General features: G+C 69.7%; 50 protein-coding genes and 1 riboswitch. Of the genes, 22 read left to right on the top strand and 28 right to left on the bottom strand.

Annotated elements, in window-relative coordinates:
• On the top strand, window positions 1-596 hold a 596-nt coding region (locus H7I41_RS23780), incomplete at its 5' end, for a carboxyl transferase domain-containing protein (protein WP_276009540.1).
• Between the two features lie 7 nt (window positions 597-603).
• Here H7I41_RS23780 and H7I41_RS23775 read toward each other — a convergent pair.
• Genes H7I41_RS23775 through H7I41_RS23760 form a run of 4 tightly spaced genes read right to left on the bottom strand, consistent with a single transcriptional unit; the run spans window position 604 to window position 2,120 of the window.
• Window positions 604-849 (bottom strand): hypothetical protein, encoded by a 246-nt coding sequence (locus tag H7I41_RS23775; RefSeq protein WP_264015078.1) that lies wholly within the window; start codon window positions 847-849, stop codon window positions 604-606.
• Window positions 849-1,061, bottom strand: a complete 213-nt coding sequence (locus H7I41_RS23770) for a DUF3072 domain-containing protein (protein ID WP_264015077.1) — start codon at window positions 1,059-1,061, stop codon at window positions 849-851. Before H7I41_RS23770 ends, H7I41_RS23775 begins: the two co-directional genes overlap by 1 nt.
• Before the next feature lie 29 nt (window positions 1,062-1,090).
• Entirely contained in the window at window positions 1,091-1,546 is a 456-nt protein-coding gene (locus H7I41_RS23765) for a hypothetical protein (RefSeq protein ID WP_264015076.1), read from the bottom strand.
• A 19-nt stretch (window positions 1,547-1,565) separates the two neighbouring features.
• On the bottom strand, window positions 1,566-2,120 hold the full coding sequence (locus tag H7I41_RS23760) for a TetR/AcrR family transcriptional regulator (protein ID WP_264015075.1): 555 nt from the start codon (window positions 2,118-2,120) through the stop codon (window positions 1,566-1,568).
• 93 nt (window positions 2,121-2,213) lie between these two features.
• Here H7I41_RS23760 and H7I41_RS23755 point away from each other — a divergent pair, with 93 nt between their 5' ends.
• On the top strand, window positions 2,214-3,347 hold the full coding sequence (locus tag H7I41_RS23755; RefSeq protein ID WP_264015074.1) for an FAD-dependent oxidoreductase: 1,134 nt from the start codon (window positions 2,214-2,216) through the stop codon (window positions 3,345-3,347).
• Here H7I41_RS23755 and H7I41_RS23750 read toward each other — a convergent pair.
• Window positions 3,344-4,960: an AMP-binding protein gene (locus H7I41_RS23750; RefSeq protein WP_264015073.1), complete on the bottom strand. Its 1,617-nt coding sequence runs from the start codon at window positions 4,958-4,960 to the stop codon at window positions 3,344-3,346. The genes H7I41_RS23755 and H7I41_RS23750 overlap by 4 nt on opposite strands.
• A gap of 63 nt (window positions 4,961-5,023) precedes the next feature.
• On the opposite strand from H7I41_RS23750, the gene H7I41_RS23745 reads away from it, so the two are divergent.
• On the top strand, window positions 5,024-6,127 hold the full coding sequence (locus H7I41_RS23745; RefSeq protein ID WP_264015072.1) for an epoxide hydrolase family protein: 1,104 nt from the start codon (window positions 5,024-5,026) through the stop codon (window positions 6,125-6,127).
• A 63-nt stretch (window positions 6,128-6,190) separates the two neighbouring features.
• Here H7I41_RS23745 and H7I41_RS23740 read toward each other — a convergent pair whose 3' ends face one another.
• The 7 genes from H7I41_RS23740 to H7I41_RS23710 form a co-directional block, all read right to left on the bottom strand.
• A complete protein-coding gene (locus tag H7I41_RS23740; RefSeq protein WP_264015071.1) occupies window positions 6,191-7,135 on the bottom strand; it encodes a putative endonuclease domain-containing protein in 945 nt (314 codons plus the stop codon).
• A 110-nt stretch (window positions 7,136-7,245) separates the two neighbouring features.
• On the bottom strand, window positions 7,246-9,066 hold the full coding sequence (locus tag H7I41_RS23735) for an ABC transporter ATP-binding protein (RefSeq protein WP_264015070.1): 1,821 nt from the start codon (window positions 9,064-9,066) through the stop codon (window positions 7,246-7,248).
• Complete coding sequence (locus tag H7I41_RS23730) at window positions 9,063-11,000, bottom strand: ABC transporter ATP-binding protein (RefSeq protein ID WP_264015069.1); 1,938 nt, start codon at window positions 10,998-11,000, stop codon at window positions 9,063-9,065. Before H7I41_RS23730 ends, H7I41_RS23735 begins: the two co-directional genes overlap by 4 nt.
• 52 nt (window positions 11,001-11,052) lie before the next feature.
• Entirely contained in the window at window positions 11,053-12,939 is a 1,887-nt protein-coding gene (locus H7I41_RS23725; RefSeq protein WP_264015068.1) for an ABC transporter ATP-binding protein, read from the bottom strand.
• A gap of 108 nt (window positions 12,940-13,047) precedes the next feature.
• Window positions 13,048-13,593 carry a chromate transporter gene (locus H7I41_RS23720; protein WP_264015067.1) on the bottom strand — a complete coding sequence of 182 codons (546 nt, stop codon included), beginning with the start codon at window positions 13,591-13,593 and terminating at the stop codon, window positions 13,048-13,050.
• Window positions 13,590-14,159, bottom strand: a complete 570-nt coding sequence (locus tag H7I41_RS23715) for a chromate transporter (RefSeq protein ID WP_264015066.1) — start codon at window positions 14,157-14,159, stop codon at window positions 13,590-13,592. The genes H7I41_RS23720 and H7I41_RS23715 overlap by 4 nt, the downstream gene beginning before the upstream one ends.
• Complete coding sequence (locus H7I41_RS23710) at window positions 14,152-15,126, bottom strand: phospholipase D-like domain-containing protein (protein WP_372503792.1); 975 nt, start codon at window positions 15,124-15,126, stop codon at window positions 14,152-14,154. The genes H7I41_RS23715 and H7I41_RS23710 overlap by 8 nt, the downstream gene beginning before the upstream one ends.
• Before the next feature lie 83 nt (window positions 15,127-15,209).
• Here H7I41_RS23710 and H7I41_RS23705 point away from each other — a divergent pair, with 83 nt between their 5' ends.
• From H7I41_RS23705 to H7I41_RS23695, 3 genes are read left to right on the top strand one after another with little or no spacing between them, the layout of a single operon-like run.
• Complete coding sequence (locus H7I41_RS23705; protein WP_264015065.1) at window positions 15,210-15,983, top strand: potassium channel family protein; 774 nt, start codon at window positions 15,210-15,212, stop codon at window positions 15,981-15,983.
• Window positions 15,984-16,009: 26 nt separating this feature from the next.
• Complete coding sequence (prrA, locus tag H7I41_RS23700) at window positions 16,010-16,714, top strand: two-component system response regulator PrrA (RefSeq protein WP_276009539.1); 705 nt, start codon at window positions 16,010-16,012, stop codon at window positions 16,712-16,714.
• A gap of 3 nt (window positions 16,715-16,717) precedes the next feature.
• Window positions 16,718-18,085 (top strand): sensor histidine kinase, encoded by a 1,368-nt coding sequence (locus H7I41_RS23695; protein WP_264015064.1) that lies wholly within the window; start codon window positions 16,718-16,720, stop codon window positions 18,083-18,085.
• Here the strand turns inward: H7I41_RS23695 and H7I41_RS23690 are convergent.
• A complete protein-coding gene (locus tag H7I41_RS23690) occupies window positions 18,082-18,507 on the bottom strand; it encodes an FKBP-type peptidyl-prolyl cis-trans isomerase (RefSeq protein WP_276009537.1) in 426 nt (141 codons plus the stop codon). The two genes, H7I41_RS23695 and H7I41_RS23690, sit on opposite strands and share 4 nt — an antisense overlap.
• Between H7I41_RS23690 and H7I41_RS23685 the strand changes: the two genes are divergently transcribed.
• The 3 genes from H7I41_RS23685 to H7I41_RS23675 are packed head-to-tail and all read left to right on the top strand — an operon-like array spanning window position 18,488 to window position 20,721.
• Window positions 18,488-18,736 carry a DUF2630 family protein gene (locus tag H7I41_RS23685; protein ID WP_264015062.1) on the top strand — a complete coding sequence of 83 codons (249 nt, stop codon included), beginning with the start codon at window positions 18,488-18,490 and terminating at the stop codon, window positions 18,734-18,736. The two genes, H7I41_RS23690 and H7I41_RS23685, sit on opposite strands and share 20 nt — an antisense overlap.
• Before the next feature lie 47 nt (window positions 18,737-18,783).
• On the top strand, window positions 18,784-20,319 hold the full coding sequence (locus H7I41_RS23680) for a phytoene desaturase family protein (RefSeq protein WP_308214655.1): 1,536 nt from the start codon (window positions 18,784-18,786) through the stop codon (window positions 20,317-20,319).
• Window positions 20,320-20,349: 30 nt separating this feature from the next.
• Window positions 20,350-20,721 (top strand): hypothetical protein, encoded by a 372-nt coding sequence (locus H7I41_RS23675; RefSeq protein WP_264015061.1) that lies wholly within the window; start codon window positions 20,350-20,352, stop codon window positions 20,719-20,721.
• A gap of 3 nt (window positions 20,722-20,724) precedes the next feature.
• On the opposite strand, the gene H7I41_RS23670 is transcribed toward H7I41_RS23675, so the two are convergent.
• The 6 genes from H7I41_RS23670 to pdxH form a co-directional block, all read right to left on the bottom strand.
• On the bottom strand, window positions 20,725-21,138 hold the full coding sequence (locus tag H7I41_RS23670; protein WP_264015060.1) for a MarR family transcriptional regulator: 414 nt from the start codon (window positions 21,136-21,138) through the stop codon (window positions 20,725-20,727).
• Window positions 21,128-22,564 carry an MFS transporter gene (locus H7I41_RS23665; protein ID WP_264015082.1) on the bottom strand — a complete coding sequence of 479 codons (1,437 nt, stop codon included), beginning with the start codon at window positions 22,562-22,564 and terminating at the stop codon, window positions 21,128-21,130. The genes H7I41_RS23670 and H7I41_RS23665 overlap by 11 nt, the downstream gene beginning before the upstream one ends.
• A gap of 104 nt (window positions 22,565-22,668) precedes the next feature.
• Complete coding sequence (locus H7I41_RS23660; RefSeq protein WP_264015059.1) at window positions 22,669-23,976, bottom strand: citrate synthase; 1,308 nt, start codon at window positions 23,974-23,976, stop codon at window positions 22,669-22,671.
• Window positions 23,977-24,067: 91 nt separating this feature from the next.
• Window positions 24,068-24,712 carry a TetR family transcriptional regulator gene (locus H7I41_RS23655; protein WP_264015058.1) on the bottom strand — a complete coding sequence of 215 codons (645 nt, stop codon included), beginning with the start codon at window positions 24,710-24,712 and terminating at the stop codon, window positions 24,068-24,070.
• Between the two features lie 68 nt (window positions 24,713-24,780).
• Complete coding sequence (locus tag H7I41_RS23650; protein ID WP_264015057.1) at window positions 24,781-26,067, bottom strand: MFS transporter; 1,287 nt, start codon at window positions 26,065-26,067, stop codon at window positions 24,781-24,783.
• Window position 26,068: 1 nt separating this feature from the next.
• Entirely contained in the window at window positions 26,069-26,782 is a 714-nt protein-coding gene (gene pdxH, locus H7I41_RS23645) for a pyridoxamine 5'-phosphate oxidase (RefSeq protein ID WP_264015056.1), read from the bottom strand.
• 92 nt (window positions 26,783-26,874) lie between these two features.
• Between pdxH and H7I41_RS23640 the strand changes: the two genes are divergently transcribed.
• The 3 genes from H7I41_RS23640 (at window position 26,875) to H7I41_RS23630 (ending at window position 29,191) form a co-directional block, all read left to right on the top strand.
• On the top strand, window positions 26,875-28,002 hold the full coding sequence (locus tag H7I41_RS23640) for a citrate synthase 2 (protein WP_264015055.1): 1,128 nt from the start codon (window positions 26,875-26,877) through the stop codon (window positions 28,000-28,002).
• Window positions 27,999-28,610, top strand: coding sequence for a maleylpyruvate isomerase family mycothiol-dependent enzyme (locus H7I41_RS23635; RefSeq protein WP_264015054.1), 612 nt, complete (start codon window positions 27,999-28,001; stop codon window positions 28,608-28,610). Before H7I41_RS23640 ends, H7I41_RS23635 begins: the two co-directional genes overlap by 4 nt.
• 128 nt (window positions 28,611-28,738) lie before the next feature.
• A complete protein-coding gene (locus tag H7I41_RS23630) occupies window positions 28,739-29,191 on the top strand; it encodes a VOC family protein (RefSeq protein WP_264015053.1) in 453 nt (150 codons plus the stop codon).
• A 31-nt stretch (window positions 29,192-29,222) separates the two neighbouring features.
• Here the strand turns inward: H7I41_RS23630 and H7I41_RS23625 are convergent, their stop codons facing one another.
• From H7I41_RS23625 to H7I41_RS23615, 3 genes are all read right to left on the bottom strand, one after another.
• Window positions 29,223-30,902: an FAD-dependent oxidoreductase gene (locus H7I41_RS23625; RefSeq protein WP_264015052.1), complete on the bottom strand. Its 1,680-nt coding sequence runs from the start codon at window positions 30,900-30,902 to the stop codon at window positions 29,223-29,225.
• A gap of 18 nt (window positions 30,903-30,920) precedes the next feature.
• Window positions 30,921-31,937, bottom strand: coding sequence for an AurF N-oxygenase family protein (locus H7I41_RS23620; RefSeq protein ID WP_264015051.1), 1,017 nt, complete (start codon window positions 31,935-31,937; stop codon window positions 30,921-30,923).
• Between the two features lie 195 nt (window positions 31,938-32,132).
• On the bottom strand, window positions 32,133-32,594 hold the full coding sequence (locus H7I41_RS23615; protein WP_264015050.1) for a CAP domain-containing protein: 462 nt from the start codon (window positions 32,592-32,594) through the stop codon (window positions 32,133-32,135).
• 186 nt (window positions 32,595-32,780) lie between these two features.
• On the opposite strand from H7I41_RS23615, the gene serC reads away from it, so the two are divergent.
• The gene (gene serC / locus H7I41_RS23610; RefSeq protein WP_264015049.1) at window positions 32,781-33,893 is read left to right on the top strand and encodes a phosphoserine transaminase; all 1,113 of its coding nucleotides are present in this window, start codon (window positions 32,781-32,783) and stop codon (window positions 33,891-33,893) included.
• 84 nt (window positions 33,894-33,977) lie between these two features.
• Window positions 33,978-34,772 carry a septation protein SepH gene (sepH, locus tag H7I41_RS23605; protein ID WP_264015048.1) on the top strand — a complete coding sequence of 265 codons (795 nt, stop codon included), beginning with the start codon at window positions 33,978-33,980 and terminating at the stop codon, window positions 34,770-34,772.
• Between the two features lie 2 nt (window positions 34,773-34,774).
• Here sepH and H7I41_RS23600 read toward each other — a convergent pair whose 3' ends face one another.
• The 3 genes from H7I41_RS23600 to H7I41_RS23590 form a co-directional block, all read right to left on the bottom strand.
• Window positions 34,775-35,047 carry a DUF2537 domain-containing protein gene (locus H7I41_RS23600; protein ID WP_264015047.1) on the bottom strand — a complete coding sequence of 91 codons (273 nt, stop codon included), beginning with the start codon at window positions 35,045-35,047 and terminating at the stop codon, window positions 34,775-34,777.
• Window positions 35,048-35,179: 132 nt separating this feature from the next.
• Window positions 35,180-35,995, bottom strand: coding sequence for a TrmH family RNA methyltransferase (locus H7I41_RS23595; protein WP_264015046.1), 816 nt, complete (start codon window positions 35,993-35,995; stop codon window positions 35,180-35,182).
• Window positions 35,996-36,022: 27 nt separating this feature from the next.
• Complete coding sequence (locus H7I41_RS23590; protein WP_264015045.1) at window positions 36,023-36,454, bottom strand: Rv0880 family HTH-type transcriptional regulator; 432 nt, start codon at window positions 36,452-36,454, stop codon at window positions 36,023-36,025.
• 90 nt (window positions 36,455-36,544) lie between these two features.
• Here H7I41_RS23590 and H7I41_RS23585 point away from each other — a divergent pair, with 90 nt between their 5' ends.
• On the top strand, window positions 36,545-36,811 hold the full coding sequence (locus tag H7I41_RS23585; protein WP_264015044.1) for a DUF2530 domain-containing protein: 267 nt from the start codon (window positions 36,545-36,547) through the stop codon (window positions 36,809-36,811).
• A 25-nt stretch (window positions 36,812-36,836) separates the two neighbouring features.
• Window positions 36,837-37,289 (top strand): SRPBCC family protein, encoded by a 453-nt coding sequence (locus H7I41_RS23580; protein ID WP_264015043.1) that lies wholly within the window; start codon window positions 36,837-36,839, stop codon window positions 37,287-37,289.
• Here H7I41_RS23580 and H7I41_RS23575 read toward each other — a convergent pair.
• A complete protein-coding gene (locus tag H7I41_RS23575) occupies window positions 37,286-38,074 on the bottom strand; it encodes a DUF3027 domain-containing protein (protein ID WP_372503791.1) in 789 nt (262 codons plus the stop codon). The genes H7I41_RS23580 and H7I41_RS23575 overlap by 4 nt on opposite strands.
• A 69-nt stretch (window positions 38,075-38,143) precedes the next feature.
• On the opposite strand from H7I41_RS23575, the gene H7I41_RS23570 reads away from it, so the two are divergent.
• Window positions 38,144-39,823 carry an MFS transporter gene (locus H7I41_RS23570; protein WP_302471828.1) on the top strand — a complete coding sequence of 560 codons (1,680 nt, stop codon included), beginning with the start codon at window positions 38,144-38,146 and terminating at the stop codon, window positions 39,821-39,823.
• The gene (locus tag H7I41_RS23565) at window positions 39,820-40,308 is read left to right on the top strand and encodes a DUF2771 domain-containing protein (RefSeq protein WP_264015042.1); all 489 of its coding nucleotides are present in this window, start codon (window positions 39,820-39,822) and stop codon (window positions 40,306-40,308) included. The genes H7I41_RS23570 and H7I41_RS23565 overlap by 4 nt, the downstream gene beginning before the upstream one ends.
• Here the strand turns inward: H7I41_RS23565 and H7I41_RS23560 are convergent.
• Window positions 40,305-41,309 (bottom strand): glutathione S-transferase family protein, encoded by a 1,005-nt coding sequence (locus tag H7I41_RS23560; RefSeq protein WP_264015041.1) that lies wholly within the window; start codon window positions 41,307-41,309, stop codon window positions 40,305-40,307. The genes H7I41_RS23565 and H7I41_RS23560 overlap by 4 nt on opposite strands.
• A gap of 95 nt (window positions 41,310-41,404) precedes the next feature.
• Window positions 41,405-41,824, bottom strand: coding sequence for a cold-shock protein (locus tag H7I41_RS23555; protein WP_264015040.1), 420 nt, complete (start codon window positions 41,822-41,824; stop codon window positions 41,405-41,407).
• Between the two features lie 162 nt (window positions 41,825-41,986).
• On the opposite strand from H7I41_RS23555, the gene H7I41_RS23550 reads away from it, so the two are divergent.
• The 4 genes from H7I41_RS23550 to H7I41_RS23535 form a co-directional block, all read left to right on the top strand.
• Entirely contained in the window at window positions 41,987-42,403 is a 417-nt protein-coding gene (locus tag H7I41_RS23550) for a YccF domain-containing protein (RefSeq protein ID WP_264015039.1), read from the top strand.
• The gene (gene moaA, locus H7I41_RS23545) at window positions 42,400-43,455 is read left to right on the top strand and encodes a GTP 3',8-cyclase MoaA (protein WP_264015079.1); all 1,056 of its coding nucleotides are present in this window, start codon (window positions 42,400-42,402) and stop codon (window positions 43,453-43,455) included. Before H7I41_RS23550 ends, moaA begins: the two co-directional genes overlap by 4 nt.
• A gap of 3 nt (window positions 43,456-43,458) precedes the next feature.
• The gene (locus tag H7I41_RS23540) at window positions 43,459-43,725 is read left to right on the top strand and encodes a MoaD/ThiS family protein (RefSeq protein WP_264015038.1); all 267 of its coding nucleotides are present in this window, start codon (window positions 43,459-43,461) and stop codon (window positions 43,723-43,725) included.
• Between the two features lie 217 nt (window positions 43,726-43,942).
• Window positions 43,943-44,137, top strand: a riboswitch (cyclic di-AMP (ydaO/yuaA leader).
• Between the two features lie 9 nt (window positions 44,138-44,146).
• Window positions 44,147-44,738: transglycosylase family protein (locus tag H7I41_RS23535; RefSeq protein WP_264015037.1), on the top strand; the 592-nt coding region annotated here is incomplete at its 3' end.

The raw sequence follows: 44,738 nt of genomic DNA, 5'->3' as shown, positions 1-44,738 counted from the left end.
CCGCCGTGGTGGTCGGCCAGCAACGCGTCGTCGGCGGGCTGGTCGGGCCGGCCGCCCTGCGCGAGGCGCGCCGCGGGATGGCGCTGGCCGCCGGGTTGCGGCTGCCGCTGGTGCTGGTGATCGACACCGCGGGTCCGGCGCTGTCGACCGAGGCCGAGCAGGGTGGGCTCGCCGGCGAGATCGCTCGCTGCCTGGCCGAACTCGTCACCCTGGACACCCCGACGGTGTCGGTGCTGCTCGGACAGGGCAGCGGTGGGCCCGCGCTGGCGATGGTGCCCGCCGACCGGGTGCTGGCCGCCCAGCACGGCTGGCTGGCGCCGCTGCCGCCCGAGGGCGCCAGTGCCATCGTCTTCCGCGACACCGACCATGCGCCCGAACTCGCTGCGCAGCAGGGCATCCGGTCGGCCGACCTGCTGCGCGACGGCATCGTCGACGCCATCGTCGCCGAGCACCCCGACGCGGCCGACGAACCGCAGGAGTTCACTGCCCGGCTGTCGGCGTCGATCGCGGTGGAGCTGCACCGATTGCGCGAAGTCCCGGACGGCGACCGGCTGACGCACCGGCTGGCGCGCTACCGCCGAATCGGCCTGCCCTGAGCCGACGCTAGCCGCCCAGTTCGGACACCTCGGCGTCGAGGATGGCGGCCTGCTCGGTCAGTTCGTGATCCGACGGGTCGTCGCCGACTCGGGCGGTGAGGTCGCGGCGGGTGATCACCTCGAGGGCGCCCCTGTACTCGTCGGACTCCAGCTGGTCGGCGGTGACCACTTCGGCGCGGCCCTCGATCAGGACGAGCACGGCGTCGCCCTCCGCGCCGTGCAATCGGCGCACGTCGTCGGCGGAGACGGTCATCACTGCCCCCGCCCGGTCTGCTGCTGCAGGCGGTCGATCATCTCCGACGCCTGCGCCTTGGTCAGGTCGTCGGGCACCTCTTCGCCGGCTTCCTGCGCCAAGGTGCCCAGGTAGCTGCGTTGCGGTCCGGTCATCGGCTCGTCGCCGGTGGCCCAGTCCGACGGGTCCTTCTCGGCGTTCTCCTGGGGGGCTCGCCCCACGTCTTCAGTCATGGCTGTCCTATGCCCGCTGCGGGTGGCATCTATGCGTGCGATCCGAACATAAGTGCGAAGAAAATGGCGCCGCTGGTGACGAGGTTCAGCGGCAGCCGCAGCAGGCTGCGCCGGGTCCACCGCACGGCGGCCGCTTCGTCGACGGCGGCGGGGTCGGTCCGCTCGAACTCGGCCGCCTTGGGGATCACGTCGAGCAGTGACCAGATCCGCGCCGCGGCGTGCGTGGCCAGCGCGACGAGCAGCGGGTACCGCATCTCGGGTAGCCCCCACGCCGCGATCACCGACATCACGAGCAGCACCGCGAACGCGATGTGCGCCGGAAGCCAGAACCGCCGCCGGGAGATGCCGCCGTTGCGCTGCTGGACGATGCCGGGCCGCTTGGGCCAGAACGGGTCGATCGCGAGGTGCTCATAGAGTCCGCCGCCGAGCAGGATGCCGGAGAACAACGCGGTGGTGGCGATCAGGACGAGCGTCGGGGTCCACACGCGGTCCCATTATCCCGGCTCATCGCGGTTCGTCCTGTGCGCTGAGATACCGCTGGACCGTCGGCGCCAGCCAGGCCACCACCTCGTCGCGGGTCATGTCGACGACCGGGGGCAGCCGCAGGACGTAGCGGCACAGCGCCAGCCCGAGCATCTGGGTGGCGATCAGAGCGGCCCGCCGGGCGGGCGCCGTCGACCCGGTCTTTGTCAGCGCGGGCAGCAGCTGCGCGCTGAAGATCTCCCGCATGCGTTGCGCGGCATCGTTGTTCGTCGTGCTGGAGCGCAGCAGCACGACGAGCGCCTCGTCGCGCTCCCACCGGTCGACGAAGTGGCCGACCAGCAGCTTGCCGAGTTCGTCCGGCGCGACGTCGGCGACATCGGGCAGGTCGAGGTCGAAGTCCGCCGCCGCGGCGAACAGCTGGTCCTTGCTTCCGAAGTACCGCATCACCATCGACGGGTCGATGTTCGCGTCCGCGGCGATCGCCCGGATGGTGGCCCGCTCGAACCCCGACGCAGCGAATCGCTCGCGGGCGGCGGCGAGGATCACCGCCTTCGTCTCGACCGATGATCTACGCATGCCAACAAGTGTAGGCCAACAACTGTTGACTTTAACGGCCGACAGGCGCACAGTTGTGCCAACAAGCGTTGGCATAGAGCGAAGGAGCGGGCCATGAACAACACCGACGTCCTCATCGTGGGAGCCGGTCCGAGCGGACTGACACTGGCTGCATCGCTGCTGCGACGCGGTGTGCGGACCACAATCGTCGATCAGCAGGCCGCGGGGGCCAACACCTCACGGGCCGCCGCCGTCAACGCCCGCACCTTGGAAGTGCTCGAGGATCTCGACGTGTCGCGCCGCCTGGTCAAGCAGGGGGTGCAGGCGCCGCGCTTCTCCATCCGCGACCGCGCCCGCACGCTGATCCCGATCGACTTCAGCGTCCTGCCGTCGGCCTACCCGTACACCCTGCTCGTTCCGCAGAGCACCACCGAGCAGGTGCTGCTCGACCGGCTCGTCGAGCTGGGCGGCACGGTCATCCGGCCTAAGACCCTCGAGTCGGTCACCGAGGACGCCGACGGGGTGACGGCGGTGTTCGACGACGGCGAGGTGCTGCGCGCCCGCTACGTCGTCGGCGCCGACGGGATCCACAGCACCGTGCGCGAACACGCAGGCATCGGCTTCATCGGCGGCGCCTACGACGAGTCCTTCGTGCTCGCCGACGTCCGGCTGACCGGTGACGCGCCGGAAGAGGAGGTCGTGTTGTTCTGGGCGACGGCCGGACTCACGGTGGTGGCACCGCTGCCCGACGGCTCCTTCCGGATCGTCGCCCCGGTCGCCGACGCACCGGCGGAACCGTCGGTCGCGTTCGTCCAGCAGCTCCTCGACGAGCGGGGCGCAGGCAATGTGCGGGTCACCGAGGTGGTCTGGGGTTCCCGGTTCCGCATCCAGCACCGGGTGGCCGACACCTACCGGGCCGGCCGGCTGCTGCTGGTGGGCGACGCCGCACACGTACACAGTCCCGCGGGCGGGCAGGGCATGAACCTGGGTATCCAGGACGCGGTTGCTCTGGCCGCCGCACTCGCCGCGGTGCTCGAAGGCGGATCGCCCGCGCTGCTCGACGAGTACAGCGACACCCGCAGGCCCATCGCCCGCGATGTGGTCACGCTGACCGACCGGCTGACCCGGCTGGCCACCCTGCCCCGCGCCCTGCGCCCGGTACGCAACACGGCGATGAGCCTGGCCGGCCGGATCCCCGCGGTGCGGCGCGCACTGGCGTGGCGTCTGTCCGGCCTGGTGTACCGCTAGCCGTCCAGACCGAGGACGCGCACGCTCTCCTCACGCATCTCGACCTTGCGCACCTTGCCGGTGACGGTCATCGGGAACTCGTCGACGACGTGCACGTACCGCGGGATCTTGTAGTGCGCCAGCTTGTCCCGGGCGAAGGACCGCACCGCGTCGGCGTCGAGCGCGGCGCGGCCCGCCTTCATCCGGATCCACGCGCAGATCTCCTCGCCGTACTTCGCGTCGGGCACACCCACCACCTGGGCGTCCTCGATGTCGGGATGGGTGTAGAGGAACTCCTCGATCTCGCGCGGATAGACGTTCTCGCCGCCCCGGATCACCATGTCCTTGATCCGCCCGACCACGTTGCAGTACCCGTCCTCTCGCATGACGGCGAGGTCGCCGGTGTGCATCCAGCCCTCGGCGTCGATCGCCTCGGCCGTCTTCGCGTCGTCGTCCCAGTAGCCGAGCATCACCGAATAGCCCCGCGTGCAGAACTCCCCCGTCTCGCCCCGGTCCAGGGTCTCGCCGCTGCCGGGGTCGACGATCTTCACCTCGACGTGTGGATGCGCCCGGCCGATCGACGCGGTGCGCCGTTCGAGGTCGTCGTCGATCAGCGTCTGGCACGACACCGGCGACGTCTCCGTCATGCCGTAGGCGATCGCCACCTCCGCCATGTTCATGTCGGCCACACACCGCTTCATCACCTCCACCGGGCACACCGAACCGGCCATGATCCCGGTGCGCAGCGACGACAGGTCGGTGTTCGCGAAGTCGGGATGGCCGAGCATCGCGATGAACATCGTCGGCACGCCGTACACGCCGGTGCACCGCTCCTGTTCGATCGCGGCGAGGGTGAGGCCGGGATCGAAGCCGGGCGCCGGGATCACCATCGTGGTGCCGTGCGCGGTGCACCCGAGGTTCCCCATCACCATGCCGAAGCAGTGGTAGAAGGGCACCGGAATGCACAACCGGTCCTGTGGCCCCAGATTGATCAGCTCCGTGGCGAAGTAGCCGTTGTTGAGGATGTTGCGGTGTGACAGCGTCGCGCCCTTCGGGAAACCCGTTGTGCCCGAGGTGTACTGGATGTTGATCGGGTCGCGGTTGTCCAGCTGCGCCATCCGGTCCCGCACCGCGTCGACGGCGACCCGCTGCTGCTGCGCCAAGGCGGTCCACTCGTCGGTGCCCAGGAACAGCACGTCCCGCAACGCACGGCAGCCGGGGCGCACCTCGTCGACCATGGCGCGGTAGTCCGACGACTTGAAGGACGTCGCGGCGACCAGCGTGCGCACCCCGGACTGCTCGAGCACATAGGCCAGTTCGTGTGTGCGGTAGGCGGGATTGATGTTGACCAGGATCGCGCCGATCTTCGCCGCGGCGTACTGCACGATCGTCCACTCCGCGCAGTTCGGCGCCCAGATCCCGACCCGCTCGCCCTTCTCCACGCCCAGGCCGATCAAACCGGCGGCGGTGCGGTCGATCTCGTCGTTCAGCTCGGCATAGGTCCAGCGCCTGCCGGTGACCACCTCGACAAGCGCTTCGACGTCCGGATTCGCCTGCGCGGTCCGCTCGAAGTTGGTCCCGATCGTCTCCTCGAGCAGAGCGACGTCGGTGGGTCCGCGGCCGTAGGCTTCCATGCCGCTATGGTCTACGTCACAGCCGCCGACCGCCACCCCCTGCCGGTCGGGTAAGCAGGAGGAGTGGTTGCCGTTCACCCGTTCCGCATCGCCGTTCCCGACGCCGCCCTCACCGATCTGCGGACGAGGCTCGCCAACACCAGGTGGCCGGAGAACGAGACCGTCGACGACTGGAGCCAGGGCGTCCCGCTGGCCTACACCCGTGAACTCGCCGGCTACTGGGCCGACGGCTACGACTGGCGCGCCCGCGAGGCCGCGCTCAACCGGTTCGACCAGTTCACCACCGACATCGACGGGCTCGAGATCCACTTCATCCATCAGCGGTCCTCCCGCGACGACGCGTTCCCGCTGCTGATCACGCACGGCTGGCCCGGGTCGATCGTGGAGTTCCACAAGGTGATCGAGCCGCTCAACGCCGCGGGCTTCGACGTCGTGTGCCCGTCGCTGCCGGGATACGGCTTCTCCGGCAAGCCGACCGGCACCGGGTGGGGCATCGAGCGGATCGCCGTCGCGTGGGACACGCTGATGGGCCGGCTCGGGTACGACCGCTACGGCGCGCAGGGCGGCGACTGGGGCGCCGCGGTGACCACGCAGATCGGTCGCAACGTCGGGTCATGCGTCGGCATCCACCTGAACATGCCGATCGGCAGGCCGCCGAAGGACCTCTCCGACGCCACCGAGGAGGAGCAGCGCGCGCTCGCCCGCGTCGCCGAGCACCAGCGCTGGGGCACCGGCTACTCCAAGGAGCAGTCCACCCGGCCGCAGACCGTGGGCTACGGCCTGGTCGACTCGCCCGTCGGCCAGCTGGCCTGGATCGTCGAGAAGTTCTGGGCGTGGACCGACTGCGACGGGCACCCCGAGAACGCCGTCGGCCGCGACGAGATGCTCGACAACGTGATGCTGTACTGGCTCACCGCGTCGGCGGCGTCCTCGGCAAGGCTGTACTGGGAGAGCTTCAACAGCTTCGGCGGCGGCGACCCGGTCACCCTGCCGACCGGTGTGGCGTCCTTCCCGAAGGAGATCCTGCAGTCATCGCGCCGGTGGTGCGAGCCGAACTACAACATCACCCACTGGACGACGATGCCCCGCGGCGGACACTTCGCCGCGCTCGAACAGCCCGAGTTGTTCGTCGACGACGTGACCGCGTTCTTCGACACGGTTCGCTGAAAATGACGTCGACTACCTGGTGATCCGTGCGGGCGGCTCAGCATCCTCAGGGCGAGATTGACGTCACGCAGCAGAAGTGCGAGAACGGTGCGACGTCACGTCGATCTCACGGTCGGTACGCGCCTCACGCGCCGCCCGGCCGGCTCGGCGAGTGTCGGGCTTCGACGCGTCCACGCCCCGCCGCCGCCAGGCGTCGGCGACCCGGCCCAGGATGTCGTCGACCGGATCCTCGGCAATCACGCGAATGACGATCCAACCCGCCGCTTCCAAGCGACGCACCCGCCGTTGATCTTTCACGTAACGGGCGCGACTGGTGCGGTGGTAGTCGCCGTCGTAATCCACGGCGATCTCGAGGCGCTTCCAGCCCATGTCGACGACGCCGATCAGACCCTCGGCGTCGTAGACGGGTATCTGCGTTTCGGGTGTCGGATAGCCGGCATCGATCAGCAACAGCCGCAGCCAGGTCTCCTTGGGTGAATCGGCGCCGCCGTCGACCAAAGGCAGCGCGACGCGCAAAGCATTGAGACCGCGGGCGCGGGGATAGCGCTTCGCCAGGAGCAGAACCTCATCGGCGGAGAAGCGGCTAGACCACATCAGCGCATCGAGTCGCGCGACCGCCTCGTTCCTCGGGAGTCGACGGCCCAGGTCGAATGCCGTACGCGCATTGGAGGTCACCGGTATTCGGCCGAAACGGGTGATCTCGTCGTCACCGAGGGCGTCGTTGCGCGTCAGGATGCCTTCGGGTGGCCGGCCGTGCCGCCAGATCAACTCGATGGGTATGTCGTCGTCGATGTAACTCGCTCCCCACATCTTCGATGCGGCCAATCCTGCCACCACCGCCCGCCGGTCGGACCAGAGCCACGCGCCGTAGATGCGGTCGCGCAACGACAGCGTGGCAGCCTTCTCGCAGTAGACGTCCGGGAACATCCGGCGGTGCCAACGCTGCAGCTCATATCTCGTGACAGCACCTTTGGCCAACGCTTCGCTACCGCGGAAGATCCTCCCCATGACGCGATGCTGGCATCAGCCACCGACAGCGGCGTGACATTGACGCCACGCAGTAGAAAGCCAAGAGGGCTGCTGCGTCACGTCAATCTCACGCAGCCAGCAACGACGGCTCAGGCGAGCGAGTTCTGCCACGCCCGGTGCAGCGCCGCGTACCGCCCGTCGCGGGTGATGAGCTCGGCGGGCGGACCGTCCTCGACGATCTCCCCGTGCTCGAGCACCAGCACGCGGTCGGCGATCTCCACCGTCGAGAGCCGGTGCGCGATCACCAGCGCGGTGCGGTCGGAGAGCACGGTCTCCAAGGCCCGCTGCACCATTCGCTCACTCGGGATGTCCAGCGACGACGTCGCCTCGTCGAGGATCAGCACCGCCGGGTCGGCCAGGAACGCCCGCGCGAACGCCACCAGCTGCCGCTGTCCCGCGGACAACCGGCCGCCCCGCTTGGCCACATCGGTGTCGTACCCCTCGGGCAGCGTGGCGACGACCCGGTCGGCGCCGACGGCGACCGCCGCGGCGCGCACCTCCTCGTCGGTGGCCTCGGGTTTACCGAATCGGATGTTGTCGGCGACGGTGCCCTCGAACATGAAGTTCTCCTGCGTCACCATCACCACGTGGCGGCGCAGTTCGCTCTGCGACAGGTTCCGCAGGTCGACCCCGTCGAGCGTCACCGCCCCCGACGTCGGGTCGTAGAACCGGGCGATCAGCTTCGCGATCGTCGTCTTGCCCGCACCCGTCGTCCCCACCAGCGCGACGGTCTGCCCCGCAGGCACGTCGAGATTCAGCCCGGGCAGCACCGGCCGGCCCTCGGTGTACTCGAATTCGACGTCGGAGAAGGCGATCTCACCCCGCACCCGGTCCAGGCGCACCGGGTCCTCCGGATCCGCGATGCCGGGCTTCTCGGCCAGCACCCCGGCCAGCTTCTCCAGCGCCGACGACGCCGACTGGAAGGTGTTGAAGAACTGCGAGATCTCCTGCATCGGCTCGAAGAACATCCGCAGGTACAGCAGGAACGCGGTCAGCGTGCCGATCGTCATCTCGCCGTGCAGCACCCGGTAGCCGCCGTAGAGCAGCACCACACCGGTGGTGACGTTGCCGACCAGCTTCACCCCGGGCATGAAGATCGCGAGCAGCTTGAACGTCTTCTCGTTGATCTCGCGGTACTCGTCGGCGATGTCCTCGAAGATCTCCTGGTTGCGCGGTTCGCGGCGGTAGGCCTGCACGGCCTTGATGCCCGTCATCGTCTCGACGAACTGCACGATCACCAGCGCCGCGCTCTCGCGCACCTTGCGGTAGGTCTTGGCGGACTCGGTGCGGAACCACCACACCAGCGCGATCAGCAGCGGGAACGCGGCCAGGCACATCAGGCCCAGCTTCACGTCGAGCACGACGAGCAGCACGGACGTGCCGACCAGCGTCAGCACGGCGGTGATCAGCGAGTCGAACCCGGTCTCCAGCATGTCCTGGATGGCCTCGACGTCGTTGGTCGACCGGCTGACCACCCGGCCCGAGGTGTAGCGGTCGTGGAACCGGATGTCGAGCCGCTGGAAGTGCCGGAACACCCTGCGCCGCAACTCCAGCAGCACCTTCTGGCCGACGCGGCCGGAGCGGCGCAGGAAGAACATCCGGCTGACGGCCTGCACCACCACGACGACGCCCAGCGACGCGACGATGAGCATCAGCTCGCGCGCGGACCCGCCGTCGACTATCGGCGGGATGCCGTGGTCGATGCCACGCTGCACGAGCAGCGGCACCGACAGCCGAGCAGCGTTCTCCACCACCACGACCAGCGCCAGCAGCCCGACCGTCAGGCGGTAGGGGCGCAGCAGCGAGCCCAGCAGCGCGCGGGCCTCGCGGCGCCGCGGCAGGTTCTCGTCGATCGGCAGGTCGTCGTCGCCGCTCTCCTTGACCCGTCCGCGCCAGTCCGTGACGGTCATCGCGCCTCGGCCTCCGACGTCACGAAAGGCCGCTCCGCACAGGTCTCCCCACAAGCCGAGTCGGTGGCTTCCTGCTCCTCGTAGGCGCGGTCGAGGCGGCGCCGGTCCTCGTCGTCCTGCCAGGCGCAGCTGCGCTCGGCGCCGTCGTCGAGCTGGTCGTCGGCGGCCAGCAGGTAGCGGTACTGAGGCACGTCGGCCAGCAGTTCGGCGTGCGTGCCGATGTGGGTGATGGTGCCGCCGTCCTCGGTGCGGCCGATGAGCGCGACCTTGTCGGCCAGCAGCACCGTGGACGCACGGTGCGCGACGACGATGCCCGTCACCGAGTGCAGCACCCGGCCCAGCGCCTCGGTGACCACCGCCTCGGTGTGCATGTCGAGCGCCGAGAGCGTGTCGTCGAGCACCAGGATCTTCGGCCCCGCCAGGATCGCCCTGGCCAGCGACAGCCGTTGACGCTGACCGCCGGACAGACTCATGCCCTGCTCGCCGATGCGGGTGTCCAGGCCGAACGGCAGGTCGTAGACGAACTGCGCGGCGGCGACCTCGACGGCCTCGGCCAACTGCTCGTCGGTGGCGTCCGGGCGGCCCAGCCGCAGGTTCTCGGCGACCGACATGGAGAACAGCGTCGGGTCCTCGAACGCGGTGGCCACCGCCTCGCGCAGCGCGGGCAGCGACAGCTCGCGGATGTCGCGGCCGTCGATGCGGATCGACCCCTCGCTGACGTCGTAGAGCCTCGACAGCAGCGCCGCCAGCACCGATTTGCCCGAGCCGGTCGGGCCGACGAGGGCCAGCGTCTCCCCCGGTTCGACGGTCGCGCTGACGTGGCGCAGCGCCCACTCCTCGCTGTCGGGGAACCGGAAGCCGACGTCGACCAGTTCGAGGCGCCCGCCGCGCGGCGTCGCATCGGCCGGGCCGTCGGCGATCTCCCGTGGCGCGTCGAAGATCTCGGCGATGCGGTTGGCCGCGGTGAACGACTCCTGCGTCATCGATAGCAGGAAGCCCAGCGACGCGATCGGCCACACCAGCGACAGCATCATCGTGATGAACGCGACGAGCGTGCCCAGGGTGACGTGCCCCGCGCCTGCGGCGTAGGCGCCGAAACCCAGCACCACGATCAGCGTCAGGTTCGGGATGATCTCGAGCAGCGTCCAGAACTTCGCCGACACTCCCACCCGCTTGACCTGGGTGTCGTACAGGTCGGTCAGCTGCCGGTCGAAGCGGTCGTAGACGTAGTCCTCGCGGCCGAAGGACTTGACCACCCGCAGGCCGAGTGCCGCCTCCTCGACGTGGGTGGCGACGTGGCCGGACTGGTCCTGCGCCAGCCGCGACAGCCGCGTGTAGGACTGCTGGAAGTGCAGCACGATCAACGTGATCGGGACGATCGAGACCAAGACGACGACGCCGAGTGGCCAGTACATCGACAGCAGGATCGCCGTCACCACGGTGATCTGCAGGAGGTTCAGCACCAGGAACAGCAGCCCGAACGACATGAAGCGGCGAATCGTGCTCAGGTCGTTCATCATCCGCGACAACAACTGCCCGGACTGCCAGCGGCCGTGGAAGCTCATCGGCAGGATCTGCAGGCGCGCGTAGAGATCCTTGCGGATGTCGGCCTCGACGCCCATGGTGGCGCGCGAGCTCAGCCAGCGTCGGATGAACCACAGCACGGCCTCGGTGATGCCGATGCCCATCGCCGCGGCGCCGAGCAGCCACAGCCCCTGCTGATCCTGGTGGCGCACCGGGCCGTCGATCACCGCCTTGGTCATCAGCGGGATCGACACCGTGGCTCCGAGGCTCGCTATCGCGATGACCACCATCACCGTCCACCGCGCCCGGTAGGGCAGCAGGTACGGCAACAGCCGCCACAGGTCCGAACTCGCCCGTGGCCGCGCGGGCGGCGGTGCGATCGCGGGCACCGAGTTCACGGGTTCACTCACTTAGAGAATCTTCCCATCTCACGCAAACCAATAACCCGCCGTGCGTCGAACGTCACGCGGCGACCCCAGCGTCCTGCGGGCCGAACTGCGTCTCGTAGAGCACGGTGTAGCGGCCGCCGCGGGCCAGCAGTTCCCGGTGCGTGCCGCGTTCGACGATCCGGCCGTCCTCGATCACCAGGATCTGGTCGGCGGCCCGCACTGTGGAGAGCCGGTGGGCGATGACGAGCGACGTGCGCCCCGCCAGCGCCTCGCCCAGGGCCTGCTGCACCGCGGCCTCCGACTCGGAGTCCAGCGACGCCGTCGCCTCGTCGAGCACCACCACCCGCGACCTCCCCAGCAGCAGGCGGGCGATGGTCAGCCGTTGCCGTTGCCCGCCGGACAGACGGTAACCGCGCTCTCCGACAACGGTGTCCAGCCCGTCGGGCATCTCGGCGATCAGATCCGCCAGCCGGGCGCGCCGCAGCGCCGCCCACAGATCGGCCTCGGTGGCCTCCGGAGCCGCGAGCAGCAGGTTGGACCGGATCGACTCGTGGAACAGGTGGCCGTCCTGGGTGACCATGCCGACGGTGTCGCGCAGCGACTCGAACGTCACGTCGCGCACGTCGGCGCCGCCCAACCGGACCGCACCGTCGTCGACGTCGTACAGCCGCGCCAGCAGCGCCGCGATCGTCGACTTCCCTGCCCCGGAAGATCCCACCAGCGCGACCATCTGCCCGGGCTCGGCGGTGAACGAGATGCCGTGCAGCACCTCCTCGCCGCCGCGGTCGTCGAGCGTCGCGACCTCCTCCAGCGAGGCCAGCGACACCTTGTCGGCCGCTGGGTAGCCGAACCGCACCTGATCGAACTCCACGGCGACCGGGCCGTCGGGCAGCGCCGCGGCGTCGGGCTTCTCCCGGATCAGCGGCACCAGGTCGAGCACCTCGAAGACCCGCTCGAAGGACACCAGCGCGCTGGCGATCTCGACGCGGGCGTTGGCCAGCGCGGTCAGCGGGGCGTAGAGCCGGGTGAGCAGCAGCGCCAGCGACACCACTGCGCCGGTCTGCAGGTGCCCGCCGATGGCCAGCACGCCGCCGAGGCCGTACACCAGCGCCAGCGCGAGCGCCGACATCAGCGTCAGCGAGTTCATGAACGTCGCCTGCAGCATCGAGGACCGCACGCCGATGTCGCGGACCCGCCCGGCACGCGCCGCGAACTCGCCCGACTCCTGCGCCGGCCGGCCGAACAGCTTGACCAGCGTCGCACCGGGCGCGGAGAACCGCTCCGTCATCTGGGTGTTCATCGTCGCGTTGTAGATCGCGGCCTCGCGGCTCAGGTGCGCCATCCGGGCGCCGATGCGGCGGGCGGGCACCACGAACAGCGGCATCAACACCAGCGACAGCAGGGTGATCTGCCATGAGATGCCGATCATCACGGCCAGCGTCAGGGTCAGCGTGACAACGTTGGAGACGACGCCGGACAGCGTGTCGGAGAACGCCCGCTGTGCGCCGATGACGTCGTTGCCCAGCCGGCTGACCAGCGCGCCGGTCCGGGTTCGGGTGAAGAACGCGACCGGCATGCGCTGCACGTGGTCGAACACCGCGGTGCGCAGGTCGAGGATCAGGCCCTCACCGATGGTCGACGACAGCCACCGCGTCAGCAGCGACACCGCCGCCTCGGCGACCGCGACGCCGGCGATGACGATGGCCAGCACCACCACCGCGCTCGCCGGACCGCCGGCAGTGATGACGTCGACGACCCGCCCGGCCAGCAGCGGCGTGGCGACCGTCAGCAGTGCGGTCACCACGCTGACGCCGACGAACACGCCGAGCCTGCGGTGGTGACGCGCCGAGAACCGCCAGATCCGCTTCAGCAGCGTGCGGTCGGCCAACGACCGCAGATCACCGCCGCGGGCGTGCGTCTGCCGGTACAGCGATTGCCGGGCAACCGTCTCCAAGCTCATGTTTTCACCGTAGAACCTCAACAATGGATTAGGTCAAAGCCTTCCGGCCCGGCGAATTCGCCGTCCTGGCCTGCAGCCTTCCCCGAAGAGCGCCGCGCCAACCCCAGCTCAGACGATGCCGAAGTACCCGATCACGCCGGCAACAGCGACCACCAGCAGCGGATTGAGCTTGGTGAAGACGAACACCGCGGTGCAGACGGCCGTCAGCAGATAGGCCCGCCAGTCGTGGTCGGCCGAGCGGCTCATCACCAGCGAGGTGGCCAGGATCAGCCCGACGGTCAGCGGGGCGAAGCCCTTCTCGACGGCGATCCGCAGCCGCGACTTCTGCGCCTTCTGCCAGAACTGCGTGATCACCAGGACCAGCGTGGCCGCAGGCAGCACCATCGCGACGGTGGCGACCACGCCGCCGAGGATCGCGCCCGGCACCCCGCCCACCTCGAGGCCTGCGGCGTAGCCCACCATCCCGACGATCAGGATGCTCGGACCCGGCGCCGACTGGGAGATCGAGAACAGATCGGCGAACTGCCCGTCGGTCAGCCAGTGCCGTTCGTGCACCGCCCTGGCGTGCATCTCGGGCAGCACCGCGTTGCCCCCGCCGATCGACATCAACGACAACGACCCGAACAGCGCGATGAGTTGCAGATAGGTGCTCACGTCTCGGTGGCCGCCTCCCGCGCCCGGCGCGGCCACGCCCAGAGCACGCTGAGCGGCGCGAGGATCGCCAGCACACCGAGCAGCGGCCAGCGCAGCACGCCGTTGAGGACGAACGCCGCTGCGAACAGGGCGACAGGCACCAGACCGGTGAGGCACTGGCGGCCGGTCTGGATCACCATCGCCACGGTCAGCGCGACGGCGGCCGCCGATGCGCCGTGCAGCACACCGGCGACGGCGGGCACCTCCTTGAAGCGGAAGTACAGGAAGGCCATCACCAGGATGATCACCAGCGGCATGAAGCACAGCCCCGCCACCGCGGCGACGGCCCCCGCGACCGAGCGCATCTTGCTGCCCGCGAACACCGCCATGTTGACCTGATTGGCGCCCGGCAGGATCCGGCACATCGTCATGGCCGAGAGGAACTCCGCCTCGCCGAGCCACCGCTTCTCGACGACGAGGATCTCCCGCGACCACGCCGACAGTCCGCCGCCGAACGACGCCAGCGCGATGTGGTTGAACGTCCAGGCGATGTCGAACAGTGAGACCGGCTTGTCGGTCTCACTCATGGTCGACGTGCGCGTCGGCGGGGAAGTCGAGGTGGGTCTCGTCCTCGTGATGGTGCGCCGGCTCGAGGGGGTCGGGTGGCTCGTAGTGGTGCGACGTCTCCCAGTCGCCGTCGAAGACCTGCTTCAACCGGGCCACGGCTTCGGGGTCGCTGGTGATCACGCCCAGTTCGCGGCGCAGGTCGAATGCGCTCCGGTCGATGTTCATCGAACCGAGCAGCGCCTGGCTGTCGTCGATGATCAGCAGCTTCGCGTGCACCCGCAGCTGCTTCTGCTTGCGCACCTTGACCCCGAACCGGCGCAGGGTGCGCAGCGAGGCGAAGGTGTCCAGGACGTCCCACTCGCTGATGCCGTGCCTGCCGCCGCACAGCACGTGCACCTTCACGCCCCGGTCCGCGGCGGCGGCGATGTGATCGAGGATCACCGCGTCGACGTACTTCGGGTGCTGGATGTCGAGGCGGTGGGTGGCGGCGTCGATGAACTGCGCCATCCGGTAGCGCGAGTTCGCGTTGCTCCACAGCAGGCCGTCGTTCTGCGCGGGCGACCAGTCCTCGTGATTCCAGTCCGCGTGGAAGGCCTCGGTGATCTGGGCGACGTGGTTCGGGTCGGTGGTGACGATCCCGTAGTCGCGGGTGCGGGTGAAGTACTTGGTGCACAGGTTGAACGTGGCGATCAGGGCGGCGTCGCCGTCGACGACGATCGACTTCTCGTGGGTCACGTAGAACTTCGGGTTGCACCACTGCACCTCGACGCCCGCGGCGCGGAGCCGTTCATAGGTGTCGTCGTTCGCGCGGTCGCCGCCGGACCGCTTGGCGTTCAACATGACCCGCACGTCGACGCCCGCGGCCCTCCGATCGATCACCGCGTCGATGAGGCTCTCGTCGGTGAACGTGAACTGCTTGACCAGGAGGCGCTCGCGGGCCGACGAGATGAACTCCCGAACCGGGGCCAGCCCGTCGTCGGGTTCCACGATCAGATTCGACGACGGCACAAGTCCCGGATGCTAGCACCGCCGCGGAGCCAGCAAACGGCGATGGGCGTAACTTGTGGGCCGTGATCAACGACTCCTCGGCGTCACGCCCGAAGCTGGACGTCTGGGAACGGCGCACCGAGTGGCCGCTGGCGGCGGTCGCCATCGTATTCCTCATCGCCTACGCGATCGACGTGCTCGCCCAGCCGCAGGGCGCGGCCGACGTGGCCATCGAGGTGGTCGCCTGGGGTTCCTACGCCGTCTTCGCCGTCGACTACGTCATCCGGCTGAGCCTGGCCTCCAACCGCTGGCGGTGGTTCTTCCGCCACCTGTTCGACCTCGCGATCGTGCTGCTGCCGCTGCTGCGGCCGCTACGCCTGGTGCGTCTGGTCATCCTCATCTCGGTGCTGCAGCGGGCCGTCGGCAATGCGATCCGCGGCCGGGTCGTCATCTACACGATCTCGGCGGCCGTCCTGCTGGTGTTCGTGGCGTCGCTGGCGGTGCTCGAGAGCGAACGCGACGCCGTCGACCCGCACATCACGAATTTCGGTGAGGCGCTGTGGTGGTCGATCACCACGATCACCACCGTCGGCTACGGCGACCTGACCCCGCTCACCGGCACCGGCCGGGTGATCGCGGTGCTGCTGATGATCGGCGGCATCAGCCTCGTCGGTTCGATCACCGCCACGCTGGCGTCGTGGATCGTCCAGCGCGTGGCCGACGAACAGTCGGCCGAGGAGGCGGTGACCACCGCGCACGTCGAGCAGGTGCTCGCCGAGATCAAGGAGTTGCGAATCGAGATCGCCCTGCTGCGCGACGAGGGACGCGGTCCCGGCGGTCAGCCTCCCCCAGCGTGACCCGGCCATCAGGCAAGATTGCGGACATGGACAGTGGTGGTGTGGCCTCGCCCCGGGTGCTCGTGGTGGACGACGACCCCGACGTGCTGGCGTCGCTCGAGCGCGGGTTGCGGCTGTCCGGGTTCGACGTCTCCACCGCCGTGGACGGCGCCGAGGCGCTGCGCAGCGCCACCGAGACCCGGCCCGACGCGATCGTGCTCGACATCAACATGCCGGTGCTCGACGGCGTCAGCGTGGTGACCGCGCTGCGTGCGATGGACAACGACGTGCCGGTCTGCGTGCTGTCGGCGCGCAGCAGCGTCGACGACCGGGTGGCGGGGCTGGAGGCCGGCGCCGACGACTACCTGGTCAAGCCGTTCGTGCTGCAGGAGCTGGTGGCGCGGGTGAAGGCGCTGCTGCGCCGCCGCGGATCGTCGGCCACCATCTCGTCGGAGACCATCCAGGTCGGCCCGCTGGAGGTCGACATCCCGGGCCGACGGGCGCGCGTCAACGGCGCCGACGTCGACCTGACGAAGCGGGAGTTCGACCTGCTGGCGGTGCTCGCCGAACACAAGACCGCCGTGCTCTCGCGCGCGCAGCTGCTCGAGCTGGTGTGGGGTTACGACTTCGCCGCCGACACCAACGTGGTGGATGTGTTCATCGGCTACCTGCGCCGCAAGCTCGAGGCCAACGGCGCGCCGCGGCTGCTGCACACCGTGCGCGGTGTGGGTTTCGTGCTGCGGACCCAGTAGTCGATGAACCTGCTGTCGCGCATCCGCCGCACGCCTTCACTTAGGGCCAGGGTGGTGGTCGCGACAGCGATCGGCGCGGCGATCCCGGTGCTGATCGTCGGCACCGTGGTCTGGGTCGGCATCACCGGGGACCGCAAGGAACGCCTCGACCGCAGGCTGGACGAGGCGGCCGGCTTCGCGATCCCGTTCCTGCCGCGCGGGCTCGACGAGATCCCGAAGTCGCCCAACGACAAGGACGCCGTCATCACGGTGCGCAGGGCCGGGCAGATCAGTTCGAACTCCGAGGTGGTGCTGCCCGAGTTGCCCGCGGGCTACGAGGACACCTACGTCGACGGCGTGCGGTACCGGGTGCGCACGGTCGAGATCCCGACACCCGAGCCGATGCTGGTGGCCGTCGGCGACACCTACAACGCCACCATCGCCGACACCAACAACCTGCACCGGCGGGTGGTGATCATCTGCTCGCTGGCGATCGGCGCCGCCGCGGTGGTGGGCTGGTTGCTGGCGACGTTCGCGGTGAGGCCGTTCAAGCGCCTTGCGCGGCAGACCAGCCAGATCGACACCGCCGACGAGACACCGGTCATCGAGGTGCGCGGCGCGACGGAGGCCGTCGAGATCGCCGACGCGGTGAAGGGCATGCTGCAGCGCATCGCCAAGGAGCAGGACCGGACCAAGGCGGCGCTGACCTCGGCGCGCGACTTCTCGGCGGCCTCGGCGCACGAGTTGCGCACCCCGCTGACGGCGATGCGGACCAACCTGGAGGTGCTCGCCACCCTGGACCTGGACGGCGAGCAGCGCCAGGAGGTGGTCGGCGACGTCATCCGCACCCAGTCGCGGATCGAGGCGACGCTGTGGGCGCTGGAGCGGCTGGCGCAGGGGGAACTGTCCACCGCCGACGACCATGTCCCTGTCGACATCACCGAACTGCTCGACCGGGCCGCACACGACGCGATGCGGATCTACCCCGATCTGGAGGTCTCGCTGGCGCCCGCCCCGACGGTGATCATCGTCGGGCTGCCCGCCGGGCTGCGGCTCGCGGTGGACAACGCCATCGCCAACGCCGTCAAACACGGCGGGGCGAGCCGGGTGCAGCTCTCAGCGGTGAGCTCACGCGAGGGCGTCGAGATCGCGATCGACGACGACGGCTGCGGCGTGCCCGAGGAGGAACGCGCGCTGGTGTTCGAGCGGTTCTCCCGCGGGTCGACGGCGTCGCGGCTGGGTTCCGGGCTGGGGTTGGCGCTCGTCGCGCAGCAGGCCGAACTGCACGGCGGCACGGCGACGCTGGAGGCCAGCCCCCTGGGTGGCGCCCGGCTGCTGCTACGGCTGCCGGGGCCGCGGCCCGGTGAGGGGCTGCCGACCTTGCAGCTCTAGCGGGTGGCCAGCAGGTCGATGACGAAAATAAGCGTCTTGCCCGAGAGCCGGTGCCCGCCGCCCGCGTCGCCGTAGGCCTGGGCCGGCGGGATGGTCAGCTTGCGTCGGCCGCCGACCTTCATCCCGGGTATGCCGTCCTGCCAGCCCTGGATCAGGCCCTGCAGCGGGAACTCGATCGACTCGCCGCGGTTCCACGAGCTGTCGAACTCCTCGCCGGTGTCGTACTCGACACCGACGTAATGCACCTCGACGTTGGCGCCCGGCACGGCCTCCGCGCCCTCGCCGACGACCAGGTCCTCGATGACCAGATCGGTCGGAGGCGGTCCATCGGGAAACTCGATCTCGGGCTTTCCCCCACTATTGGCAGTCACCGCACCCACCGTAGTCGGGCAGACTGGTGCCGTGGCCAAAGACGAAGACATCCTCGATCAGGTGAACCGACTCGTTGCTGAGGAGAAGGACCTGCGCTCCCAGCTCCAGCACCACGAGATCGACGAATCCGAAGAACACCAGCGGCTGCGTGCCGTCGAGGTGGCGCTCGACCAGTGCTGGGACCTGCTGCGACAGCGGCGCGCCCTGCGTGAGTCGGGCAAGGATCCCCGTGAGGCCGAGGTGCGACCGGCCGGTGAGGTCGAGGGTTACCTGAACTGAGCGCCGACCACGCCGCCGGAGCCGCTCCCGCGGGGACCTTCGATGCGGTGATCGTCGGTGGCGGCCACAACGGGCTGGTCGCCGCGGGGTATCTGGCGCGCGCCGGCAGGCGCGTGCTGGTGCTGGAACGCCTCGACCACGTCGGCGGGGCGGCCGTCTCGGCGCACGCGTTCGAGGGCGTCGACGCGCGGCTGTCGCGATACTCGTATCTGGTCAGCCTGCTGCCGCGGCGGATCGTCGACGATCTCGGCGCCCGCGTCCGGCTGGTAAAGCGGCGGCAGTCGTCGTACACGCCGGACCCGGCGACCGGCGGGCGGAGCGGGTTGCTGGTGGGCCGGACGAACACGTTCGCGGCCGTGGGCGCCGCCGACGACGAGGCCGGCTTCGCGGAGTTCTACCGTCGCTGCCGCACGGTCACCGAGCGGTTGTGGCCGACCATGACGGCGCCGCTGATGACGCGCAGCCAGGCGCATGCGCACGTGCAGGCCGGCGACCCGGATGCCGGCGCGGTGTGGCACGCCATGACGGGCGCGCCGATCGGTGCGGCGATCGAAGGCGCGGTGTCCAGTGACCTGGTGCGCGGGGTGATGGCCACCGACGCCCTAATCGGCACGTTCGCCAGGACCGACGACCCGTCCCTGGCGCAGAACGTGTGTTTCCTCTACCACCTGCTCGGCGGCGGCACCGGCGACTGGGACGTCCCGATCGGCGGCATGGGCGCGGTCAGCGGCGCGCTGGCCGCAGCGGCCGCCGGCTTCGGCGCCGAGATCGTCACCGGCGCAGAGGTGTTCGGCATCGACCCGGACGGCGAGGTGCGCTACCGGTCCGGCGGGCGCGAGCACCGCGTCGGCGCGCGGTTCGTGCTGGCCAACGTCACCCCGGCGGTGCTCGCCGGCCTCGTCGGCGACCCCGCGCCGCAGCTCGCCGGCGGGTCCCAGGTCAAGGTGAACCTCATGCTGCGCCGGTTGCCGAGGTTGCGCGACGCGTCGGTGACGCCCGAGCAGGCATTCGGCGGGACGTTCCACGTCAACGAGAACCTGACGCAGCTCGACGCCGCCCACGACCGTGCCGCAGGCGGCGAGGTCCCCCAGCCGCTGCCGTGCGAGATCTACTGCCACTCGCTGGCCGATCCGACCATCCTGTCCGACCGCCTTCGGGAGACCGGCGCGCAGACGATGACGCTGTTCGGATTGCACACGCCGCACTCGCTGGCCCACGGCCAGGATCCGGAGCGGCTGCGCAATGCGCTGACGTCGGCGGCGCTCGGTTCACTGAACTCGGTGCTGGACGAACCCGTGCAGGACGTGATCCTCGAGGACGGCGCCGGCCGGCTGTGCATCGAGACCAAGACCACGGCCGACCTGGAGCACATACTCGGCATGACCGCGGGCAACATCTTCCACGGCGGGCTGCACTGGCCGTTCGCCGAGGATGACGAGGCGCTCGACACCCCGGCCCAGCGCTGGGGTGTGTACACCGCCCACGAGCGAATCCTGTTGTGCGGCTCCGGCGCCCGGCGCGGCGGCGGGGTGTCGGGCATCGGTGGGCACAACGCGGCGATGGCTGTGCTCGAAAGCCGGTGAAGCGGCGGCCGGCTTGCTAGCCTGGCGAAGATGAAGGCCACGATCGCGGCACTCGCCGCTGCGGCGATCTCCGCGGCGGCCATGGTGCTCGCCGCGCCTGCGCAGGCGGTGCCGACCTACGGCAGCAACGGGGTGTTCGGCGTCGACACCGAGGCGGGCAAGGGCTGGGTGACCGCGTTCATCGCGCCGGGCCGCTACCGCGTCGACCAGGCGCCGAGCATGGCGCCCTATCAGAGCGCTCCCGGTTTCTGGTTGCGCTGCAACGCTTTCCCGTGTTCCCACAATGCCGGTGGCCACATCATCGCGCGCGGCGATGCGGTGCGGGGCGCCGCGACGTTCGTCGACATCCTGCCGACCGACACGGCGGTGGCGCTGTACAACACGACACTCACCCGCGCCTGAACGTCACCTCAGCCTGCCGATGATGGCATGCAGCGTCGCCAGGTCGTCGGCGGCGAGCGCGCTCAGAGCAGGGGGCGCCGGGTCGTCGATGGCGTCGATCCGCTCGACCACGGCGCGACCGGCCGCCGTCAGCGACACCCGCTTGCTGCGGCGGTTGCCCGGATCGACCTCGCGCATCACCAGTCCACGGTCTTCGAGGTCGTTGACGGCGACGGTGGCCGCGGGCGCATCGATGGTGGCGGCGTGCGCGATCTCCTTGACGCTCATCGGCTGACGGGCCAGCCGGCGCAGGACGCGGACCCGGCTGAACGGCAGCCCCGTCTGCTCGACCACCGCGCGCTTCCAGCCCTCCCGGTTGTCGTACACCAGCGCGGCCATCGCCCGCCAGACGTCGTCGGCCAGACCGTCATGTGACATGCGTCGGCTCCGTGCGGGCCTGATCGCCGGCGATCAGCGGCGCCAGCCGCTCGGCGGACCGCAGCGCCCGTCCCGATGTCGAGTAGACGCCGAGCACGGTGATGACCATCCCGAATGCGATGCACACGAACCACAGCGGGCGTGCCGCGGTCGCGAAGTCGGCAGCCGTGCCGGCCAGCGCCGCTCCCGCCACCGAACCACACAGCGCCACACCGATGCTCACGCCGATCTGCCTGCTGGTCGAGGTCACCGCCGACGCCGCGCCGGCCCGGTCCAGCGGCATCCCGCTGACCGCGGCGTTGGTGATCGGCGCGTTGACCATCGAGAAGCCGATGCCGTACACCGCGAACACCACCAGCAGCTCCCACACCGGCGTCGTCGCGGTGAGGAACGTCAACAACACCGATGCCGACGTGATCAGGACACCGGCCACGAGCAGCGACGGCCGGGCGCCGAACCGCCCGACGAGGCGTCCCGACAGCGGCGAGAACAGCAGCGCGCCGATCGCGATCGGCAGGTAGATGAGGCCGGTGTGCATCGGCGAATAGCCGCGCTCCCCCTGCAGGTACAGCGACATCATGAACAGGAACGCGCCCCACGCCGCGAAGGCCGAGATCGCCGTCACCGTCGCCGAGGTGAACGGGATGCTGCGGAAGAAGCGCAGGTCGACGAACGGGTCGTGACGGCGCGACTCGTAGCGCAGGAACGCGGCGAACGCGATGACGGCCACCGCCGCGGCGCCGACGGTCCGCGGATTCGTCCACCCCAGCCCCGGGCCCTCGATCAGGGCGAACACGACGCCGAACAGGAACAGCACGCCGAGCGCCTGCCCCACCGGGTCGATGTTGCGCATGGTCGCCGACTTGGTCTCGGGCACGAACACCGCAGTCAGGATGATGGCCGCCGCGCAGATCGGCAGGTTGATCCAGAACACCGCCCGCCAGCCGATCCACTCGATCAGAAGTCCGCCGACGATCGGGCCGAGCGCCATCGAGATACCGACCACGGCCCCCCAGAAGCCGAGCGCCCGTGCGCGCTCGACGCGGCCGGTGAACACCTGCGAGATGATGGACAGCGCAACGGGATTCATCATCGAGCCACCGATGGCCTGCAGCAGCCGCGCGACGATCAACGTCTCGATGTTGGGCGCCAGGCTGCACAGCAGTGAGCCGAGCGCGAAGATCGTCAGCCCGAGCTGGAACACCCGCCGCCGGCCGAACCGGTCGCCGGTGGCGCCGGCCAGCATCAGCAGCGACGCCAGCACCAGCGTGTAGACGTCGATCACCCACTGCAGCTGCGACGGCGACGCGTGCAGGTCCGAGCGGATGGCCGGGATGGCGACGTTGACGATCGTCGCGTCCATCGACACGATCAACAGGCTCAGGCAGCAGGACATCAGGATGATGGCCTTGCGCCGCGAGGTCATGCCGACAGTATCGATCACCTAACTATTGTGAAACTACAACTGTCGTGATCGCAAGCGGATTGATCGTGACGTTCGTCGCCCCGCGACCGTGCGCGGGAACCGCGTCAGCGCTTCTCGGAGTCCACGTAGTCGCGTTCGGTGTAGCCGGTGTAGATCTGCCGCGGCCGGCCGATCTTGCCGCCACCCTCGTCGTGCATCTCCCGCCAGTGCGCGATCCAGCCCGGCAACCGGCCGAGCGCGAACAGCACGGTGAACATCCGCGTCGGGAAGCCCATCGCGCGGTAGATCACGCCGGTGTAGAAATCGACGTTCGGGTAGAGCTTGCGCTCGACGAAGAAGTCGTCGGTGAGGGCGAACTCCTCCAGCGACTTGGCGATGTCGAGCAGTTCGTCGTCGCCGCCGAGCTTGCCGAGGATCTTGTCGGCCTGCTCCTTGACGATCCGCGCGCGGGGGTCGTAGTTCTTGTAGACGCGGTGACCGAAGCCCATCAGCTTCACGTTGTCCTCGCGGTTCTTCACCTTCTTGACGAAGGTCTGGACGTCGCTCTCCTCGGTGCGGATGCGCTCGAGCATCTCCAGCACCGCCTGGTTCGCGCCGCCGTGCAGCGGCCCCCACAGCGCGTTGATGCCGCCGGAGATCGACGTGAACAGATTCGCCTGCGAGCTGCCGACCAGCCGCACCGTCGAGGTGGAGCAGTTCTGCTCGTGGTCGGCGTGCAGGATCAGCAGCATGTCAAGGGCGCGGACGACCTCAGGGTCCACCTCGTAGGGCTCGGCCGGCAGGCCGAACGTCATCCGCAGGAAGTTCTCGACCAGGCTCATCGAGTTGTCCGGGTAGAGGAACGGCTGCCCCACGGACTTCTTGAAGGCATACGCCGCGATCGTCGGCAGCTTGGCGAGCAACCGGATCGTCGACAGCTCGACCTGCTCGTCGTCGAACGGGTCGAGCGAGTCCTGGTAGTAGGCGCTCAGCGCGTTGACGGCACTCGACAGCACCGGCATCGGGTGGGCGTTGCGGGGGAAACCGTCGAAGAACCGCTTCAGGTCCTCGTGCAGCAGCGTGTGCCGCTGGATCTGGGTGGTGAACTTCTCCAGCTGCTCCGCCGTCGGCAGCTCGCCGTAGATCAACAGGTAGCTGACCTCGATGAAGGTCGACTTCTCGGCCAGCTGCTCGATCGGGTAGCCGCGGTACCGCAGGATCCCGGCGTCGCCGTCGATGTAGGTGATCGCACTCTTGGTCGACGAGGTGTTGACGAAACCGCTGTCGTAGGTGGTGTAGCCGCTCTTGGCCAGGAGTGACCCAAGCGCGATGCCGTCGGATCCTTCCGTGGCGTGGACTACATCCAGCTCCAGTTCGCCCCCGGGATAGGACAGGGTGGCGTGCTCTTCTCCACCGGACGGGTTATCGGCCACGGGTACCCCTTCGTCATCGCCTGAGATGCGGACCTGTCCTACAAAAGGTAGTCCCATCCCGACGGTCGTGCCCGCGGGGGGCGGCAGTTGCTCAGGCCGGCTGCCGGGCGTCGGCCGTCTCCGCCAGGAACATCGAGTAGGTCTCCTCGACGCGCGACACGATGGCCTCGACGGTGAGGCTGGCCCAGTCCGACTTGTCGACGTCTGCCATCGCGGTGCTCACGATCGCCGACCACACGCACGCCACCAGCTTGAGCCGCTTGTCGTCGCGCGCCACGCCCATCCGCTGTGCGAGGGCGGCGTTGACCGCGTCCTCGCGGAACTCCCCGGACAGGTGACGCAGCGAGGGCGAGGAGTTGATGATGCGGGCGGCGGCGAGCAACCGCTCGGAGGTCAACCCGTTGACCGCACCGGTCTTCGTCGAGACGAACGCCTCGATGTGGGCCTTGCACAGCGCATCCAGGTGGGTGAGGTCGTGGGGCTGGCGCGTCAACTGGACCGCCACCAGCTCGACGATGTCGTCGATGGAGGCGAGTACGACGGCGTCCTTGGTGGCGAAGTAGCGGCTGAACGTGCGCGGCGAGACGTCGGCGACGGCGGCGATCTGGTCGACCGTGGTGGCCTCGTATCCCTGCCGTGTGCACAACTCGACGGCCGCCTCGATCAGTTCTGCTCGCGTGCGCTGCTTCTTGCGCTCGCGCAGGCCGAGGATCGGTTTGCCGTCGACTTCAGCCACGCCGCGATGCTATCCCGCCGAGCTGATGAAAACCTGAAAATTTGGCACCCTATGCAAATCGCCCGTACTCACAGTATGTCTGCTCGGGGCGTTTTCCCCGGTCGGTAGCGAACGAAGGCCGGTGACAGCAGGGCGGCCACCAGTACGCCGGCGACCACCAGCCCGCCGCCGCCGGCCGCGGCGATCGTCGTGCCCACCGCGGCCGCCGCGGCGCCGTGCAGGGTGTCGGCCAGCCGCGGCCCACCGGCGACCACCACGACGAAGACGCCCTGCAGGCGACCTCGCACGTCGTCGGACGCCGCCTCCTGCAGGATGCTCGACCGGAACGCCGCCGACACCATGTCCGCCGCGCCCCCGAGGGCGAGGAATGCCAGTGCGGCCCAGAGCATTCCGCCGGCACGGCCGTCGGCCAGCCCGCAGGCCACACCGAAGCCGACCATCGCCAGACCCCACACCACGATGGCGGCCACCACCGCCAGCCCCTGCCTGCCGATCCTCGGCAGCCAGCCCGAGAACACCCCGCCGAGGACGGCGCCCACCGACATCGCTGCGGCCAGCAGCGCCACCGTGGTGCCGCCCTCGACGGGGCCGCCGAAGCTCTCGTGGGCCAGCTGCGGGAACAGTGCCCGCGGCATGCCGAAGATCATCGCGATCAGGTCGACGACGAACGACATCAGCACCACCCGGTTGCCTGCCAGGTGGCGGAAGCCGTCCAGCACCGCCCGCAGACCCCAGCGCGCGCCGCCCCTCGAGTCGCCCGACGGCGGCATCGCGGCGAGCCGCAACGTTGCCCAGATCGGCAGAACGCATGTCAGCGCGTCGATGAGATAGAGCGTCGACAGGTCCACCCAGTGCAGCAGCACGCCGGCCAGCAGCGGGCCGACGATCGCGCCGAACTGGAACACCGTCATGTTCAGCGAGTTGGCGGCAGGCAACTGGTCGCCGGGCACCATCCGCGGGACGGCGGCCGCGCGGGTCGGCGAATTCACCGCGTAGAACGCCTGCTGTACCCCCAGCAGGCACAGCACCACCCAGACGTTGTTCAGAGCCAGCGCGGCCTGCAGCCACAGCAGCACCGACGCCGCAGCCAGCCCGCACGAGGTGATCACCAGGAGCACCCGGCGGTCCATCGCGTCCGCCCAGGCGCCACCCCATAGCCCGAATACGATCAGCGGCCCCAGTGCGAAGACGCCCGCCAATCCGACGTAGGCCGAATTCTGGGTGAGCGCGTAGAGCTGCACCGGCACCGCGAAGATCGTCAGGTTGGCGCCGATGACGGTGGGGATGCCTGCCAGCCAGAGCCGGCGGAAGTCCGGCGAACGAAGCGGGGCGGTGTCGGCGAAGAGCCGCCGCACGCTAGGGCTGAAGCCGCTCGACGCGGACTCCGTCCGGCGCGAGCGTCACTCGGATCCGGTTGTGCACCCGATTCTCCCGGCCCTGCCAGAATTCGACGGTCTCGGGTGTGATCAGGTATCCGCCCCAGTTCGGCGGCACCGGCACCTCGTCGTCGGCGGCGAAGCGTTCGGTCACCTCGGTCAGCTGGTCCAGCAGCGCGCTGCGCGAGGCGATCGGCTTCGACTGGTGCGACGCCCACGCCCCCAACTGGGAGCCGCGTGGCCGCTTGGACCAGTACTGCTCGGTGGTGTCCGGCGCGACGCGGGTGACCGCCCCGCGCACGTGCACCTGCCGGCCCAGCGCGTACCAGGGGAAGGTCACCGACGCGTACGGCGTCGTCGCCAGCTGCTCACCCTTGTCGGAGTCGTAGTTCGTGTAGAACGTGATGCCCTCGCCGTCGACGCTCTTGCACAGCACCGTGCGGGTGACGGGGCGACCCGCCGCGTCGACGGTGCCCACCACCATCGCGTTGGGTTCGGCGGCACCGGCCCGCTCGGCATCGGTCAGCCAGTTGCGCAGCAGGTCAACCCAACCCGTCGCGGGGTCGGCGCCGAGCCAGTCGGCCTCCAGGTCTCCGCTGCCGTCCTTCTCCACCGATCCGTACTCCACGCGCATCCTCGCCAAGTGTTCGTTCGAGGCGCCGTCCGATCCGACGGCGTCCGACCCATCAGCCACCCGCACGACGCTACGCCTGGACGGGCAAGCCGAAGTGGCCGCGGTTACCGGCCGGTAGCGAGGGCGCCCGGCGGTGGTGCGAGAATCTGCTCATGACTGCCGCGTCGGGGCTGCCGGAAGACTTCGCCGAGGGACTCGAGGGCGTGGTGGCGTTCACCACCGAGATCGCCGAACCCGATAAGGACGGTGGCGCGCTGCGGTACCGCGGCGTGGACATCGAGGACCTCGTCACACAGAAGGTCACCTTCGGCGACGTGTGGGCGCTGCTCGTCGACGGCGAGTTCGGCCGTGGACTGCGGCCGGCAGAACCGTTCCCGCTGCCGATCCACAGCGGTGACGTCCGCGTCGACGTCCAGGCCGGCCTGGCCATGCTCGCCCCGATCTGGGGCTTCAAGCCGCTGCTCGACATCGATGACGCCACCGCCCGCGACCAGCTCGCCAGGGCGTCGGTGATGGCACTGTCCTACGTCGCCCAGTCCGCCCGCGGCATTTACCAGCCCGCGGTGCCGCAGCGCGTCGTCGACGGGTGCGACACGGTGACAGCACGATTCATGACCCGCTGGAAGGGCGAGCCGGACCCCAGGCACGTCGAGGCCATCGACGCGTACTGGGTGAGCGCCGCCGAGCACGGCATGAACGCCTCCACCTTCACCGCGCGGGTGATCGCCTCGACCGGCGCCGACGTGGCCGCATCGCTGTCGGGTGCGGTCGGCGCGATGAGCGGCCCGCTGCACGGCGGCGCCCCGGCCCGGGTGATCCCGATGATCGAGGAGGTCGAGAAGACCGGCGACGCGGCCGCCGTGGTCAAGGGCATCCTGGATCGCAAGGAGAAGCTGATGGGCTTCGGGCACCGGGTGTACCGGGCCGAGGACCCCCGCGCCCGGGTGCTGCGCGGCACGGCGCAGCGGTTGGCGGCGCCGCGCTACGAGGTGGCGGCGGCTCTCGAGCAGGCCGCGCTGGCCGAATTGCGCGAGCGTCGGCCCGACCGCGCGATCGAGACCAACGTCGAGTTCTGGGCCGCGGTGATCCTCGACTTCGCCGAGGTGACGACCTCGATGATGCCGGCGATGTTCACCTGCGGGCGCACCGCGGGCTGGTGCGCGCACATCCTCGAACAGAAGCGGCTCGGCAGGCTCGTCCGGCCGGCGGCGGTCTACGTCGGTCCGGAACCGCGCGGCCCGGAAACCGTGCGCGGATGGGATCAGATCGCCCGCCCGTGACCGCCGATCGGGTCTTCTACAGCGCCGCAGCGAGTTTCGCTGAACTGGTGGCGAAGATCCCGGCCGGCGCGTGGGACGGCCCCGGCCTGGGCGAGTGGGATCTGCGCGCACTGGTCGGCCACACGTCGCGGTCGCTGACGACGGTGAGCGCCTATCTGGGGACCACCGCCCGGCGTGAGGACCTGCGCGACCCGCAGGAGTACTACGTGTTCGCGCGGCAGTTCGCGACGCAGGCCGGCGGCGCGGCGGTGCTCGAACGCGGCCGGCAGGCGGGTCGAGATCTCGGGCCGGACCCCGTCGCGGCGGTGGAGGCGCTGGCCGCACAGGTCCGCCGCGACCTCGACGGCGCCGACGACCGGTTGATCGAGGTGATCGGCGGACAGGGCATCCGGCTGTCCAACTACCTGCCGACCCGCACGTTCGAACTGGCCGTGCACGGTCTCGACATCGCCCGCGCCGTCGGGCTCGACCACGCGCTGCCCCGCGACGTGCTTGCCGCCGCGGTCCGGCTGGCCGCGGACACTGCCGTCACCCTCGGTGACGGCGAGACGCTGCTGATGGCGTTGACCGGCCGCGCACCGCTGCCCGCGTCGTTCTCCGTCGTGTGAGGCGTGCGCCGAGACGACGGTTGTCGACGGGAAGTTCGAGTGGCGGCGTCAACAACCGTCGTCTCGCGGTGAGTTTTGTCGGTGCCGGCAGTCACCATGGACACCACCGAACCCAGAAGGAGCCCCCCATGGCCATCGAAGTGCAGCCCGCAGTGTCCCCGTCCCTGGTCGTCGACGACGCCGCCGCGGCGATCGACTTCTACGTCAAGGCCTTCGACGCCACCGAGTACGGACGGGTGCCCGGTCCGGACGGCAAACTCGTGCACGCCGCGCTGAACATCAACGGTTCGATGGTGATGCTCAACGACGATTTCCCGGAGATGACCGAGGGCAAGTCGATGACGCCCACCTCGCTGGGCGGCACGCCGGTGACCATCCATCTGACGGTCACCGACGTGGAAGCCAAGTTCCAGCGCGCCGTCGATGCCGGCGCCACCGTCCTGTCCCCTCTCGAGGACGCGTTCTGGGGGGACCGCTACGGGGTGCTGCGCGACCCGTTCGGCCACTACTGGTCGATGGGTCAGCCCATGCGCGAGGTCAGCATGGAGGAGATCGAAGAGGCGATGAAGCAGCAGCAGTAGGCGACGGCCGTCTGCCGCTGAAAGGTCGAGGCTAGCGCCACAATCCGGCCAGCAGCCGCTGGTGCAGCGGTGGTGTGGGTGCGTTCGCCGCGGCGGTGAGCATGTCCGGGACCGAGGTGAACTTCACCCGCGGCCGGGCCTCGCCGCCGCGCGCGACCTCGGCGGCGTCGATCGCCCGCCAGCCCGCGGCGTCGACCGCGTCGGGCCGCCGGCTGCGCACCAGCCTCGCCAGCGCGGAAGGCGCGGCGGACGGCTCGCTGAGCGCCCCGCTGTTGTAGTCGTCGACGAGGTGGTGCACGGTCTGCGCGGCACACGACTTGTTGGTCCCGATGAACCCGGTCGGTCCGCGCTTGATCCAGCCTGCGACGTAGGCGCCCGGCACCGGATCGCCCGACTCCGGGTCCACCACGCGGCCACCGTCGTTGGGCACCACCGCGGCGGCGTCGTCGAACGGCAGGTCACGAATCGCCTTGCCGCGGTAGCCGATCGACGTCAGCACCAAGCCGGCGCTCATCAGCCGGACCTCGTCGGTGCCGGTGACGGTGAATTCGACGCCGTCGACACGCAGGTCGCCGAGCACGCGCCGCGGGGTGAGCCGGTAGGCCAGCCTGATGCGCGGCCGCGTCGCCGGGGTGGACGCGTCGCCGAGCTTGCTGAGGATCTCGAGCTTGTTGCGGGTCAGCGGGTCGGTGGCGGTGCCGAGGTCACGCCGCACCAGCTCGTGATCGGCGGCGTCGAGCACCACGTCACAGGTCGCGGTCAGCCCGATCAACTCGGGCAGCGTGAAGGCCGAGTCCGCCGGTCCGCGGCGGGCGGCGATCACCACCTCGTCGACCCGCGATGTGCGCAGCACGGCGAGCGCATGATCGGCGATGTCGGTGGCGGCCAGCTGATTCGGGTCGCTGATCAGGATCCGCGCGACGTCGAGCGCGACGTTGCCGTTGCCGATGATGACCGCACGGCGGTGCCCGAGTTCGACGGACAGGTCGGCGAAGTCGGGGTGGCCGTTGAACCAGGCCACCACTTCGGTCGCGGTGGCGGTGCCCGCCATTCCCATGCCATCGATCTCGAGGCGGCGGTCGTCGGGCGCGCCGACCGCGTAGAGGACGGCGTGGTGATGCTCCAGCAGCTCGGCGTGGCTGAGGTGGGTGCCGACCTCGACGTTGAGATAGAACGTGAAGCCGCGAATCTGCGTCACCGAGTCGAACAGCCTGGTGACCCGCTTGGTGCTCTGATGGTCGGGCGCGACGCCCGCCCGCACCAGCCCGTACGGCGTCGGCAGCCGCTCGAACATGTTGACCTGCACGCCGGGCTGGGTGAGCAGCTCGTCGGCGGCGTACATCGCGGCGGGGCCCGACCCGACGATCGCGACCCTCAACGGACCACTGCCCCTGCGATGCACCTCCGGCGCCTCGAGCACCGGCGCCAGCTTCGACGTCGGCGGGAGCTTGCCCTCACGTTCGGGATAGAACGCGGCGTTGAGTTCGATGAACGGCAACTGCTTGTCGTCCAGCCGGGTGTCGGGAGAGATGGCGCCCACCGGACAGGCGCTGACACACGCGCCGCAGTCCACACAGGCGACCGGGTCGATGTAGAGCATCTCGGCGGTCGCGAACCCCGGCTCGTCCGGCGAGGGGTGGATGCAGTTGACGGGGCAGGCGTAGACGCAGGACCCGTCGCTGCAACACGACTGGGTGATGACGTGCGGCATAAGGGATTCAGGCTCTCGTCAGGCGGCCGCGACCACGTGCTGGCGCTGCGGCTCGCTGCGGTAACGGCTGGGCCGGCCGTCGATGCGGCAGAGCTTCCAGATCAGCTTGGCCACCGGATTGATCAGTCCGGTGTCCTTGCACAGCATCCGGACGTCGCCGAACATGTCGCGCAGCATCTGCCGGGACTCCGGCGAGCGGAAGAACACCTCTTTGCGCACCGAGCGCGGGATGTCGAATTCCTTCCAGAACGCCTTCGGCGGAACGATGATGGCCGAGCACAGTACCCTCATCACGACGGGCACGTAGAGCGACAACCAGAATCGCTTCCACCGCGACAGATGCGGCACCCGCTTGCGCAGGTACTCGTGCGCGAACGAGATGTGCCGAGCTTCCTCGGCCACGTGAATGGCCATGACGCGCTCCATGATCGGATGCAGGGCCTTGCCCTCGCGCAGCACGTTCTTCTGCGTGTGGTCGATCGGTTCCTCACCGGCGAGGATGCCGAACCAGAACGGTATGGGCAGCGGCCCGGCGACGAGCGGGATGGCGGGCTGCACCCATTTGAGCAGGCGCGGCATACCCGGCACGTCGGCGCCGATGTGGTTCACCATCTCCTGGAACATCATGGTGTGGTTGCACTCTTCGACCGCCTCGTGCAGGCAATAGCGGTACTCCGGTGAGCCGTTGGGCGTCCAGAACGAGTACTCCATCAGGCCGCGGATGAGGATCGACTCGAAGTGCAGGCCGACCTTCGCGACGTTGGCCTGGCGCCACATGCCGATCTTGATCTGCTGCTCCTGCGGCTGCGCCTGGTACCACGGGTGCCCGCCCAGCGGGTCCGTCGCCGGCAGCACCCAGCGGGGGTCGTTCTCGAAGACGGCGAACTCCGGGGAGTCCCACTCGATGTCGGTGTACGGATTGAAGTTCCGCCGCACCGAGCCTTCCGACAGCGTGTTCAGCATGTCCACGTACTGCGGGTCGTCGCTGACGTCCATGTTGCGCCGCCAGCGGTTGATCGTGCGTGTCCGAGCCATTCGAAGCCTCCCTGAGAGGTTTACATTTACCGGCCTTGTGTACACAGTACCGCAGGTACCGGGTAAATGTCCATCCCCGCGCTGAGGGTTTGCTGAACGCGCGGCATCGACTCCGGGCAGTGAGTACCCACCCTGGAGGACCTTCGAAAACCGATGCCGCGACCGCGACGCCGTAGCTTCACCGGCGCCGGGCGGCTACTTCTTGCCGAACTCCCCGGCTGCGATCACCCGGTCACCGCTGCTCACCGAGGAGAACCCGGCGTCGGTCATCCCGCAGTCGGTGATCACCGCCCGGTGGGGAGGACTGTTCATCCACCAGTTCACCGCGTGGGCCGGATCGTCGCTGTATCCCGCGCTCCAGAAAACGACCTCCCCGACCGCCGCATACGGCGCATAGCCGGCGTCGGTGGCACGCTGCACGACCGACGACCCGTCGGAACCGGTGTGGCTGCGCACCCCGTTGACGAGCATGTCCGTGGCGTGCCGGTTGGCGGCCGCGGCCAACTGCGCATTCGGTGCGACGGGTCCGCAGCCGTTCGCCGCGCGCGTGGCGTTGATCTGGCCCAGCAGCGCGCCGGCCTGATCGCCGTCGGCGTGCGCGGGTGCCACGGCGACCAGCGCCCCGGCGACCGCGAGGGCCGCAGCGCAGACGGGCATCAGAATTGACGCGCGATTTCCCCCACTGAACGTGCACCCCATGACGGGCTCCCAGCTGTCCGCCCCGACAGGTCACAGTATGGACACAGATGCGTGTCGCTCAAACCGCTTTTATTGACTTTTTAGTATTTTCGCTGCCCCTCCCCGGCAGGAACCGTGCAGGCGCTGGTCACTAGTCTTGACCGCATGGCCGAACTCACCCTTCCCGCCGACCTGAAGCCGAAAGACGGACGGTTCGGGTCGGGGCCGTCGAAGGTGCGACCCGAACAACTGCAGGCGCTGGCAGATGCCGGTCATCTGTTCGGCACGTCGCACCGGCAGGCCCCGGTCAAGAACCTCGTGGGGCGCGTGCGCGACGGGGTACGCCAACTGTTCTCGCTGCCCGACGGCTACGAGGTGATCCTCGGCAATGGCGGGTCCACCGCGTTCTGGGACGCCGCCGCGTTCGGGCTGATCGACAAGCGCTCGCTGCACCTGACCTACGGCGAGTTCAGCGCGAAGTTCGCCTCCGCCGTGGCCAAGAACCCCTTCGTCGGAGACCCGATCGTGGTCAAGGCCGACCCAGGCAGCGCTCCCGAACCGCAGGCCGACCCGTCAGTCGACGCGATCGCGTGGGCCCACAACGAGACGTCGACCGGCGTGGCGGTGCCGGTGCAGCGGCCCGCAGATGCGGGCGACGCGTTGATCCTGATCGACGCCACGTCGGGGGCGGGCGGGCTGCCGGTCGACATCGCGCAGGCCGACGCCTATTACTTTGCGCCGCAGAAGAACTTCGCCGGCGACGGTGGCCTGTGGCTCGCGGTCGTCAGCCCCGCCGCGCTCGCGCGCATCGAGTCGATCCACGCGTCGGGCCGGTGGGTGCCGGACTTCCTGTCGCTGCCGATCGCAGTCGAGAACAGCGTCAAGAACCAGACGTACAACACCCCCGCGATCGGCACCCTGGTGCTGCTGGCCGACCAGCTGGACTGGATGCTCGGCAACGGCGGCCTGGACTGGGCGGTCAAGCGCACCGCCGACAGCTCGTCGCGGCTCTACTCGTGGGCCGAGGCGTCGCAGTACGCCACCCCGTTCGTCACCGACCCGGCGCTGCGCTCACAGGTGGTCGGCACCATCGACTTCAACGACGATGTGGATGCCGCCGCCGTCGCCAAGGTGCTGCGTGCCAACGGCGTCGTCGACACCGAGCCGTACCGCAAACTCGGCCGCAACCAGCTCCGTGTCGCGATGTTCGCCGCCGTCGATCCCGACGACGTCAGCGCGCTCACCCAGTGCGTCGACTGGGTGGTCGAACACCTCTGAGGGCGCACCGCGTGTCTGGCCGGTAACGGGCGGATAACGCAGTAGGGTGACCTGCTAATCGGGCTCGTCCCGGAGGAGGTCGGTATGCGGGTACTCAAGGTCGTCGGGCTCGACGTAGACGGCCGCAGCATCATCTGCGAGGCCGACTCCGGCGACAAATTCATCATGGTCGTGGACGACCGGCTGCGTGCGGCCGTCCGTGGCGACAGAGTCGGTTCCAGCCAAACCCAGATCGATGTCGAGGTCACCACCGTGCTGAGTCCCAAGGACATCCAGGCCAGGATCCGGGCGGGTGCATCCGTCGAACAGGTGGCCGCGGCCGCCGGGGCGCCGCTCGAACGGGTGGAACGCTTCGCCCATCCGGTGCTGCTGGAGCGCTCGCGCGCCGCCGAGCTCGCCACGGCCGCGCACCCGATCCTCGCCGACGGCCCCTCGGTGCTGACGCTGCTCGAGACGGTCACCACCTCGCTCGTGGCCCGCGGTCTCGACCCGGACAGCACGACGTGGGACGCGTGGCGCAACGAGGACGGCCGCTGGACCGTGCAGCTGGGCTGGAAGGCCGGCCGGTCCGACAACGTCGCCCACTTCCGCTTCACCCCCGGGGCGCACGGCGGCACCGTCAGCGCCTTCGACGACGCGGCTTCCGAACTGATCGACCCGGATTTCGCCCGCCCGCTGCGCGCGGTTCCGCTGGCCGAACTCGATTTCACCGAGCCCGTTGCGGCTCCCGCACCCGCTCCGGCGCCCGAGCCGCTTTCTGAGCCTGAGCCCGAGCCGGCCGTCGAGGCGAAGAAGCCGGCCCGCGCCCGCAAGGGCAAGCCGGCCGTGCCTGCGTGGGAGGACGTGCTGCTCGGGGTGCGCTCCAGCGGGCAGCGCTGAGCTCAGCTCCCCAGGGACAGCGCCAGCACCGCCACCCAGCCCACGGCCACGCCGACCCCACCGCCCAGCACGAACCACCGCCACACCGGGCGCGTGCGCCAGCTCCACACCGTCGGCGCCAGCCCGCCGACGGCGACCATGTTCAGGCCGATCGCCAGCAGTGGATGCACGCGCACCAGGCCGAGGCTGAGCACCAGCACCGCCGCCGCGACCACTGCCGCGACGAACGCGGCCACCGTCAACCCCGTGCCCCACGGCGTCGAGTCGTCGGTCACGGTTTCTCCCCCCGGGTCGCTTCGCTCCTGCCCCCCCGGGTCGCTTCGCTCCTGCCCACCGGTCCATCCCCCCGGGTCGCTTCGCTCCTGCCCACCGGTCCATCCCCCCGGGTCGCTTCGCTCCTGCCCAATTTAGCCTGCCGCCCTTGCCCGTTCGTAGAACGCCAGCGCCGCAGCGGTCGCGACGTTGAGGGAGTCGGTGCCGCGTGACATCGGGATGCGCACGCGGCTGTCGCTGGCCCGCATCGCGTGCTCCGTCAACCCCGGCCCCTCCGCACCGACCAGGATCGCCACCTTGTCGCCGGCCAGTGCAGGCATCGCGGCCGCGAGCGTCGCGGCGCCCGCATCCGGCGTCATGGCGAGCAGTCTGAAACCATTGTCGCGCAACAGGTTCAGATCGCCGGGCCAGGACTGCGCCCAGGCGTAGGGCACCAGCAACGCGTGACCCATCGACACCCTCACCGCCCGCCGGTAGAGCGGGTCGGCGCAGCCGCTGCCGAACACCACCGCGTCGACGTCGAGTCCGGCGGCGTTGCGGAAGATGGACCCCAGGTTCTCGTGGTCGTTGACGCCCTCGAGCACCGCCACCGTTCGCGCGCCGGCGAGCACCTGGTCGACGGCCAGTTCCCCGGGCCGCGACGCCGACGCCAGCACCCCCCGGTTGAGATGGAAGCCGATCACCGCGGCCATCACCTCCGCGTCGGCCCGGTAGAACGGCGCATCGGTGCGGTTCAGGTCGTCGCCGAGTTCGGTGAGCCTGCGGTCGGTGCCCAGCATCGCCCTCGGGACGAACCGCGACGCGAGCATGCGCTGCACCACCAGCACGCCCTCGGCGATCACCAGCCCCTTGCCGCTGGGCAGGTCGGGCCGACGGTCGACGCTGTTCAGATCGCGGAAGTCGTCGAGGCGGGGATCACCCGGGTCGTCGACGTCGATGACGGTGGCCATTTCCCGGGTAGCTTCGCACCCGGGCGTTCAGGCGCTCTCCTCGACCATCCCGGTCATCAGGTCGGCAGCGGTCAGCAGCGTCCTGCGCTGCTCGGGATCCAGCCGGGCCAGGCGAACCCTGAGCCACTCCTGGCTGGCGCGGCGCTCCGCCTCGACCAGGCTGGCGCCCGAGGGCGATGCCGACACCAGCACCTGGCGCCCGTCGGACGGGTGGGCGCTGCGCTCGACCAGGCCCATCTCGGCGAGCGAAGCGATCACCCGCGTCATCGACGGCGGCCGGACACGCTCCCGGATAGCTAATGCTCCAGGGGTCATCGCGCCCTCTTTGGCCAGCGTCGACAGCGCAGACAACTGCGACAGCGAAATCTTGGAATCCGCTCGGCGAAACCGCAACTGTCGAGCTAAACGCACTACGGCAAGCGACAAGTCACCGGCCAACTGCGCGTCCTGGTCTTTCACATGGCAAAGAGTACCCAGCATGGGGCGATCTCACAGCTAATCCGGCCGGGGTACGCCGCAAAAACAGTTCATCGGATAGATTCGGCGTCGATGCCTGCAGAGAGCTCGGCCGAACCCGACGCGCGGCAACCTCCGGCACTGCCGGCCAGGCTGCTCGACCCGCGACCCGTCATCCTGGTGATCGCATTCGGTTGGCTGATCGTGACGGTGCTGTCGTTCACAGTCGCCGCGCTGCACGACTGGCGGCCGATCGCCGTGGCCGGTCTCGGCGTCGGCGTTTTTGGCACGTCGATCTTCCTGTGGCAACGTCACGCCGTGCGCCGCGGTGCCCGCGGCGCTCAGAGCGGGCTCGACTGAGCCTGCCGAGAAGCGAGGAGGCACTGTGGCCGCACCGCTGTTGCAGGCAGAGATCGACATCAACGCACCGGTCAGCCGGGTCTGGGAACTCGTCTCCGATCTCGAACGGATGCCGCGCTGGAGCCCGCAGTGCCGCTGGACCAAGCGACTCGGGCCACTGCGGCCGGGGACCCGTGCGGTCAACCTCAACCGGCGCGGCCGGCTGCTGTGGCCGACCACGAGCACGATCACCGCACTCGTCCCGGAGAAAGAGCTGGCGTTCCGCGTCAACGCGAACGGGACGGTGTGGCGCTACCGGCTCGAGCCGGTCGACGGGGGCACCCGCCTCACCGAGACCCGGCACGCCGAGAACGGCGTCAAGGCGGTGTCGAACGCGACGGTCAACGCGCTGTTCGGCGGCGTCCCGAGCTTCGAGCAGGAGCTGGTCGACGGCATGAAGCAGTCACTCGCCAGGATCAAGGCGGCGGCGGAGGCCTAATCGCGGTCGGCGACGTCCAGGACACCGTCGTCGAAGGGCTCGTACAACGGCGAACCCGTTCCGGGGGGCGGCGGGGTGTCCGAATGGGCGCCGCAGCCGTACTCGGCGTCGACCACATGGCCGTCGGCCGCCAGTTCGTTCGCGCAGACACCGAACATCACCCCGAGCGCACCCGAGAGCGGCAGATAGAACCCGCACTCGCGGCACACCCGGCGGGTGGACCGGGCCATCGACGACCCCGGCCCGTGATCGCCGTCGTGCCAGCGCTGCGCGGCGTCGACGCGGCCCCAATCGCTGAGCACCTGCTTGCGGCCGAGCCCGAGTTCCAGAGCGACCTCGTCGACCTCCGGGTCGCCGCTGGCGACGTAACCGGGCACCAGCCGCGGGTCGTCCACGGACGGGGCGAGCAGGTCACCGGGGCCCAGATCACCGGGCTTGACACGTTCTTCCCAGGGCACCCACCTCGGCGCCAGCAGCGCCGTGGGGCCGGGCACCAGGACGACCTCGCTGATGGTGGCGTGGTCGGCGCCGGGGTAGCCGGCCACCACCACCGCCCACTGCCAGCCGCGGTAACTCGGCAGATTCGCCAGGAAGCGGTGCGTCGCCGACGCCGGGTCTTCGAACGACGCGCCGAGATACTCACCGACCGCATCTGCGCCGGCGAACTCGTCCAGCGCGGTGCGCGCCTGCTCGGCGGCGCCCATCAACACCGACTCCAGATCGGCTGTGGACTCCCCCAGCGGGAGCGGTGCACCCTGCTGCGCGCCTTCGGTCATGCTTTCCATCGCCCCCATAGTGCCTGAGCCCGATGCCCCGAGGCCACACCGGTTGCCATGACGGGCGCAGTCGGCGCCATGGGGGACAATCGAGGCGTGACCGGAGGGCGGCGTGACGACAGGGCGCGGGACGACGGCCGCTACTACCCGCCCCGCCCGGCGGCAGGCGCCGACCATCCCGGCATGGCCAACTACCCGAGTGACGGCGTGGACGGCCGCAGGCAGCGCAGGCAGTCGATGCCGAGCTCGAACCGCTGGCTGCCGCCGCTCGACGATCAGGAATCCACCGCCGGCTACCGGTACGAGCGCGACCCCGGCGTCGGGTCCGGTGCGGGCGAGCGGGTCACCGTCACCCGCGCCGCCGCCGCGCGCAGCCGCGAGATGGGTTCGCGGATGTACGGTCTGGTGCACCGCGCCGCGACCGCCGACGGCGCCGACAAGTCCGGGCTGACCGCCCTGACCTGGCCGGTGGTCGCCAACTTCGCCGTCGACGCCGCGATGGCCGTGGCGCTGGCGGACACGCTGTTCTTCGCGGCCGCCTCGGGCGAGAGCAAGAGCAAGGTCGCGCTGTACCTGCTGATCACCATCGCCCCGTTCGCCGTCATCGCGCCGCTCATCGGTCCGGCGCTGGACCGCCTGCAGCACGGCCGGCGGGTTGCACTGGCCGGCTCGTTCCTGATCCGCACGGCGCTGGTGGTCGTGCTGATCGCCAACTTCGACGGCGTGACGGGCAGCTATCCGTCCTGGGTGCTCTACCCCTGTGCGCTGGGAATGATGGTGCTGTCCAAGTCATTCAGCGTGCTGCGCAGTGCGGTGACGCCACGGGTGCTGCCGCCGAGCATCGACCTGGTGCGGGTGAACGCCCGGCTGACGATGTTCGGCCTGCTCGGCGGGACGATGGCCGGCGGCGCCGTCGCCGTGGGCGCGCAGTATCTGCTCGGAGTGTTCAATCTGCCCGGTGCGCTGTACGTGCTGGTCGCCGCGACCGTCGCGGGCGCCGTGCTGGCCATGCGGATCCCGAAGTGGGTGGAGGTCACCGAGGGCGAGGTGCCCGCCACGCTGAGCTATCACGGCGGCGACGGCGACCTGCGCCGCAGGCCGGTGGGCGGGAAGACCCGCGCCCGGCAACCGCTGGGCCGCAACACCATCACGTCGTTGTGGGGCAACTGCACGATCAAGGTGATGGTCGGGTTCCTGTTCCTCTATCCCGCGTTCGTCGCGAAGTCGCACCAGGCCAGCGGCTGGGAGCAGCTGCGCATCCTCGGGCTGATCGGGGCGGCCGCGGCGATCGGCAACTTCGCCGGGAACATGACCAGCGCCCGGCTCAAGCTCGGCCGCCCGGCGCAGTTGGTGGTGCGCTCCGCGATCGCGGTGACGGCGATGGCGCTGGCCGCCGCCGTGTCCGGCAATCTGCTGGTGGTCGCGGCGGCCACGCTGGTGACTTCGGGCGCCAGCGCCATCGCGAAGGCGTCGCTGGATGCCTCGCTGCAGGACGATCTGCCCGAGGAGTCTCGGGCATCGGCGTTCGGCCGCTCGGAGTCGCTGCTGCAGTTGGCGTGGGTCGCAGGCGGCGCGACGGGGGTGCTGATCTACACCGAACTGTGGATCGGCTTCACCACCATCAGCGCCGTGCTGATCCTCGGCCTGGCGCAGACGATCGTGAGCTATCGCGGCGAGTCGCTGATCCCGGGCTTCGGCGGCAACCGCCCGGTGCTGGCGGCCCAGGAGGGCCGGCGGCCGGACATGGTGCCGGAGTGAAGCGCGCCGCAGCCGTGCTGGCGGCCGTCGTCATGCTGACGACGGCGGTCACCGCCGCCCTGGTGTGGCGGGCGACCCGCGACCACCGCCCGGAATTGCCTGAGGTGAGCGCGTATTCGCGCGGCGAGCTGACCCGGGTCGGGCCGTTCCAGTACTGCCGGGTGCTCGACCTCAACGACTGTGAGCCAGGGGGGACCCAGGGCGAGTTGCGGGTGAACGACCGCGACCCGGTGCAGCTGTCGGTGCCCGCCGCGATCGCCGAGGCGCCGTGGCGGCTGCTGCAGGTCTACGAGAACCCGGTCGACACCACGGTCTCGGTGTTCCCGCGCGACAGCCGGCTGGCCGTCACGATCCCCACCGTCGATCCACAGCGCGGCCGGCTGACCGGGATCGCGGTGCAACTGCTCACCCTTGTGCAGGACGAGACGGGCGAAGTGTTCGACGTGCCGCACGCCGAATGGTCGATCCGCACGCAGTGGTCCTAGAGCGGGGTGTGCTCCGACGGCACCCGCTCGCCCTCGCGCGTCGGCCCCGGCGGTGTGCCGTCGCCGAACGGTCTGCCGCCCAACGCTTCCCGGCCGTGCGGGGTGAGCCAGTCGCCGAGCTCGGGCCCCTTGGGCACCACCTTGGTCGGATTGATGTCGGTGTGGACGATGTAGTAGTGCTGCTTGATCTGCACGAAGTCGACCGTGTCGCCGAATCCGGGGGTCTGGAACAGGTCGCGGGCGTAGGCCCACAGCACCGGCATCTCGGTGAGCTTGCTCCGGTTGGTCTTGAAGTGGCCGTGGTAGACGGGGTCGAACCGGGCCAGCGTGGTGAACAGCCGCACGTCAGCCTCGGTGATGGTGTCGCCCACCAGGTATCGCTGGTTCTCGAGCCGGTCGGAGACCCAGTCCAGCGCGGCGAACAGACGGTCGTAGGCCCGGTCGTAGGACTTCTGTGAGCCGGCGAAGCCGCACCGGTACACGCCGTTGTTGATCTCGGTGTAGATGCGCTGGGCCACCTCGTCGATCTCGTCGCGCAGCGGCCCGGGGTAGAGCTGCGGTGCGCCGTCGCGGTGGTGGGCCGTCCATTCGGTGGACAGGTCGAGGGTGATCTGCGGGAAGTCGTTGGTGACCACCTCGCCGGTGGGCACGTCGACCAGCGCGGGCACCGTGATGCCCTTGGGATAGTCGGGGAACCGCTTGAGGTACGCGTCGCGCAGCCGGGGGATCTTCAGCACCGGGTCCACGCCGCCGGGGTCGAGGTCGAACGTCCAGCTGCGCTCGTCGTGCGTCGGCCCGCAGAAGCCGATGGACAGCGCGTCCTCGAGGCCGAGCAGCCGTCGCACGATGATCGCCCGGTTCGCCCACGGGCAGGCCCGCGCCACGATCAGCCGGTAGCGGCCCGGCTCGACCGGGTAGCCGTCCCGGCCGTCGGCGGTGATGCGGGTCTCGATGTAGTCGGTGTCGCGGTCGAATTCGCCACCATTGGCGACATAGCTCATGGCTGCAGCATGCCCGCTTTCGCCGAACGTGAAGCCACTGCGAGCAATCGGGACATTTTTCGCAATGAGCGCACGTTCGGCGCTAGCTCTCAGGCCTACTGGTCGAGCTCACCCGCGACGGCGCGCACCACCTCGGAGACCCGGCGGGCGACCTTGCGGTCGGGGTAGCGACCCTTGCGCAGTTCGGGCTGCACCGCGCCTTCGAGCAGCGTGATCATGTCCTCGACCATGCCGTGCAACTCGTCGGGGGTGTGCTTGTGCTCCGGGCGTTCGGCGCGCTCCGCCTCGCGACGGGTCCGGCTCAGACTCGGCGGCGGGTCGAGCACCTTGACGCTCAACGCCTGCGGACCGCGCCTGCCCGCCGCGATGCCGAACTCCACCCGCTGGCCCGCCTTGAGCCCTTCGACTCCCGCGGGCAGCGCCGACGAGCGGACGTAGACGTCCTCGCCTTCCTCCTGGGACAGGAAGCCGAAGCCCTTCTCGGTGTCGTACCACTTAACCTTGCCGGTCGGCACTGCCCTCACCCGCTCGTCTCGAAAGAACATCTCACTGATACACAAGAAAGCGTCCCGCTTGCGTCGGGACGCGTTGCGGTGATCCTACTCGGCCCACACCCGCAGGTTCATCCTGTTTGTCGGTAGGCTGGAATCACCGCTGAAGGAGAAGAAGCAGCTGACATGCAATTGATCCTGAACATCATCTGGTTGATCTTCGGCGGCCTCTGGCTGGCGCTGGGGTATTTCCTCGCCGGCATCATCTGCTTCGTCCTGATCATCACCATCCCGTTCGGCTTCGCGGCATTCCGCATCGGGGTCTACGCACTGTGGCCGTTCGGTCAGACAGTCGTCGACAAGCCCGGCCCGCGGCCCGGAGCACTGGTGGGCAACGTCATCTGGCTCATCGTGGCCGGCGTGTGGCTGGCGATCGGCCACATCGTCAGCGCCGTGGCGATGGCGGTGACGATCATCGGCATCCCGCTGGCCCTGGCCAACCTGAAGTTGATCCCGGTGTCGCTGTTCCCCCTGGGCAAGGAGATCGTGCCCGTCGACGCGCAGAACGACCCGTGGAGCAGACCCACGCGAGCCGCCGCATGACGGTGATCGGCCTCGGATTCCCGACGGTGCAGCGTCCCCTCGCCGGGATGCCCACCGCCGGACCCCTGGTGGACACCTTCGGCCGGGTCGCGACCGACCTGCGGGTGTCGCTGACCGACCGGTGCAATCTGCGCTGCACCTACTGCATGCCCGCCGAGGGGCTGGACTGGCTGCCCGGCGACGAGCTGCTCAGCTCCGAGGAGCTGGCGCGGCTGCTGCGCATCGCCGTCACGAAGCTGGGCGTCACCAGCGTCCGCTTCACCGGCGGCGAGCCACTGGTGGTGCGCCACCTCGACGAGGTGGTCGCCGCGACGGCGGCGCTACGGCCGCGCCCGGAGATCGCCGTGACCACGAACGGGCTCGGTCTCGGCCGGCGTGCCGAGCAGCTCAAGCGGGCCGGCCTGGACCGGGTGAACGTGTCCCTGGACACCGTCGACCGCGCCCGCTTCGCCGCCATCACCCGCCGGGACCGGCTGGACGACGTGCTGACCGGCCTGGCCGCGGCCAAGGCCGCCGGACTGACGCCGGTGAAGGTCAACGCCGTACTCGATCCCGTCGCCGGGCGTGACGACGCCGTAGCCCTGCTGCGCTTCTGTCTCGAGAACGGCTACCAGCTGCGCATCATCGAGCAGATGCCGCTGGACGCCGAACACCGGTGGCGCCGCGGCGAGGCGCTGGAGGCCGACGACGTGCTGACCGCGTTGCGCCGCGAGTTCACCCTGACGCCCGATCCGACACCGCGAGGTTCCGCCCCGGCGCAGCTGTGGCGGGTGGACGGGCGCCACGACGCCACCGTCGGGATCATCGCCTCGGTGTCGAAGGCGTTCTGCGCCGCCTGTGACCGCACCCGGCTCACCGCCGACGGGCAGGTGCGCAACTGCCTGTTCGCGACCACCGAGACCGATCTGCGGCGGCTGCTGCGCAGCGGCGCCGATGACGACGCGCTCGAGCAGGCGTGGCGCACGGCGATGTGGGCCAAGGCCGCGGGGCACGGCATCAACGACCCGGACTTCGTGCAGCCCGACCGCCCGATGAGCGCGATCGGCGGCTGACGCGTGTCGGCCACGACGACGGTGCGGGTGACCGTCCGATACTTCGCTGCGGCCCGGGCGGCGTCGGGCGTCGAGGAGGAACCGCTGGAGTTGGCGGCGGGCACCACGGTCGCAGCGCTCACCGGCATCCTCGGCGCCCGCGACGCGGAACTGGCGCGGGTGCTCGCCCGCTGCTCGTACCTGGTGGACGGCATCGCCGTACGCGACCAGACGATCGGACTGCAAAACGCCCAGACGGTGGATGTTCTTCCACCGTTCGCCGGCGGATAACCGTGATTTACGTCACATCACGAAATGGTCACAAACTGTCACAGACGCGCTGAGCGCCGGATGAACGGCGGAAAACGTCGCGCCAACCTGGCGGTTTAGAGCCCATTTAATATTTGCCAAGGAGAGAAACGCCGAGGTCGGCAGAAGGTGACGGGATCGCGGAGAGCCGTTACCTTTCTTCCAGGCCGATCGACCCTCATCAATCGGCTCGCCTCGTTCGACAGCGCCGAGCTCCATCCGTCGAAAGAGGGACCACGACCCACCTGGATGGAGGCGGGGGACCCACCGGTCCACCGAAGGACCTGGAACCGCTTGCGGTTCCTTGGGGTGAAGCCGGCGGATTTCCGCCGGCCGGGTGACCTCTCAGACCCGAACCCGACAGCTGACCTCGCGGGCGCTCACGAGAGGACCTATCGCACTTATGAGTGGACGGCATCGCAAGCCCACCAAACCAGCTGTCAGCGTCGCCAAGATCGCCTTCACCGGCGCAGTGATCGGAACCGGTGGCCTCACCCTCGCGGGCCAGGCCAACGCCGCCACCGACGGCGAATGGGACCAGGTCGCATCCTGCGAGTCCGGCGGCAACTGGGCCATCAACACCGGCAACGGCTACCACGGGGGACTGCAGTTCTCCCCGAGCACCTGGTCGGGCCACGGTGGCGGTGAATACGCCCCGTCGGCGTTCCAGGCCACCAAGGAAGAGCAGATCGCCGTCGCCGAGCGCGTCCTGGCCAGCCAGGGCAAGGGCGCATGGCCGACGTGCGGCAAGGCACTGTCCGGCTCCACTCCCCGCAACGTGATCGACGACGCGCTCGACGCGGTCGGCCTGAACGGCCAGCTGCCTCCGCCGCCGATCAACCCGTTCGCCCCGCCGCCTCCGCCACCGCCCGCTCCTGCGCCTCTGGCCGCGCCGATGCCGCCGCCTCCCCCGGCCCCGATGCCTCCCCCGCCGCCCGCGCCCGCGCCTTTCGACGCGATGGCCGCACCGGCACCGGCACCGGTACCGCCTCCTC

The organism is [Mycobacterium] manitobense (assembly GCF_025821665.1).
Taxonomy (GTDB): domain Bacteria; phylum Actinomycetota; class Actinomycetes; order Mycobacteriales; family Mycobacteriaceae; genus Mycobacterium; species Mycobacterium arseniciresistens.
The sequence above is the reverse complement of the archived record's forward strand: the minus strand, read 5'-3'. Positions and strand labels throughout refer to the sequence as shown.

What these genes read in the sequence shown, in the direction of transcription:
- H7I41_RS23750 (WP_264015073.1), bottom strand. Translation starts at nt 4,960, where the DNA reads ATGGAAGCCTACGGCCGCGGACCCACCGACGTCGCTCTGCTCGAGGAG.
- H7I41_RS23550 (WP_264015039.1), top strand. Translation starts at nt 41,987, where the DNA reads ATGCAATTGATCCTGAACATCATCTGGTTGATCTTCGGCGGCCTCTGG.
- serC (WP_264015049.1), top strand. Translation starts at nt 32,781, where the DNA reads ATGGCCGAACTCACCCTTCCCGCCGACCTGAAGCCGAAAGACGGACGG.
- H7I41_RS23560 (WP_264015041.1), bottom strand. Translation starts at nt 41,309, where the DNA reads ATGAGCTATGTCGCCAATGGTGGCGAATTCGACCGCGACACCGACTAC.
- H7I41_RS23595 (WP_264015046.1), bottom strand. Translation starts at nt 35,995, where the DNA reads ATGGCCACCGTCATCGACGTCGACGACCCGGGTGATCCCCGCCTCGAC.
- H7I41_RS23585 (WP_264015044.1), top strand. Translation starts at nt 36,545, where the DNA reads ATGCCTGCAGAGAGCTCGGCCGAACCCGACGCGCGGCAACCTCCGGCA.
- H7I41_RS23755 (WP_264015074.1), top strand. Translation starts at nt 2,214, where the DNA reads ATGAACAACACCGACGTCCTCATCGTGGGAGCCGGTCCGAGCGGACTG.
- H7I41_RS23640 (WP_264015055.1), top strand. Translation starts at nt 26,875, where the DNA reads ATGACTGCCGCGTCGGGGCTGCCGGAAGACTTCGCCGAGGGACTCGAG.
- H7I41_RS23695 (WP_264015064.1), top strand. Translation starts at nt 16,718, where the DNA reads ATGAACCTGCTGTCGCGCATCCGCCGCACGCCTTCACTTAGGGCCAGG.
- prrA (WP_276009539.1), top strand. Translation starts at nt 16,010, where the DNA reads ATGGACAGTGGTGGTGTGGCCTCGCCCCGGGTGCTCGTGGTGGACGAC.
- H7I41_RS23625 (WP_264015052.1), bottom strand. Translation starts at nt 30,902, where the DNA reads ATGCCGCACGTCATCACCCAGTCGTGTTGCAGCGACGGGTCCTGCGTC.
- H7I41_RS23620 (WP_264015051.1), bottom strand. Translation starts at nt 31,937, where the DNA reads ATGGCTCGGACACGCACGATCAACCGCTGGCGGCGCAACATGGACGTC.
- H7I41_RS23760 (WP_264015075.1), bottom strand. Translation starts at nt 2,120, where the DNA reads ATGCGTAGATCATCGGTCGAGACGAAGGCGGTGATCCTCGCCGCCGCC.
- H7I41_RS23775 (WP_264015078.1), bottom strand. Translation starts at nt 849, where the DNA reads ATGACCGTCTCCGCCGACGACGTGCGCCGATTGCACGGCGCGGAGGGC.
- H7I41_RS23675 (WP_264015061.1), top strand. Translation starts at nt 20,350, where the DNA reads ATGAAGGCCACGATCGCGGCACTCGCCGCTGCGGCGATCTCCGCGGCG.
- H7I41_RS23690 (WP_276009537.1), bottom strand. Translation starts at nt 18,507, where the DNA reads ATGTCTTCGTCTTTGGCCACGGCACCAGTCTGCCCGACTACGGTGGGT.
- H7I41_RS23735 (WP_264015070.1), bottom strand. Translation starts at nt 9,066, where the DNA reads ATGACCGTCACGGACTGGCGCGGACGGGTCAAGGAGAGCGGCGACGAC.
- H7I41_RS23740 (WP_264015071.1), bottom strand. Translation starts at nt 7,135, where the DNA reads ATGGGGAGGATCTTCCGCGGTAGCGAAGCGTTGGCCAAAGGTGCTGTC.
- moaA (WP_264015079.1), top strand. Translation starts at nt 42,400, where the DNA reads ATGACGGTGATCGGCCTCGGATTCCCGACGGTGCAGCGTCCCCTCGCC.
- H7I41_RS23670 (WP_264015060.1), bottom strand. Translation starts at nt 21,138, where the DNA reads ATGTCACATGACGGTCTGGCCGACGACGTCTGGCGGGCGATGGCCGCG.
- H7I41_RS23615 (WP_264015050.1), bottom strand. Translation starts at nt 32,594, where the DNA reads ATGCCCGTCTGCGCTGCGGCCCTCGCGGTCGCCGGGGCGCTGGTCGCC.
- H7I41_RS23770 (WP_264015077.1), bottom strand. Translation starts at nt 1,061, where the DNA reads ATGACTGAAGACGTGGGGCGAGCCCCCCAGGAGAACGCCGAGAAGGAC.
- H7I41_RS23630 (WP_264015053.1), top strand. Translation starts at nt 28,739, where the DNA reads ATGGCCATCGAAGTGCAGCCCGCAGTGTCCCCGTCCCTGGTCGTCGAC.
- H7I41_RS23575 (WP_372503791.1), bottom strand. Translation starts at nt 38,074, where the DNA reads ATGGAAAGCATGACCGAAGGCGCGCAGCAGGGTGCACCGCTCCCGCTG.
- H7I41_RS23725 (WP_264015068.1), bottom strand. Translation starts at nt 12,939, where the DNA reads ATGAGCTTGGAGACGGTTGCCCGGCAATCGCTGTACCGGCAGACGCAC.
- H7I41_RS23570 (WP_302471828.1), top strand. Translation starts at nt 38,144, where the DNA reads ATGGGGGACAATCGAGGCGTGACCGGAGGGCGGCGTGACGACAGGGCG.
- sepH (WP_264015048.1), top strand. Translation starts at nt 33,978, where the DNA reads ATGCGGGTACTCAAGGTCGTCGGGCTCGACGTAGACGGCCGCAGCATC.
- H7I41_RS23715 (WP_264015066.1), bottom strand. Translation starts at nt 14,159, where the DNA reads ATGAGTGAGACCGACAAGCCGGTCTCACTGTTCGACATCGCCTGGACG.
- H7I41_RS23665 (WP_264015082.1), bottom strand. Translation starts at nt 22,564, where the DNA reads ATGACCTCGCGGCGCAAGGCCATCATCCTGATGTCCTGCTGCCTGAGC.